Annotated in this window: 41 protein-coding genes; 25 read left to right on the top strand and 16 right to left on the bottom strand. The window is 62.5% G+C overall.

Going from position 1 to position 44,689, the window contains the following annotated elements; genetic code table 11:
- The first annotated feature begins 434 nt into the window (after positions 1-434).
- The 6 genes from R6U53_RS14010 (at position 435) to R6U53_RS13985 (ending at position 8,826) form a co-directional block, all read left to right on the top strand.
- Positions 435-1,937 carry a lipopolysaccharide biosynthesis protein gene (locus R6U53_RS14010; protein ID WP_410322994.1) on the top strand — a complete coding sequence of 501 codons (1,503 nt, stop codon included), beginning with the start codon at positions 435-437 and terminating at the stop codon, positions 1,935-1,937.
- Between the two features lie 107 nt (positions 1,938-2,044).
- Complete coding sequence (locus tag R6U53_RS14005; protein WP_410322993.1) at positions 2,045-3,274, top strand: FG-GAP-like repeat-containing protein; 1,230 nt, start codon at positions 2,045-2,047, stop codon at positions 3,272-3,274.
- Positions 3,275-3,300: 26 nt separating this feature from the next.
- The gene (locus tag R6U53_RS14000) at positions 3,301-4,284 is read left to right on the top strand and encodes a glycosyltransferase family 2 protein (protein WP_410322992.1); all 984 of its coding nucleotides are present in this window, start codon (positions 3,301-3,303) and stop codon (positions 4,282-4,284) included.
- 177 nt (positions 4,285-4,461) lie between these two features.
- Positions 4,462-5,853, top strand: coding sequence for a glycosyltransferase family 4 protein (locus R6U53_RS13995; protein ID WP_410322991.1), 1,392 nt, complete (start codon positions 4,462-4,464; stop codon positions 5,851-5,853).
- Positions 5,850-7,790 (top strand): heparinase II/III family protein, encoded by a 1,941-nt coding sequence (locus tag R6U53_RS13990; RefSeq protein WP_410322990.1) that lies wholly within the window; start codon positions 5,850-5,852, stop codon positions 7,788-7,790. The genes R6U53_RS13995 and R6U53_RS13990 overlap by 4 nt, the downstream gene beginning before the upstream one ends.
- A gap of 52 nt (positions 7,791-7,842) precedes the next feature.
- Positions 7,843-8,826 carry a DUF1616 domain-containing protein gene (locus R6U53_RS13985; protein WP_410322989.1) on the top strand — a complete coding sequence of 328 codons (984 nt, stop codon included), beginning with the start codon at positions 7,843-7,845 and terminating at the stop codon, positions 8,824-8,826.
- 35 nt (positions 8,827-8,861) lie between these two features.
- Here the strand turns inward: R6U53_RS13985 and R6U53_RS13980 are convergent, their stop codons facing one another.
- A complete protein-coding gene (locus tag R6U53_RS13980) occupies positions 8,862-9,119 on the bottom strand; it encodes a hypothetical protein (protein ID WP_410322988.1) in 258 nt (85 codons plus the stop codon).
- 284 nt (positions 9,120-9,403) lie between these two features.
- On the opposite strand from R6U53_RS13980, the gene R6U53_RS13975 reads away from it, so the two are divergent.
- From R6U53_RS13975 to R6U53_RS13965, 3 genes are all read left to right on the top strand, one after another.
- Complete coding sequence (locus R6U53_RS13975) at positions 9,404-11,191, top strand: hypothetical protein (protein WP_410322987.1); 1,788 nt, start codon at positions 9,404-9,406, stop codon at positions 11,189-11,191.
- A gap of 229 nt (positions 11,192-11,420) precedes the next feature.
- Entirely contained in the window at positions 11,421-11,648 is a 228-nt protein-coding gene (locus tag R6U53_RS13970) for a hypothetical protein (RefSeq protein ID WP_410322986.1), read from the top strand.
- Entirely contained in the window at positions 11,645-14,359 is a 2,715-nt protein-coding gene (locus R6U53_RS13965) for a glycosyl hydrolase family 28-related protein (RefSeq protein ID WP_410322985.1), read from the top strand. The genes R6U53_RS13970 and R6U53_RS13965 overlap by 4 nt, the downstream gene beginning before the upstream one ends.
- An 82-nt stretch (positions 14,360-14,441) precedes the next feature.
- On the opposite strand, the gene R6U53_RS13960 is transcribed toward R6U53_RS13965, so the two are convergent.
- The 6 genes from R6U53_RS13960 to R6U53_RS13935 all read right to left on the bottom strand — a co-directional run bounded on the left by R6U53_RS13960 (position 14,442) and on the right by R6U53_RS13935 (position 21,645).
- Entirely contained in the window at positions 14,442-15,872 is a 1,431-nt protein-coding gene (locus tag R6U53_RS13960) for a glycosyl hydrolase family 28-related protein (RefSeq protein WP_410322984.1), read from the bottom strand.
- A gap of 31 nt (positions 15,873-15,903) precedes the next feature.
- The gene (locus R6U53_RS13955) at positions 15,904-16,743 is read right to left on the bottom strand and encodes a hypothetical protein (RefSeq protein WP_410322983.1); all 840 of its coding nucleotides are present in this window, start codon (positions 16,741-16,743) and stop codon (positions 15,904-15,906) included.
- Between the two features lie 316 nt (positions 16,744-17,059).
- The gene (locus R6U53_RS13950) at positions 17,060-18,025 is read right to left on the bottom strand and encodes a polysaccharide deacetylase family protein (RefSeq protein WP_410322982.1); all 966 of its coding nucleotides are present in this window, start codon (positions 18,023-18,025) and stop codon (positions 17,060-17,062) included.
- A 222-nt stretch (positions 18,026-18,247) separates the two neighbouring features.
- Entirely contained in the window at positions 18,248-19,375 is a 1,128-nt protein-coding gene (locus R6U53_RS13945) for a glycosyltransferase family 4 protein (protein WP_410322981.1), read from the bottom strand.
- Complete coding sequence (locus R6U53_RS13940; RefSeq protein WP_410322980.1) at positions 19,372-20,553, bottom strand: glycosyltransferase family 4 protein; 1,182 nt, start codon at positions 20,551-20,553, stop codon at positions 19,372-19,374. The genes R6U53_RS13945 and R6U53_RS13940 overlap by 4 nt, the downstream gene beginning before the upstream one ends.
- Positions 20,554-20,637: 84 nt before the next feature.
- On the bottom strand, positions 20,638-21,645 hold the full coding sequence (locus tag R6U53_RS13935) for a glycosyltransferase family 2 protein (protein WP_410322979.1): 1,008 nt from the start codon (positions 21,643-21,645) through the stop codon (positions 20,638-20,640).
- A 316-nt stretch (positions 21,646-21,961) separates the two neighbouring features.
- Between R6U53_RS13935 and R6U53_RS13930 the strand changes: the two genes are divergently transcribed.
- From R6U53_RS13930 to R6U53_RS13905, 6 genes are all read left to right on the top strand, one after another.
- Entirely contained in the window at positions 21,962-22,540 is a 579-nt protein-coding gene (locus tag R6U53_RS13930; RefSeq protein WP_410322978.1) for a low molecular weight protein-tyrosine-phosphatase, read from the top strand.
- The gene (locus tag R6U53_RS13925; RefSeq protein WP_410322977.1) at positions 22,537-23,718 is read left to right on the top strand and encodes a carboxylate--amine ligase; all 1,182 of its coding nucleotides are present in this window, start codon (positions 22,537-22,539) and stop codon (positions 23,716-23,718) included. The genes R6U53_RS13930 and R6U53_RS13925 overlap by 4 nt, the downstream gene beginning before the upstream one ends.
- Positions 23,719-24,022: 304 nt before the next feature.
- Positions 24,023-25,123, top strand: a complete 1,101-nt coding sequence (gene wecB / locus R6U53_RS13920) for a non-hydrolyzing UDP-N-acetylglucosamine 2-epimerase (protein WP_410322976.1) — start codon at positions 24,023-24,025, stop codon at positions 25,121-25,123.
- Complete coding sequence (locus R6U53_RS13915; RefSeq protein WP_410322975.1) at positions 25,120-26,415, top strand: nucleotide sugar dehydrogenase; 1,296 nt, start codon at positions 25,120-25,122, stop codon at positions 26,413-26,415. The genes wecB and R6U53_RS13915 overlap by 4 nt, the downstream gene beginning before the upstream one ends.
- Positions 26,416-26,539: 124 nt before the next feature.
- Positions 26,540-27,235, top strand: a complete 696-nt coding sequence (locus R6U53_RS13910; protein WP_410322974.1) for a hypothetical protein — start codon at positions 26,540-26,542, stop codon at positions 27,233-27,235.
- A 186-nt stretch (positions 27,236-27,421) separates the two neighbouring features.
- The gene (locus R6U53_RS13905; protein ID WP_410322973.1) at positions 27,422-27,706 is read left to right on the top strand and encodes a PadR family transcriptional regulator; all 285 of its coding nucleotides are present in this window, start codon (positions 27,422-27,424) and stop codon (positions 27,704-27,706) included.
- Positions 27,707-27,754: 48 nt separating this feature from the next.
- Here the strand turns inward: R6U53_RS13905 and R6U53_RS13900 are convergent, their stop codons facing one another.
- Positions 27,755-28,096, bottom strand: a complete 342-nt coding sequence (locus tag R6U53_RS13900) for a HalOD1 output domain-containing protein (protein ID WP_410322972.1) — start codon at positions 28,094-28,096, stop codon at positions 27,755-27,757.
- Positions 28,097-28,318: 222 nt separating this feature from the next.
- On the opposite strand from R6U53_RS13900, the gene R6U53_RS13895 reads away from it, so the two are divergent.
- The 3 genes from R6U53_RS13895 to R6U53_RS13885 all read left to right on the top strand — a co-directional run bounded on the left by R6U53_RS13895 (position 28,319) and on the right by R6U53_RS13885 (position 32,020).
- Entirely contained in the window at positions 28,319-29,617 is a 1,299-nt protein-coding gene (locus R6U53_RS13895) for an amidohydrolase (RefSeq protein WP_410322971.1), read from the top strand.
- A 126-nt stretch (positions 29,618-29,743) separates the two neighbouring features.
- Entirely contained in the window at positions 29,744-30,667 is a 924-nt protein-coding gene (locus R6U53_RS13890) for a hypothetical protein (protein WP_410322970.1), read from the top strand.
- 72 nt (positions 30,668-30,739) lie between these two features.
- Positions 30,740-32,020: an adenosylhomocysteinase gene (locus R6U53_RS13885; RefSeq protein WP_410322969.1), complete on the top strand. Its 1,281-nt coding sequence runs from the start codon at positions 30,740-30,742 to the stop codon at positions 32,018-32,020.
- 31 nt (positions 32,021-32,051) lie between these two features.
- Here the strand turns inward: R6U53_RS13885 and R6U53_RS13880 are convergent, their stop codons facing one another.
- Positions 32,052-32,495, bottom strand: coding sequence for a DUF5518 domain-containing protein (locus R6U53_RS13880; protein ID WP_410322968.1), 444 nt, complete (start codon positions 32,493-32,495; stop codon positions 32,052-32,054).
- A gap of 103 nt (positions 32,496-32,598) precedes the next feature.
- Between R6U53_RS13880 and htpX the strand changes: the two genes are divergently transcribed.
- On the top strand, positions 32,599-33,465 hold the full coding sequence (gene htpX, locus R6U53_RS13875; RefSeq protein WP_410322967.1) for a zinc metalloprotease HtpX: 867 nt from the start codon (positions 32,599-32,601) through the stop codon (positions 33,463-33,465).
- On the opposite strand, the gene R6U53_RS13870 is transcribed toward htpX, so the two are convergent.
- A complete protein-coding gene (locus R6U53_RS13870; protein WP_410322966.1) occupies positions 33,462-34,457 on the bottom strand; it encodes an AI-2E family transporter in 996 nt (331 codons plus the stop codon). The genes htpX and R6U53_RS13870 overlap by 4 nt on opposite strands.
- A gap of 111 nt (positions 34,458-34,568) precedes the next feature.
- On the opposite strand from R6U53_RS13870, the gene R6U53_RS13865 reads away from it, so the two are divergent.
- Genes R6U53_RS13865 through R6U53_RS13855 form a run of 3 tightly spaced genes read left to right on the top strand, consistent with a single transcriptional unit; the run spans position 34,569 to position 38,474 of the window.
- A complete protein-coding gene (locus R6U53_RS13865) occupies positions 34,569-35,690 on the top strand; it encodes a thiamine ABC transporter substrate binding subunit (protein WP_410322965.1) in 1,122 nt (373 codons plus the stop codon).
- Positions 35,690-37,363 (top strand): ABC transporter permease, encoded by a 1,674-nt coding sequence (locus R6U53_RS13860; protein WP_410322995.1) that lies wholly within the window; start codon positions 35,690-35,692, stop codon positions 37,361-37,363. Before R6U53_RS13865 ends, R6U53_RS13860 begins: the two co-directional genes overlap by 1 nt.
- A gap of 34 nt (positions 37,364-37,397) precedes the next feature.
- Positions 37,398-38,474 (top strand): ABC transporter ATP-binding protein, encoded by a 1,077-nt coding sequence (locus R6U53_RS13855; protein ID WP_410322964.1) that lies wholly within the window; start codon positions 37,398-37,400, stop codon positions 38,472-38,474.
- A 9-nt stretch (positions 38,475-38,483) separates the two neighbouring features.
- Here the strand turns inward: R6U53_RS13855 and R6U53_RS13850 are convergent, their stop codons facing one another.
- Positions 38,484-38,783 carry a DUF4242 domain-containing protein gene (locus R6U53_RS13850; RefSeq protein ID WP_410322963.1) on the bottom strand — a complete coding sequence of 100 codons (300 nt, stop codon included), beginning with the start codon at positions 38,781-38,783 and terminating at the stop codon, positions 38,484-38,486.
- A 114-nt stretch (positions 38,784-38,897) separates the two neighbouring features.
- On the bottom strand, positions 38,898-39,212 hold the full coding sequence (locus R6U53_RS13845; RefSeq protein WP_410322962.1) for a DUF5783 family protein: 315 nt from the start codon (positions 39,210-39,212) through the stop codon (positions 38,898-38,900).
- Between the two features lie 118 nt (positions 39,213-39,330).
- On the opposite strand from R6U53_RS13845, the gene R6U53_RS13840 reads away from it, so the two are divergent.
- Entirely contained in the window at positions 39,331-39,813 is a 483-nt protein-coding gene (locus R6U53_RS13840; RefSeq protein WP_410322961.1) for a deoxyuridine 5'-triphosphate nucleotidohydrolase, read from the top strand.
- A gap of 53 nt (positions 39,814-39,866) precedes the next feature.
- Here the strand turns inward: R6U53_RS13840 and R6U53_RS13835 are convergent, their stop codons facing one another.
- Both R6U53_RS13835 and R6U53_RS13830 read right to left on the bottom strand, forming a co-directional pair.
- Complete coding sequence (locus R6U53_RS13835) at positions 39,867-40,550, bottom strand: class I SAM-dependent methyltransferase (protein ID WP_410322960.1); 684 nt, start codon at positions 40,548-40,550, stop codon at positions 39,867-39,869.
- Between the two features lie 76 nt (positions 40,551-40,626).
- Entirely contained in the window at positions 40,627-41,142 is a 516-nt protein-coding gene (locus R6U53_RS13830; RefSeq protein ID WP_410322959.1) for a cupin domain-containing protein, read from the bottom strand.
- 149 nt (positions 41,143-41,291) lie between these two features.
- Here R6U53_RS13830 and R6U53_RS13825 point away from each other — a divergent pair, with 149 nt between their 5' ends.
- Together R6U53_RS13825 and R6U53_RS13820 are read left to right on the top strand one after the other, a co-directional pair.
- Entirely contained in the window at positions 41,292-42,422 is a 1,131-nt protein-coding gene (locus tag R6U53_RS13825) for a zinc-binding dehydrogenase (RefSeq protein ID WP_410322958.1), read from the top strand.
- Between the two features lie 63 nt (positions 42,423-42,485).
- Entirely contained in the window at positions 42,486-43,685 is a 1,200-nt protein-coding gene (locus R6U53_RS13820; protein ID WP_410322957.1) for an iron-containing alcohol dehydrogenase family protein, read from the top strand.
- A 33-nt stretch (positions 43,686-43,718) separates the two neighbouring features.
- On the opposite strand, the gene R6U53_RS13815 is transcribed toward R6U53_RS13820, so the two are convergent.
- The gene (locus tag R6U53_RS13815; protein ID WP_410322956.1) at positions 43,719-44,216 is read right to left on the bottom strand and encodes a dihydrofolate reductase; all 498 of its coding nucleotides are present in this window, start codon (positions 44,214-44,216) and stop codon (positions 43,719-43,721) included.
- A gap of 3 nt (positions 44,217-44,219) precedes the next feature.
- Positions 44,220-44,689, bottom strand: a 470-nt coding sequence (locus R6U53_RS13810) for a DUF1684 domain-containing protein (RefSeq protein WP_410322955.1), incomplete at its 5' end; no start/stop codon positions are given.

Raw genomic sequence — 44,689 nt, 5'->3', positions numbered from 1 at the left:
TCGGATCGCGGTCCGGGTCAACGGGAACAACAGCGGGAGTTCGGGCGTTCGAACGTCGACACCGAGATCACGGAGGGCGCCGATCGACAGCGACATGTACGGGTTCTCCGGATACCGATCGCCGTCCATGAGGAGCACGGTGAGATCGTCCGAGCGGCTCATCGGTTCTCAGCGGTAGTGATCGGGTGGGGACACCCGACCGAATGTACGTGTACACCGACACCCGCCACCAGCGCGTAAACGTCGAGAGACATGCGAAAGTGGATGTCCAAGTGGGACTTAAGTATGGATCCGATATCCCGTCGAATCGAGGCGACAACCGAGCGTTTAGGCTCAGTTACGACCAGAATAACAATCCTTCTGACCTGCCGAGAACGGCCAATGAGGAGCGTACCACTCGACGAACACGATCTTTGGCTCACGTTGGTCTGGAAATGAAAGATCGATTAAAGCGGCTCATCTCACATCTGGTTCCGACCGGGTCCGTACTGCAGCGAACGGTGAAAAGCGGTATCTGGGTGTCGGCAACGAAGATGTCGCTTCGGCTGTCGCAGATGGTGATGTTGATCATTCTCGCCCGCCTACTCGCCCCACGGGACTTCGGGCTGATGGGCGTCGCTCTGTTGACGCTCGCAGCGACCGAACGATTCACCGATTTCGGTCTCAACGCCGCACTCATCCAACAGAAGGAGACCAACGTCGACGGTTACCTCAACACGACGTGGTGTCTCGAGATCGGGCGCGGCGTGTTGGCGTTTTTAATCATATTTCTCGTGGCACCGTTTATCGCGACCTTCTTCGACGAACCGGGGGCAACGGAGGTCGTCCGAGTCCTCGCGCTCGTTCCCGTCCTGTATGGACTCCGCAATCCCGCAGTGGTGTACTTTGAAAAAGATCTCTCGTACCACAAGGACTTCGTTTATAACGCGTCCGGTGCGATCTCACAGCTCGCCGTCGGCGTCGGCTATGCGCTGTATTCGCCGACGGTGTGGGCGCTCGTGTTCGCGACGATGAGCCAGCCGGCGGTCCGCCTCGTTCTCTCGTACGTCCTCCACGACTACCGACCGTGGCCCTCGTTCGACCTCGAAATGGCCAAAGAACTCATCCATTACGGGAAGTGGATCACTGGCGCGTCGATCGTCGGCTACCTCTATAGCCAGGGCGATGACGCGTTCGTCGGGTGGTATCTCTCCGCCACGGCGCTCGGATTTTATCAGTACGCCTATCGGTTGGCGGATCTGCCCGCATCGGAGGTATCCGGAATCATCTCCAAAGTCACGTTCCCGGCGTATTCACGGATCCAGGGCGATATCGATACCCTCAGGAACGCACTCCTGCAATCGACGCGTCTCACCGCGTTCGTCGTGTTCCCGTTGACGTTCGGGATCGCGCTCGTCGCCCCGAGCTTCGTCCCCGCGATCCTCGGCGAGCAGTGGACGCCGATGATCCGCACCATGCAACTGCTCTCGATATACGGGCTGTTACACGCGATCACCCGGAACTTCGGATCGCTCTGGAAGGCGCTCAACCATCCGGATTACGTCGCAAAGCTCGGGCTTTTGCGGGTGGTCTGCATCGCGATACTCATCTGGCCGGCGACGGCCCGCTGGGGGATCGAGGGAACTGCAATGGTCGTCGTCGGCGTCTACATCTTTCCGATGTTGCCCATCGACGTCTACCTCGCCGCCAAGGTCGTCGAGGGACACTCGATGCAGATCTACCGCGAGTACCTCTATCCGTTCATCGCCGCGGCCACGATGTTCGGTAGTCTCTGGTACGCGCGCGGGTTCGTCGAACTGTCGCCGCTCGTCGAGTTCGCGATCCTCGTCCCAGCGGGGGCCGTGATATACTTCGCGGTCGCTCTGCTCCTAGAGCGGCAGTTCGATTGGGGAATAGAACACATACTACGAATGATCTCGGATGGGCTTCGAGGATGAACCGATCGAGATTCGAACCGAACGTCCGTCCGAGCGACAGCGACCTGTCGGAGCCTCGGCGGTTAGTTACCCTATACTAACCACGATTACTCGCATCCACTCAGTAAATGAAGCTCGAACACGAACGCATCGATTCGTCACCGCCGTGCGGTCGGCTCTTCGTCTGCCAGCCGGTCGATCTCACGGACAACGGACGGCCTGATCTCATCGTCGGCGGCGCGGGGAGCGAAACGCTTCCCGTGGTCGGCGTCGGAGGGGTACCGTTCGTCGGGAGGCTGTTCCGTCGACTCGAGGACGACCTGTTCTGGTATGAAAACCCCGGCTGGGAGCGACACGTCATCTCCTCGCGGTCCGATCTCAACGTGAACGGGAACGCGTTGGGGGATATCAACGAAAACGGACGCCTCGATCTACTCGTCGGGCAAGCGATCGACGATCACGGCATCTACTGGTTCGAACAACCGTCCGATCCCCGCGATCCGTGGACGGAACACCTGATCGGCGACGAGTTCGAGAAGTACCACGACCTCGCGTTCGGCGACGTCGACAACGACGGCGCGCCGGAAGTGGTGGGCGCGTCCCAGCGGAGCGAGGTCGTCTTCTACTACGACGTGCCGGAGGACCCCTACCAATCGCCGTGGCCGAGCGAGTGTCTCCACGTGATCGATCGGGGAAGAAACGTCGAAGGGCTCGAAATCGTGGATATCGACGGCGACGGGAGGAACGAACTCATCGCAGGGACGAGTATCTACCGGCGCGGCGAGGTAGCCGAGTCGTCAGCCGAGTCGACGGCTACGACGGGCGGCGGACAGCAAGCGTACACCGAACGCGGACCGGATGGAGTGGCTGACGGCGGACGAACGCGGGCCGGGGGCTGGAGACGCGAGGACATCGCCGTCGGCTGGGAGTGGACTCGGATCGCAGTCGGGGATATCGACGACGACGGCGACCTCGAGGTGGTGTTTACCGAGGGCGATCTCCCCGAACTCGGCGACCGGATGGGGCGGGTCGGCTGGTTCGATCCCCCGGCGTGGACGGCCCACATCCTTCGCGACGACCTCCACTGCCCACACTCGGTCCAACTCGTCGATTTCGATGACAGTGGACGGCTCGACATTTACGTCGCTGAGATGGGACTCGGCGAACACGACGACGAAGCGAAACACTTCGTCTTCCGTAACCTCGGTGATGGCCGCTTCGAGGAGACCGTCGTCGAGACCGCGATCCCGACACACGAAGCGAAGGCCATCGACGTGGACGGCGATGGCCGGATCGACATCGTCGGCAAATCCTACGAACCGAACGCGCACGTCGACGTCTGGTACAACAGACCGTGAGTGCGACGCCACCCAAGCCAGGACTCATGACGAACGGAAATTCACAAGACGCGAGTCAGATCGAGGAGGCCACCGACGAATCGACGGCGACGCCGCTCGTCAGCGTAGTGATTACCACGTACAATCGACCATCGTATCTACGCAAGGCGATCGAGAGCGTCCTCCGACAGCGCTACGACGAGATCGAACTCATCATCGTCGACGACCACTCCGAGACGGACACGCGCGGGGCGATTTCGGATATCGAGACTGGATCGCTGAGCGGGTTCCAATACGTCCGACACGACGAGAATCGCGGCGCGAACGCGGCGCGGAATACAGGGATAGAAGCCGCGTCAGGCGAGTACGTCGCGTTCCTCGACGACGACGACAGCTGGCTGCCCGGAAAGATCGGTCGTCAGGTCGACGCCTTCGAGACGGCCGACCGGAGCGTCGGCGTCGTGTACACCGGCATCGAGACGATACGGAGGGACGGTCACGGCGTCGAGATACCGCCGCCGATCGAGGGGGACATCACGAAAGCGTTGCTGTGTCGGAACGTCGTCGGAACGATGTCGGTCGTCATGGTCCGTACCGAGATCGCCGAGATAGTCCCGCTCGACGAGGAGTTTCCGGCATGGGCGGACCTGGAGTGGTATATTAACCTCTCGCGGCGGACCGATTTTAAACGGCTCCCGGAGCCGCTGACGGTGTACGAGTTCACATCACACGACCGGTTGAGCGACGATCTGGACAAGAAAATCCGGGGCTACGAACTGTTCATCGATCGGTTCGACTCGCTCGCGGCGTCGTACGGGTGGCTGTTCCGGCGTAAAATGCGAGGCTGGGCCGCCGAGCGGGTCGGGACTGCGGCGCTCACGGCCGGACAGTACGATCACGCTCGTCGGCTGTTCGCCACCGCGGTGGCTTCGTATCCGCTAGAGCCGACGTTCGCTGCGTACCTTCTTGCATCGACGGGCGGCCGCGTTACCCACGACATGGCCAGATGGATCAGACGGATAGCGACCTGATACCCCGTCTCGAGGAGGCCATGCCGGGGTTAATCGGTCTGTAAGTAAGTACGACACCGCCGAAGCCAAAGCGATGAGCACTCCGCGTCGACAAATCACAGGCCGATTGTACGTCCCCGCCGGAATCGAGGGGCAAATTGGACGAATGGTCCACCGGAAGGGGGGAGGAACCCCAGCGTGACCACGAAGAACCGTCACGTGGTGTTCGTCTCCCAGATGTTCCCGCCCGAAACGGGGGGAAACGCCTCTCGGATCCACGATACCGCAACCAACCTCCAGGCCGACGGCTGGGACGTGACCGTCCTCGCGCCCCCACCGTGTTACCCGCCGGGATCGTTCGATCGGAGTTGGCGACGTGCGGAAACCGAGTCAGTCGACGGAGTCACGGTCCACCGACTGTGGACCTGGCAGCCGACGGCCGAAAACCCGGGGATGGCAAAGCGACTCCCGTACTATCTCCTGTTCGGGATTCACGCGATGATCTGGCTCCTCTGGAACGTTCGAAACTACGACGTCATACTCACCTCGACGCCGCCGATCTCGACCGGAGCGCCGGGACTCGTCGCCGCGGCGCTCGGCAAACCGTGGGTCGTCGATATCAGGGATCTGTGGATCGACGCCTCGGTCTCGCTGGGCTATCTCGAGGAGGGGAGCGCCATCGAACGGATCAGTCGCCGATTCCAACGGTTCGTGTTGCACAGCGCCGATCGCCTCACGGTGACCACCGAAACGCTCGGGCGGACGGTCGGAGAGCGATACGGCGACGAACTCGAGTTGAAGACGGTCGTGATTCCGAACGGCGTCGATACGGATCGGTTCCGACCCCCGGATGGGGTATCGATCGAAGCCACCGGCAAAGTGGAAGCCGGACTCGAAACCGAAGCCATCGACGCCGGTGGAGATCGACAGCCAGGAGGAGCGAATCAAGCGCTGACCGGTGATGGTGCGTCAGACGGCGTCCTCGAACCCGATCCACCGAGCCACGAGACGGAGCGGCGAGGTTCGGCGAGCGACTCCCCGCCAACGATCGTCTACACCGGCAACCTGGGCACCGCACAGAACCTCGAAGCCTGCGTCGAGGCGATGGCGCGCGTGTCCGAGCCGGCCGTCCTTCGACTCGTCGGGAGCGGCGACGTGGAATCGAAGCTCCGTCGACTGGTCGACGAACTCGGCGTCGAGGAGCGGGTCGAGTTCACCGGACTCGTTCCTCGCGGTGAGGTCCCCGAGATCCTCCGAACGGCGACGATCGGGGTCGCACCCCTCGAAGAGACCGAAACGCTGTCGTATGCGATGCCGACGAAAGTTTACGAGTACATGGCCTGCGGGCTGCCGACCATCGTCACCGGGTGCGGTGAGATCAGGCGGTTCGTCACCGAGACGGATATCGGCGTCCACGCCGACGGCGATCCCGAGGCGCTCGCCGACCGATTCGACGAACTGCTCTCGGATGGGCCGCGTCGGCAGCGACTCGCGACACGAAGCCGCGAACACGTGGTCGAACACTACGACCGGAAGACCATCGCGCGTCGACTCAGCGACGAACTGTCCGCACTCACGGGGACGAAATGACCCGATTTAGCCGGGTCATCGACGAGTCGCCTCCGGCGAAGACGCTGTATCTCGGGGCACACACGATCGTTCGGATGAATCCACAGCAGATCGTCGGTATGGGTCTCAGAAACGCTCGCGAACGGCTCGTCCCGCGGCTGCCGGTCGACTTCGACCGTCGCTACGAGCGACGAGTCCCGGCCGATCCGCCAGTGTCGATCGACGTACTCGCGGACAATGCCGCGGTTCTCCGCGACAGTCTCGCTTCTGTCGAGCGACGACGACACCGAACCAACGCTCGGAACGTGGCCGATGGGACGATGACGTTGATGAACCGGTCGGTTTCGATCGAAGGCGGCGACTCGATCGATTGGTACGAAGATCGGTTCGACGAGCAGTCGTCGCTCTGGCGGCTGAAACTGTACGCGTTCGAGTGGCTGGGCGCGGCCGCGCTCGGTTTTGAACCGTCGGCCTCCGAGGAAGCGGTTCGAGACGCTCTCGACGCGCTGATCGGCGGGTGGGTCGAGAGTGTCGATGTCGGGGGCGAACGGTATCTCCGACGTCACTGGACGCCGTGGTCGGTTTCGTTGCGAATCCAACACTGGCTTCGGTATCTCGCCTGGCGGCGGGAGAGTGCGGATGGAATGTCCCCGGACGCCGAAGCCGCGTTCCGCCGAGAGATATACAAGAACGCGTGTTTCCTTCGAAACCACGTCGAATGGGACGTCGGCGGTAACCACCTGGTCGAGAACGGTGCCGCGCTTCTCATGGCGGGGATCGCCTTCGAATCGGTCGAGACCGACTGGATCGAAACGGGGCTGTCGATCCTCGAATCGGTCGCCGATCAGCAGTTTCTCGACGACGGCTGTCACTTCGAGCGGAGCCCGATGTACCACGCACTTGTGCTCACCAGATACCTGACGACCCAAGACCTCCTCGAACGGACGGGGCGACCGGTTCCGACTTCCGTTCGAACCGTGACGGCGGAGGCGACCGACTTCCTTCGACGGCTCCGCCCGCCGGACGGACGGATACCGCTGCTGAACGACTCCGTCTACGGGGAGGCGCACTCGTTGGACGCCTGCCTCCGTTACGCGGGCGCAGTCGGAGTCGGGCGAATTGAGGTCCGTTCGGACGTTCCCGGGACGATCCGTGAGGTCCCGCCGACGGTATCCGGGTACGAGTGGCTTCGGACGGACGCGGGGGCGATGCTCGTCGACGGGGGGCCGACCGGCCCGCCGCATCTCCCGGGACACGGACACAGCGACACGCTGGGGATCCTGCTGTGGATCGGGGATCGCCCCGTCATCACCGACACCGGGACGTTCGACTACGTCGACGGTCCCCGACGCGAGTACGCACGGGGCGTCCGCGGCCACAACACGGTGCAGGTCGGCGCGTCGGAGCCGATCGCGATCGGCGGAAAGTACTTGATGGGACCCCGGCCCCGGCCGACCGCCCGAGTTCATTCGGGCGCGGTAACGCTCTTCGAAGGGCGCTACGAAGCGGATCCCCTCGGCCGCTCGCCGTACACCCACCACCGGGCGGTCTACGCCGGTGACGACTGGTGGTCCGTCCGCGATACCGTTTCGGGCGGCGGAGAGGGTCCGGTTCGAAGCCGTCTCCACCTCCATCCGGCAGTTACACCGACACTCGAGCGAGGTCGGGTGTCGCTGCGGGCAGTCGACGAGCCGATACTTCGGGTTCACCCGACGGACGGGACGACGATCGAGATCGAAGACAGCTGGTACTATCCGCGGTTCGGCGAGGCGATACGGCGGCCGGTACTGCGAGTCGGTTCGGACGGCGATGATCCGGCGACGCTGGAGACGGTACTCACGACCGAAGACGTCGGTAAGGTCAGGTGTACGACCACGGCGGACGGGACGCGGCGGCTGCGTCTCGACGAAATCGAACACCGCCTCCCGACGCCGAAACTACACCCCGCGGAGTCGTAAGGCTCGGGTTAGGAGTCGCTTAGCTATGCGGGCGTCTCTCGAAAGGCGCGATATGGCTGGATCGCAATCGGGTGCTCGTACTGCCGCTTCGTTCGACCTCCTCGCGATCGCGACGATCTCGGTCGTGGTCGGCGGGATCGTCTCCGTCCCGGGACTCGTCCCCCCGTTCGTTCGGATCGGGTTGGGGATCGTGTTCGTTCTGTTCGCCCCCGGGTACGCGTTCGTCTCGCTGCTCCTCCCGGCGCGAACGACGAGCGAATACGGCCGACCGTGGCAGCTGACGACCGTCGAGCGACTGCTGTTGGCGGTCGGATTGAGCGGGGTCATCGTTCCTCTCCTCGGGTACGCTCACCACTATACCGCGGGGCGGATCGACGGGACGTCGATGGTCCTCTCGGTCGGCTCCGTAACGCTCGTGCTGACTGCGCTCGCGTGGGGACGACGCCGGCTGGTGACCCGACAGTTCGGGGTCGATCCATCAGGTACAATCGACCGTGTGCGGCAGTTTCTCGTCGTTCCACAACGGCGACGGGAGACCGTACTCAACGCGGTTATCGTCCTCGGGATCGTCGTTGCGGCGGCGACCATCGGGGTCACGGCCGCGACGAACGGAAACGGTGAGCGATACACCGAGTTTTACCTCCTCTCAGGGGATCCAGCGACCGAGACCGCGATCGCCGACGGTTATCCGGTCGAAGTGGCGAGTGGCGGGTCAGCCGAGGTCGTCGTCGGCATCGCGAATCACGAGCGCGAACCGATCGCGTACACGGTCGTCGTCCAACTGCAACGCATCGATCGGACGGGGGACGACCCGGCGGTCACAGAGCGCGTCGAGCTCGATACGTTCGAGGTGGCGGTGGAAAGCGGCGAGACCGAAGAGCGGTCACACGCGATCGAGCCGACGCTCGAAGGCGAATCGCTCCGGGTGACGTACCTGTTGTACACCGAGACGCCGCCCGAGGAACCGTCGGCCGAGAACGCTTATCGCTCGACTCACGCGTGGATCGACGTGACTCCATCGGTGACGCTGTCGTGACCGTCGCAATGGGTGGACACCGTGGTCTCACAGCACTAGAACGTGGCTATTCGGACGTACAAGATGTAGCCGAAGGTCAGAAAACAGAGGATTTCGACCCACACGAGCCCACGCCACCACTTCGGCCGCTCGGTGGCGGGGGCGTACAGCTGCATCATTGCGACGAGGCCGATAAACGAGATGGTGAAGTAGGTATCGACGCTGAGTCGATTGAGGGCGAAGAGCCCGACCAGCCCCACGACCATCCACGCGGCCATAGACAGCACGAAGCGATTCCGGAGTTCGGCGCTCATCGTTCGGGAGAGACGGCCGACACGCCTTGTTATGAACGGGTTAATGGGCCGAGTGGCCACCTCGGATGCCTCGGACGGGGGACAAACGGAGTGGCAAGCCGCCGCGGTAGAGGAGCGAAGAAAACCCCATCCAGTGGTGCGGTCGATCGCGGCAGCGATCGCAGTCGGCCGATCGCTAGAACGGGGGTTAAGATACCCATTACTACCACGGTAAGGGGCGACGAGCCGTACAGGGTACGAGGTGAAACCTCGCCCCGTTGCGGTTCACGGAATTGGGGTGAATAATGGACGAGACATCGACGCGATGGATGCACACGCTCGCGCTGATAGGAGTCGGCTTTTTGCTGTCGATAGCGGCGACGATATACGTGACACCGCCGGCATCGGGATACGAGGTTGATATCTACGCGATCTATCCGGCGTACTTTTGGATCTCGGTAGTCGGCGCGATGTTCGTCGGACAGCTGCTGGTCTTCCGGAGCGCCGGATCCGAACGCCGCGATAACGGGCACGTCTTCGGCATCTCGTTCATCCTCGTGTCCGTTCTTGCGCTAGTGCTCTTGCCGTACATACGGGGGTACCCCGTGTACGGACGCGCAGACGTACTCACTCACCTCGGCCTCGTCAGCGATCTCTCTGAGTACGGCATCGAGGGGAACATCTATCCGCCGACGCACCTCCTCTTGGCGTCGCTCTCCGAGGCCACTGGTATGGAGCCGATCGCGCTCATCAACCTGCTTTCTGTCGCCTTTTCGTTCCTGTTTGTCGGGTCGATGTACTTCTTCGTCACCCACCTCTTTCCGGAGCGGCAGATGGGTCGGTTCGCCCTCCCGTTCGTGTTGTTCCCGGTCGTGGGGGGCGTCCACGTAACCTCAATACCGTACGGATTGAGCATACTCATGACCCCCTTCGTCGTGTATCTCCTCCTCAAAGAGCAACGGACGCAGGTGATGTCGATTCGCCTGATGCTACTGTTTTCGATCGTCGGTATCGTGTTTTTCCACCCGCTAACGGCAGTGTTCATCGTGCTCACTTTCGTGGGATACGCCGCGATCAAACGGGTTCCGACGTTCGACACGAGTCAGCTCGGTCCGACCCACGCCGCGTCGTTTACGCTTCTCGTCTTCGGCGGCTGGTATCTGAACAACGCCGGCATCATCATTCGGTTCCGAACGGTCACGACCGATTTCTTGAATCCGGAGTCGGGAGGGTCCGAACTGGCCAGTACGAGCGAGACGGTAAATCGGACCGGTGCGGCGCTGACGGACATCGTTCGGATCGCGACGGTCGAGTACGGCGGAGAGGCGATACTGTTCGGGATCGCAACGGTCCTTCTCGCCATCGTGGTCTCGTTGTGGATTCGTAATCGGAAGGCACCAGACGTCTTCATATTCACCTTCGGCTGTACGATGTTGCTGTTCGCCGGATTAGCCGTCCTCTTTTTGACCAACGACTTCATTGTCGGCTTCGGTCGTCCCCTCATCTTCGGGAAGATCTTCGCCGCGCCGCTCGCGGGTGTCTTCTTTTACGTAATGTGGCGGAGTGATACGCAAGTGGGGCAGATAATCGCGACCGTCGGGCTCTCGATCGTGCTGTTAGCGATCGTTTCACTCACCGTGGTGGGTCTGTTTTCGTCACCGCTCATCGCGGAGACGAGTCAGCAAACGACGCAGATGGAGATCGATGGAACGGAGTGGTTCTTCGAGCACCGAAACGACGAGCTCCTCGTCGACGAGTTCGGAATCCGCCAGTACCGATTCGATCACCTGCACAACGGATCCGAGAGCCAATCACCGATGATCCGACGGGCCGAAACGAGACCACCGGACCATTTCAACTACACGACCTACGATACCCTCGGTGAAAGCTACGCCGAGGATCGGTACTTGATGCTGACTCAGTTGGGCCGAGTCACCTATCCCGCGAAGTTCCCGGACTACAGAGATCAGTGGCGGTTCACCGAGGAGGACTTCGAACGCCTGGAGTACGATCCGTCGGTCACGCGCGTCTACGACAACGGGGAGTTCGACGTCTACCGAATCAACGGTTCGGCGACGCCCCCGCCCGCGTGAGTCCCCTCGGTTTCCCCTGTCCGGTTGCGGTAAGCGTTGGATACCAACAGCACGGTTCGTTCGCTATGGAGAGTAAGCACTGCTTTCGACGGGTGTTAGGACGGTTCGGATTAATTATCTGTTATCCGATTATTCACGAGTTATTTGGTAATTTTGCTGTAAATTCATCAGACAGATAATATGTAAGAATCGAAATATTTATTCCAGTTAGATACGGATTACCGGTTGCATGGCACACAGGCAGGCAGGCCCTAGCGGCCCCCAAAGCGATGAGCTTCCCGAACCCGAACCGGGCAACGAAAGCGCGAAAGCACTGATTAACCGTCGGAAGTACCTCACTCTCGGAGCCACTGCCACGGCGGCACTCTTCGTGACCGGCACCGCCTACAGCGTCGCGGGAGATCCGGGCGACGGCGAGAACACCTACTGGACGGACTTCAGTGAGGTGTCGTTATGAGCACCTTAAACGTTCAAGAGTACGGTGCGGACGGCGACGGGAGCGCCGACGACACACCGGCGATTCAACGTGCGATCGATGACGCATCGGACGGAGACATCATCTACTTCCCGGAGCCATCGGCGCACTACCGAATCGAGAATTCGAACGGCGGAGAAGCCGTGATCGTCATCGACGGGGATCGCCACGCCAACAACCTCTCACTCGTTGGGGACGGGCGATCGACGGTGATCAAGATGGCAGACGGCGTCTCGTCGACCTACCGGATGCTCCGCCACCTCCGTCCAAACGGATTCTCGGTTACGATCCGCGATCTCGTCTTCGACGGGAACAAACAGAACGCATCCAACGCGGACGCGAGCGGGACTGCGATCGAATACCGATCGTCGGGAGCGACGGGAACCGGCGATATGCTCGTCGAAGACGTGGAGATCCGAAACTGCCTCACGAACGGCATGAACGTACAGTTCGGCGGAGTGACCGTCAATAGGCTCACGACTCACGACAACGACGGACACGGCATCGCCGTCCACACCGACTCGTCGGGCCACCACGACCCCGCGCCCGTGTTCCGGAACGTTCACTCGTACCGAAACGCCACGATGGGCGGCCGATACGCGATTGATTTCTCCGGCGGAAAGGGGGTGCTCGAAGACAGCGTTCTCGAGGACAGCGTCAACGGTGGCGGTACCAAGTGTTCGAACGGGCAGATCGAGTTCACATACCGGCGGGTTCGAGTCCAGAACAACCCCAGTCACTCGTTTCAAAACACCGGTGACGACGAAGACTCCACCATCGTGTTCGACGACGTCATATTCGAGAACGGTGGGCTGAACGTTCGTTTGAACAAAAGCGCGAACTACATCATCCCGGACGGGAGTGCGTTACTCGCGACGGGCCACGAACCGGACAACCGAGGCCAGATTCACGTCCTGCAAAACGCGACACTCGATGCGAGCAGCGCGGACGTCTACTCGAATCGAATGAGTTCGGACGAGGGGCTAAACTCCGAAACGTCGGACCAGTGCGTTATCGGGAACTACTACCACTACGAAAACGACGGCGGGAGCATCAAAGAACGGACCAACCTCAGAATCGACAATCAAGAAGAGCGCGATAAGACGAATCTTGAGTCCGTGCCGACGGCCGACGAAGTCGGCGCCTGGACCGACGGCGAGCGCGTCGAGGACGAGCCGGAAGAGGAGGACGACTCCGAGCCGATCGAGACGGACGACGAATCGACACCCGAGTCGTGGACGCCACGCTGGGCGTCGACGGAAGCCGACTGGAGTGTCGTGACCGGCTCCGAGTACGAGGGGGAGCACGCACTCAAGTTCGAGGCCGATGGAACCGATCGAACCCGATACGCGATGTCGTGGGACACCGTCGGTGAGCCCTCCGACGTCGAGATACTCGATAAAGTCCGAGTGCCGGAATTCACCGAAAACGACTCGCATGGGTATCACGGGCGGATATACCTCCGTTCGTCGATCGACAGCGGAACGGAGAACGGATACTGGCTCGAAGTTGAGACGCCGAGCGATGGGTTCCGGCTCGCAAAGTACACCGACGGGGACCTGACGACACTCAACCGCTTCGGTACGCCGTCCGAGAACACGTTCTATTATCGACGGTTCAGAGCGGATGGAGACACGCTCAGCGTCAAGATCTGGGAAGCGACGGAGCCAGAACCGTCCGCCTGGGACGTGGAAGTGACCGACACGGACCACACGGACGGGTGGGTCGGTCTCGGCTCGTTCGATACCGAGGCGGTCGAGACGGACGTCCTCAGCGTCGGTGTCGATGGCGAATCCGCACCGGGACCGTTCTCGGAGGTGTCACGCCCGCCGTCGGTTTCGTGGGTCGCGCCCGGAGACGGCGAAACCGTTCGCGGGGACGAGTCGATAGCGATCGACGTCTCGAACGTCGAGGACGACGAGTCGCCGACCGTGGAATACAGGGTCGACGACGGATCGTGGAGGGACGCGTCCTACGAGTCGGACTCGGGAACGTACGTGGACGACTGGGACACGACGACGGTTCAGGACGGGGCACACACGCTCGAGGCCCGGGTGGTCGACGCGGACACGACGGACACGGAAACGATCGAGACGACCGTCGACAACGGCATCGTCGTCGAATCGAGGCGTTCGGAGGACGTGACCGAGACCAACGCGACACTGGTCGGAGAGCTGACGTCGCTCGGCGGTCTCGATTCGGTGACGTGCTCGTTCGAGTGGCGCGCGGTTGGCTCGGAGTCGTGGAACGGCGAGGGAACACAGACGCGCGAGGCGACCGGGGCGTTCGAGGCGACGATAGGCGATCTCGAGGCGGACACGGACTACGAGTTCCGAGCCGTCGCCGAAGGATCTGATGGAGACACCGGTCGAACGGTGCCGTTCAGAACCTCGGCGGCCGACGAGACGAGCAACGGCCTCAGCATCGATCGGTTCGACGTGAGCGAGAAGACCAATCCGACGTGGACCTGGTTCGATGTCGACTGGGCGGTCTCCGACGAGGACAGAGAGCTCAATACGGTCGTTACGGAGCTCCGCTACGATGGGACGACGGTCGCGGCGGAAAGCACCAGTATCAGCGGTGACACCGCCCGTTTCTCTCACGACCTACGCGTCCGAGGCGACGTGGACGAAATACGTCTGTCGGTCAACGACACCTCGAACGAGACGCGCACCGAGACCAAATCAGTGTAGGTGAGAGCAAGCGCGATCGGTCACGTCGAGTTCGAGATCGAGTACCGCGTGTAGGCGAACGGGATTGGGCTCGCGTCAGTGGTCACGAATACGGAGTGCGGTCGCCCGAGCCAGCGCCGACATCATCCGCCGTCGGAATCCCTCGATCGATGCTGTCGAACTGCTCTCTGAGGAGTTTGTGTTCCTGCCTGAGATCCAACGTATTCCGGGAATGGAGTTGGTAGTACTCCTCTCTCGTGTACCGGTTGAGGATCTCGAGTCCGGTCCTATCGGCGACGAGATCCCCGCCAGGGTTGCCGGAATACACGTAGGTGTCGATGGTGGACGTTCGGGAACTATCGAATCGAAGCCCCTCGCCGTAGACCGCGTCGTTCGAGATAACGAGACCGCCATCGACCGACGAGTCGTCCCGAATCATGATGTTCGCGGGGTTCTCGTTGCTGCTGTTGTTTCGACGTGCAACGATTCGGTCGATCTCGTAATCGGTGTCGGACCCGAACCTGAAGCCGGCCCGGCCGTTTCCTTCGGCGATGACGTCGACGAAGGTGACCCGTGCTCGCTGCCCTACAACGGTTTCCGTCGTTGGGCGGTTGTAGCCCAGCGTCTTGTTGTCCTTGAATCGACAGCGCCGGTAGGTCGTCTCGACGACCTCCTCGGTCGTTTTCGTCCCTTGTTGATTGTTTTCGGAAACGAACCCCTCGACGACGATCTTCCCACCGGAACAGTCGATCCCGTAGAGACCGTTCCCGCTCGCGTAACACTGTCGGACTTCGATCGGCGGATCCATGTTTCGGTCGCCGTCCCCCCACGAATCGATCGCAAATCCGTGGAGTTCCGCATCGAGGGCGGTACACCTGATGTGCGAACAGCCGCCGTGAGCCGTGTGGAACCCGTTTTGATTCGCGTTTATCGACCATATGTCCCGCAGCGTGATGTCGGCGGTGGTCGTGCTGGTGTCCGCCTTCCCGATATCGACGTTCCAGCCACCCAGTCCGGCGGCCTGCGTCTGATCATATTTCGATCCGTCGATTTTGAAGTTCTCGAGTACGAGGCCGTCGATACCGGGGCCGATGGCAACCTCGATAACGGTGTGGTTACTGACGTGACCACCGTCCATTTTGAGGACGCTCTCTTCGCCTTTCCCTCGGATCGTCAGCCCGTCCGGGTGGTTGTTTCCGTTTATCACGATCGCAGCGGTGCCGGCCTGTTCTTTGTTCGCCCCCGAAACGAGGGCGGTACCGCTCGGTAAGACGACCGTATCCCCCGGTTCGGCGGCATCGATCGCGTCCTGAATCGCCGCCGTATCGTCGGTTTGCCCGTCGAGCGCCGCACCGAAATCCCTGATATCGAGTACTGAGTCGTCCTCCGGTGGTTCGGGCGTCTCCTCGTCCGGTGTGGCCGTCGGTTCCGGTTCGAGTCGATTACAGCCCGCGAGTGCCACGAAGGGTAGTGAACAGAGTCCCAAGAGCTTCCGGCGTGAGATCACGGTATCGAGTTTCTGCCGGCAACCCATAGTTATGCAGATGATACCACCACACGTGACGCTACTCCACTTGATCGGCGGGCGAGGAAGAATCTGGAGCCGGAGGCGGTACGAGCCGCTTGACATCGGTGTGTCCCGCCGGGATCGCGGTGCTTTCGGAAGTTTCGAGCGCGGTGGCTCGAGATCGTTGCCACTCGGAATGTCGAGCGAAGATGCGGACAGGGATGCGATCGAGTTCGAGGATCTTCGCGATCGCGAGTCGGTGTCGGCCGTTGAAGTTGAAGAACAGCTCCCCGGACCGGCCGATGTTGACGTCGATCTCGTAGTGTTCGGGGCAGGGGAACGTCGACTGTTTGAGCGGTATATGCGCGTCTGCTTCCAGTTCGCGCTGTGTTTGGTACCCGTTCGACCGAATGAACTCGAATAGCTCGTCGACCCGGGCTAATCGGTCGGCGGTCGATTCGACCGTCGGATACTGGCCGATCACTCCGGGGTGGCGTTCTATCCATCGGTACCACTCGGTTTCTTCCCACGGAATCTGTGCCTCGAAGTGGTCCCGCATCGACCGGTAGAGCGCGTGCGTCTCGAACGGTGCGATCACGGGCGGATCGAACGCCCGCGTGTACCACACGCCGTCGTACGTCGGGCGGCGATCCCAGTCCCCACCGACGACGTGAGAGCCGTACTTCGAGAGACCCAACTGCCCCATCAACGACGGGAGCGTACAGTACTCGATATCGGCCGGATCGACCCAGAGAAGTTCGTACGGCCGGGGAGCCGCGTTTCCGTATCGGACGATGTGACCGACGTGGCGCGCTTTCGCTGCTGCGAAGTCCCACAACTCCGTTGCGCCGTTCCGAAGCGAAATAAGGTCGCTTCGTGGTGTCTGAAATACAGTCATCTGTCGAATGCCATCAGTCGTCGGTATGTCTGGTGTGAGGATCGAGCCATCCCGAAACCAGCCGTTGCTCCGGTTCGGGTGTCAACGCACGTCGTGACGTGACCGATGGCGGCCGCGAACATCGTAACTGAACCGCTCCATACGGGGAAATCCGGAACATACGTTCGTTCCAGCACCGATCTCAATAGTTATATAGAGCATAATATAGCCGTTTCGAGGATCACCGCCGAGAGCGTACGCGCACGGCTCTTTACACGGAATGCGGACGGCGCTTCGAACGGTCGCGATCGATACCGGATCGCGCTCGCGACGATGATTAGCGCGTGACCTGTGGCTGGGGGCGATCGGAATCGGATAGCACCCGCTGTGCCACCGTGCCCATCGTCTCGATCGTCAACTCGTCTCGCGCCCGCCAGTCCGCCAGCATCGACAGGATGGCCTCCATCCGCTGCATAGACGCCCGATCGGTGAGATCGTTCGGGTGAAGCCACAGGTGGAACAGACCGCCTGTCCGACGGACCCGTTCGAGACCCGTCCTCGTGAGCCGGACGGCCGGATCCTCGGTGAGCGTCGCGATGTGGCTCCACGGCTGACCCCTGTATCCACCGATGAAAAGCGATGCCGGAAGCTCCACCAGACCGTACTCGTCGATACGAGGTGAGACCACCGGCGGGGACACTTTTCCAGTCAACGAACCGATCAGCGCCCCTATCCCTCTCGATTTGGGAATCGACGGGTAGGTGTGCGGCCGTCGACCGCGGTAGCAAACGAAACCGCTCTCCGCGAGCTCGCGACGGTGGTCGATCTCGTTTCGAGGGAAGACGAACGATCGGAAATCGAGGTCGTATTGCTCCCCGGCCATCCGCGAGAACCGAAACTCCGCCTCGGCGACCTCCGGCGGAACGTCCGAGAGGACGACGTGCGAAAAGCTGTGGCTAGCGACTTCGTGGTCAGCATCCGACGCGACGATCGATTCGACGAGATCCGTGGCAAACCACTCGTTCGGACGCTGAATAACGTCGTCGTAGTAGGTGGCGAACCACTGCTCACCGAGGGGGTGTGTCTTCCGAATTCGCTCGTCGTCCATAAGTAGCTCGCCGACGACGGCCCACGTCGCCGGAACTCGATACTCGTCGAACAACTCGACGAGCCGTCGCCACGATGTTCTGGCGTTCGAGACCTGTCTTCGCTCCCGTTCGGCGAGTGGAAACTGGTCGTGGAATCCCCAGGCCAGCTCGGCATCCAACGAAATGACGACCGTTCCCGGCGGTTCGTCGCTCATGTCCCCACACACCGCCGTAGCGAAACGACATCTGTACACACATCTATCCCCGAGGGAGCCGTCGGAACACCGTCACCGACGACGCGACCGAACCATATCGCACCGACGACGCCCAGATCCCCATCCAGTATGCCATGCGAGGGCATGACCAACAACAAACACCGGTAATAAAAGGTTATGTCATACGTAACATAGCATATAGTCCCGGTTTAATTTGCGGGGTTAGCAGTAATCTAGAGCGAAAACGGACAAAAACGATTCGAGTCGATCGCTAACGGATCCCGGGTCGTTCTCACGCAGTGCCCGCTGACGCGCTCGCTCGCCGATTCGGCGTCGCTCCGCGGGAGTATCGAGCAAAAACTCGACCCGGTTTCGCAGCGCCCCGGTCGAGTCGGGATCGACGAGAAAGCCGGTATCGCCGTCCGAGATCTGATCGCGCATCCCATGGGCGTCGTTGGCGACAACCGGGAGAGCGGCGGTCTGTGCCTCCAAGACGACGTTCGGATAGCCGTCGAGATCCGACACGTACGCGAACACGTCCGCCAGCGCGTACAGATCCGCGACGTTATCGACGTATCCCAAGACGTGAACGCGACGACGGACGTCCGGGTCGTCGATTCGATCGTCGAGTTCGGAGACGAGTGTTTCGTGATGCTGGCCGCCGCCGGCGACGACGTAAGAGAGTTCATCGTCGTCGCGAAGTAGCGGCAGTACCTCCGAAAGGATCGTCTCTACGCCGTCGTATTTCGCCCGGAATTTGAGGTTCGTCACCGTGAGGAGCACGCGTTCGGTCTCGATGCCGAATCGCTCGCGGGCTGCGGACGCCGATCCGGTTCGAAACGTGTCCGTCGTGATCGGGACCGGGACGACGCCGATGCGTTCGTGCGGGCACCCGGTTCGGGCGGTGACGACGTCGCGTAGCGCCGCCGAAACGACGACGTAGCCGTCAGCGCGTTCGAGTATGTATTGGTTCAGCGCCTGGCTGATGCGGTGTCGAAGATACGCCGGGATGTCCCGACGCTCCCAAGCGGGGTCGAGTCGCTCCTCTTCGATCGTACGCCAGTGATCGCCGACGAGTCGAGCGACGATCGGAACGCCGTGGCGGGAGGTGATCCACGCCGCCGGCGCGCCGATCGTTTCGAAGCAATCGAGGAGAACGACGTCCGGTCGGTATCGGCGAATCGCCGCGTCAGTCCGACGAAGGGCCGCCAGCGCGCGAACCGGCGGCGCGGCGTCGGCGTCGAGCGAGAGGACGTTCGTCTCCGCGTCCATCCCCGAAACTGAGTTGAGCACTTCCGCGGGACGGTGGGAGGCGATGACGAGTATCGAAGGGGCGTCCGCGTCGGTCATTCGATCGCCGCCCGATGGATCTCTCGAAGCCGTCTCGCGTGGCCGTCCCAGGTCCATTCCCGCTCGACTAGCCGTTCGTATCCGGCCCGACCGAACCGACGAAGCAGGGCCGGATCGCTCGTGAGTGACTCCAACGCGTCGCGAAGTGCGGTCACGTCGCCCGGCGGAACGAGACGCCCGGTCTCCCCGTCGACGACCTGCTCTCCGACGCCGCCGACATCGGATGCGAGGACGGCCGTCTCGCTGGCCATCGCCTCGTAGATGACCGTCGGTCTGCCCTCGGCGTGACTCGGGAGCAAGAGCAGGTCGGCGATAGCGAACCACTCTCGAAGTGTTTCCGAGGTCACCCCCGTGTAGATGTGCCGGTCGGAATACTCGCTCTCCGCGACGCCGCGCCGGAGATCGGTTTCGAGCGGCCCACCGTACCCGATGAAGGCGAACGTCGTCTCCGAAACGTCGAGATCCGAGAGGAGTTCGACGATCTCATGAATCCCCTTACGTTTCGAGAACGCGCCGACGAAAAGAACGACCGTCGTCTCGGGGGCGATACCCAACTCGCGACGGATCCGTGCGCGCCGGTCAACGGGAAACTCGTCGGGATCGGCACCGATCGGGACCGTGGTTACCTTCGACGGATCCGTGAGCGTCCGAGCCTTCGCAGCGAGCGCGTCGCTCACACAGAGCACGCCGCTGGCCACCGCCAACGTCTCGCGGATTCGCGCGTCGACACCGGGTGGGTGCTCCCCGAACTCGTTGAGAAGCGCTCCGTGTGCGACGACGAACAGCGGCACGTCGTGTTTGCGAACGTACGGAAGCATACCGTAGCCGTCGGGAAAGATGTGACAGGCGTGAACGACGTCGGGCGTCTCGAACGTCCGCTCGACGTATCGGGGGATCCGGCGAGCGTACGACTCCCCGGAGAGCCCGTAGAACAACCGCTTCGGGACGAGATACCAGAATCGAGGGTAGTGGACCGTGTACGGACCACAATCCTTCACCTCCGGAATAGAGGTGTACGACGAGTACGGTCCGACCGGCGGCGCGAACGGACGTGGGGAAACCGCCTCGACGGAGAGACCGGACGTCGCGAGCGACTTGATGATACGGTGGTTGAACAGACCCCGATACGGCTTGAGCGTATCGGGGTGATTGATAGCGCTCGTGAGGACTGAGTACATTGCTGTCTTCACCGTGGGTGGGGGACAGACACCTAAGAGTATACAGTGATTATCGGGTAACTCCTCCGGCGACGATCCGTTCGCTCACCGGTTTGCGAGTTTACGCACCGTGCGAGGAACGTTTGGATACGCGAGCAAGACCGCGACGAGGAGACCGCCAACGACGAGGCCGATCGCCGTCGTTGTCGATCCCCCCGTGAGACTGAGGACGATAACCGCCGCGGCGAACGCCAGGGCAGCCACGACCACCCCCGAGGCGAGACGGACGGATCGCTCCGAGAACAGTTCGAAAAAGATGGCTTTGAGAAGCGTCAATCCGTGCATCAGCGGGTGTTGGCTGCTCGGGTTCTCCATGTCGTACTCGATGTTCGTCGGGACCTCCCCGACCTCGAATCCCTCCCTGGCTGCGCGAAAGAGGATGTCGAGGCTCGCTCCCATGCCGTCGCCGATCTCGCCGCTCCGCGCGAAAGTTTCTATCGCGTCGCGCCCGTAGGCGCGGAACCCACTTTGGGTGTCCGCGGCGGTCGTCGTCGAGTAACGAAGCCGAATACCGGCGTTCGTGAGGGCGTTGATAACGAGTAACCCGAGGCGGCGATACGTCGGAAGCCGCGTCTCCGAGTCACCGACGAACCGACTGCCGACGATTATATCCGCGCCGTATCTTCGCTGCGCCTCGAGGAGCTTCGGAATGTCGTCCGGGTCGTGCTGTCCGTCGCCGTCGAGGATCACCAACTGCTCGCTGCCGGTGTCGCGTGCGTGCTCGAAGATCGTCCCGAGCGTCGCTCCGTAGCCACGGTTGCTTCCGTGGGCGATGACCGTCGCGCCGGCCCGCTTGGCTCGTTCGACCGTCTCGTCGTCGCTCCCGTCGTCGACGACGACGACCTCGTCGGCATACCGATCGGCCGCCGTGACGATCTCGGCGATCATCTCCGCCTCGTTGTACGCGGGGATACCGACCATGACGGTCGCCGACGATCGTCGACGACCGGTCGTCCGAGCGGCCGGGACCGACCCCCGCCGAGTCGGACGATCCCGCTCGCTCCTGGTTCGACCCCGGACGGTTTCGGTGGAGAAATCGTCCGTGTGAACCATCGCGCGCCGACCTTGGAGGGGAATACGTCCTGTCATCGTTGCATTCACCCCGGCGGATTTGGGACAGTCCGGGGTATACAACACGATTGGTGAGAGACCGAAATTGTTACAAGCGCCATAATGTCGGGCGACTGAATCGGACGAAAGCGGACTGACGATCTACACCGACAGGGCGGTCCCCCCCCCTCGGGAACCGCTAGGTCAGCGGGGAATTCACGAGCGTATGAGGCGGCTGCCACCGAAGTAATCGACACATAACAAAGTCCCTTTTCGAGGTATTACGTTCAACATTGCAGCTCTTCGAGAGCGTACACTCATGGCCACACTCATCGATCAAATCTGCACGAAGGCGAGCCTCGAAACCCGTCGACTCCAGTTCCGCGTTCAGCGGACGCCAAGCGTTCTGGATGTCGAACGGTTGGCCCAGCAGTTGAACGAGCGTCCGAACGTACTGTTTCTTTGCACCGGAAACATCTGTCGGAGCCCGTTCGCGGAACGATATCTTCGAGACGCCCTCCGAAACCGTTCCGAAGAACGGATGCTCGTCGATTCGGCGGGCATCCGGACCCATCAAGGGCGATCGAGTCCCGAACAAGCCGTCTCGGTCGGCACCGAGTTCGGGGTCGATCTGTCAGATCATCGTTCGAAACCGGTGACAGAGGCGCAGCTGGAGTGGAGTGATATCGTCTTCGTCATGGACCTACACAACGATCACTATCTCCGGCGGAAGTTCGGGCGCCAACCGGGAACCTACTTCCTCGGCGCACTCACCCCCGACGACGCCGTGGAGATAGCGGATCCGTACGGAGGCGGTGAATCGACGTTTCGATCCCTCTACAGCGAAATCGTCTCCGCCATCGACGAGGGACTCGCGCTCGTCGTCGAGGACGGATGACCCGGGCGCGCGACTCCGTGATCGTTCCGGCGATCGGCGTCCCGAGCAGTCTCGCGGCTGTTCGATCCCTTGGGCGGGCGGGTGTGGACGTTATCGCGGTGTCGAGCGATCCGAACCCGCCGTCGTTCGCGTCGACGTACTGTACGCGATCGGTCGTCGTCCCATCCCCTTCGATGTCGCTGTCCGCCTACAGCGACGCGCTGCTCGAAGTCCTCGAGAAAACGGGGAGTAGGGCAATCTTACCCATGCGTGAAGCCGATGTATACGCGCTCGCGCGGAGCAGTGCCGCGTTCGCCGAACACATCACACCGATGTGGCCGTCCCCGGAGACGCTCCGCAACGCCCAAGACCGATCGCAACTCTTCGAGGCGGCCGACGCGGTCGGGGTTCCACGGCCGGAGACGAAACCGCTAACGGACTGGCCCGACCACGAGCGCCCCGTCGTCGTCAAACCCAGATACACCATTCTCGTCGACGAATCCGACGATAGGGCGCGGTATCCGGGCGTTCGGGTGTACGAACCCGAGGAACGTCCGAATCCGGATGCGATCGTCGAGGAGATGGGCCACAGACCGCTTCTCCAGGAGTTCATCCCGAACGGCGGCGAGTTCGGCTACTTCGCGCTGTTCGACCGCGGTGAACCGGTTGCGACGTTTCAACACGAGCGAATCCGAAGTCACGCATACGGTGGCGGCGCGAGCGTCTATCGGAGGTCGGTCCACGTACCGACGTTGGATCGCTACGGAGCGGGGTTGCTGTCCGAGTTGCGCTGGCACGGCCCCGCGATGGTCGAATTCAGACGCGACGCCCGCGATGGCTCCTTTCGGCTGATGGAGATCAACCCACGCTACTGGGGATCGCTCGCCCTTCCGATCCATGCGGGGGTCGACTTTCCGCGTTATCACTACCAACTGGCCGTCGGTGACGTTCCCTCGATCGAACCGGGCGTGTACGACACTGATGTCGGGTGTCACAAACTGCGCGGCGAACTCCTCTACCTGTACAACGTCTATCGGGGAGTCGGGAACGGGCCACGTCCCTCACTCGGCGGTGAGTGTGCCTCTGTGCTTCGCTCGCTGTACCGAGATCCGAGGTTCGATTACCTCGATCTCGAGGATTTGAGGCCGTTTTTCGCGGATCTGCGGAACACGGTCGGGCAGATATCTGCCGAGAGATAGCCTTCGTGTACCGGCCTCCACCGGAGAGTTCGAGGTGCGAAGACGGTGTATAACAAAGCCTGAAAACGCGGTTGTAACGAACGACAGTGGCCGGCGGACGCCGCGGGATGGCACCGACCGGACACCGACCATCCATGTCTCAGAAAGCACCACGAGCCACCCCACCGAGCGTCGACGGAGCAGTGACGGAGCGGTCCGTAATAAGGGAGACGAAATCACAGATCTTGAACCCACACGGGGGGAGACTCGCGTGCGGCTCGACTGACACCCCACCCAAGATAGGTCGACCCGGAGGGGAAACGAAATGAGCGAACACGTTGTCTTCGTGCTCGGGACCCGTCCCGAGATCATCAAACTCGCGCCGGTGATACACGCGTGTTCGGATGCGAAGATACCCTACACGATCGTCCACACCGGACAGCACTACTCGGAGACGCTTGATTCGGTGTTCTTCGAGCAGTTGGAACTCCCCGATCCGGACTACAATCTCGGCGTCGGATCGGGAAGCCACGGCAAACAGACCGGTGAGATGCTGATCGGAGTCGAACAGGTGCTCGAAGAGATCGATCCCGAAACGGTGCTGGTACAAGGAGATACGAACAGCGTGCTTGCCGGGGCCATCGCGACGAGCAAGATGGACATCGATCTCGGCCACGTCGAGGCGGGGCTGCGAAGCTTCGATCGGAGCATGCCCGAGGAGACGAACCGCATCGTCGCGGACCACATCTCGGAATACCTGTTCGCGCCGACCGTACAGAGCGAACAGCAACTTCGACGCGAGGGAATCGAAGAGGAGCGGATCACCGTCACCGGGAACACGGTCGTCGACGCCGTGTACCGAAACCGGACGCTAGCCCGCGAAAAGAGCACGGTGCTCTCGACGTTGGGACTCGACGGGCGGCCGTTCTTTTTGATGACGGCCCATCGAGCCGAAAACGTCGACGATGAGGACCGATTCCGGTCGATACTGCGCGGCGTCGATCGGGCAGCGCACGAACGCGACGTCGAGGTCGTCTATCCGATACATCCGCGTGCGGAGCAGCGACTCGCGGAGTTCGACATCGAGGTGCCCGAACGTATCCGGACGATCGAGCCCCAGGAGTACCTCGACTTCCTTCGGTTGGAGGCGGCGGCCGAACTGATCGTGACCGACTCGGGGGGCGTACAGGAAGAAGCCTGCATTCTCGGCGTCCCGTGTGTGACGATGCGCGACAGCACGGAGCGTCCCGAAACCATCGAGGTCGGGGCGAATCGACTCTGTGGTACCGATCCCGCCGCCATCGCCCGAAGCGTCGACGAGATGCTGGGGGCCGACACCGGTTGGGAGAACCCGTTCGGGGATGGAAACGCGAGCGAGCGCATACTCGAGGCGCTCGGCGTGAGCATCGAGCGAGGTGTGGCATGAGTACCGTCTGCGTTCACGGGTTGGGGTACATCGGCCTCCCGACGGCGACGATGTTGGCCAACTACGACCACGACGTGTTCGGATACGACACGGACGCGGGGGTTCGCTCGAACCTCCGGGATGGAAACGTCCACTTCGAGGAGCCCGGGCTTCGTGCGTTCGTCACGCAGGCGCTCGAATCGGGGCAGTTGGAGATCGCGGACGAGGTGGTCCCGGCGAAGTACCACGTTATCTGCGTGCCGACGCCGTTCGACGAGGAATCGAAGACGGCGGAGCTCGAGTACGTCCAGTCGGCTGGCCGAGCGGTCGCCGACCACCTCCGACGCGGCGACACCGTGATTTTGGAGTCGACGGTGCCGCCGGGAACGACCGACGGAGTGTTGGGACCGATTCTCGAGGAGTCGACGCTCTCGGCGGGCGACGACTTCTCGCTCGTTCACTGTCCGGAGACGGTGCTTCCCGGGAACATCATCACCGAGCTTCGGGAGAACAACCGGATCATCGGCGGCGTCAACGCCGTCTCGGCCGAATCGGCGGTTCGGCTCTACGAGTCGTTCGTGGACGGCGAGATACGGACCACGACGGACACGACGGTGGCGGAGTTCGTCAAACTGATTCAGAACACCTTCCGCGACGTCAACATCGCGTTGGCGAACGAGATCGCGATGCTCGCCGCGGATTACGATATCGATGCCCGCGGCGCGATCGATCTCGCCAACAGCCATCCGCGAGTCGACATCCTCCAGCCGGGGCCTGGCGTCGGCGGTCACTGTCTGCCGATCGATCCGTGGTTTTTGGGCGACGGATCGGAACGGCTCGATCTCATCTCGACCGCTCGACGCATAAACGACGGGATGCCGGGCTACATCATCGAGCTACTCCGCGAGGAACTCGGCGATCTGGACGGCCGGACCATCGCGATCCTCGGCGTGGCGTACAAAGGGAACGTCGGTGATACTCGGATGAGTCCGGGCCTCGCCTTGGCTAACCAACTGCAACGTGTCGACGTCGCACAACCGACCGCGGCGGACGGGGGAACGGGGACGATAGACGGACCGTCGGTCAGAATCCACGACCCGCACGTGATCGATTCGACGCTCAATCTCTCGGACCTGGAGACCGCGACAACCGGGGCCGACGCTGTCGTGATCGCCACCGATCACGACGAGTTCGAATCGCTCGATCCAGGCACGCTCAGCGAGTGGATGGCGGGCGACGTGGTGATCGACGCGAAAGGGGTGCTGTCGCCGTCGGTGTGGAAGCGGTCTGGATTCACTGTTCGTCGAATTTAACCTGTTTTTTCGGCGTATTTATTGAATATCGGTTTTTTAATCAACCGATAAGCGATTGTCAACGCATCCCTACTCAACGGTAGCTACCTATTAACAAGGACCCCTTAGGATGTTACCCTCTCCTATGGCAATCGATGGTAGGGGTGGGGTGGTAGAATGGTCCAACGGAGAAAACGACACGGCCGCATCGAATGCGAGCGGAACGAACGAGCGAACGTTGTCGATCGACTCCAAACAGCTCAGTGAGCTTCCGGGAAAGAAACGGCAACAAAGCGAGGAGCTCGACATCGGAGACGTCTTCGAGCTGTTAAAGAACGAACGACGACGTCGAGTGATACGGTTTCTAAACAAACAGGAAGACGGCGTTACGACGTTGAACGTGATGGCGGAGCACATCGCCGCCCTCGAGAACGATATCGACGTTTCGCAACTGTCGTCCAGTCAGCGCAAGCGCGTGTACATCGGGCTGTATCAGTGTCATCTACCGAAGATGGACGAGTACGGCGTCATCGACTTCCAGAAGAATCGAGGGATCATCACGCTCAAGAACACGGCTCAGATCGAGCCGTATCTCCCGGCGGCGGAGGACGCGGAGGTACCCGGCGATCACGGCCCAGACGAAGACGTTTCGACGGACGAGAGTACCGACGTGGATGCGGAAGCGATCGAAGAAACCGGTCGTTCGGATCTGTTCGCCGCCTCGGCCATCGCGGTGGCGGTCGCGATCGGAGCGGTGGGGGTCGGACCGCTCGCTGCCGTCCCGAGCGGGCTCTGGATCGCGATCAGTCTGGCTGCGCTGCTTTGGTTCGCGCGGGAGTGATGCGGATCGAGGGGCGTATCGTTCGACTACCGACACGAGCGAGCAGGGTAGTGTGGGCGTTCGCGGTTCCACGAGGCCGGTCAGCAGAGCTTACCAGCCACTAATAAAGCCAGTTATTGAGACGGTTCGGCGGAAAAGATTGTTTTTATATTCCTAACAATATACCGTGCGGTTCCCTACATGTACATGTTCGATCTTACCGCCTTTCAGCGAGATGTGCTGTACGTCACGGCAGGGCTGGACCGCCCCTCGGGACAGCGAATCAAAGCGGAGCTACAGAAGTCAATCGATCGTATCACGCACGGACGGCTGTACCCGAATCTCGATACGTTGGTCGAACAGGAATATCTCACGCAGGGGCAGATCGACAGGCGGACGAACTACTACGAGCTGACGGAGCAGGGAAAACGCGTCATCGTCGAACGGCGTGAGTGGGAAGATAACTACGTGGATATCGACACGATCGTGTAACGACGGGGAGACGGTGAGTCGACGATTCGACTGGTCCAGTAATTTCGGTCAGTAATTGCGTAGCGCCGCATCCCCCTCACAGGCGGGGGGGTAGGCGACCACCCTCCCATTCCGAAACACGGTGATAGTACACTCGTCGTGTGTAAACGTCAGATGGTCGTGGTGACGGTCGTCCATCAGTTTCCCCCGGAACAGCTGATCGAGCGCGTCGGGATCGACCGAATCGGAAAGCGGGGGACCGGAGCTCGGTTCCTTCCCGGAGAGCGCCAATACAACGTACATCACGGTCTGGCTCAGTGGATTGGGGGACGTCCAGTCGTGGTGAAGATGATACGACCCCCTAATCGGGTCGTATCCTAGATCTCCCGTTTCGCTGTCGAATTTCGTCATAATCGGGTGTCCTCTGGGTTAGGTGTTAATAGAGACTCACACGTCTTTGTTAGCCCCATACAATAGCACGTCGTTTCGGCGTTTACAGCGGTAATTGTCAATTTACCGTGACTATCGCGAATTTAAACACACAGCCACCGATCGGACGTCCCCGACCCAGAAATCGATGGTTTCGATATCGATCCCGGCAGGTTCAACCCGGCCGAATCCGAACGCGAGTGCATGAGTACGCTTCAGATCGCGGGCGGGACGGTACTTTTCGCGGACATGAACGTCCGCAAGGCCGATGTACTCGTCGACCGCGGGACGGGCCGAATCGTCGAGATAGGCGATACCGCCCGGGGAGACGATGTCCTCGACGCGAGCGATGGACTCGTCATCCCGGGGCTCGTCAACGCCCACTGTCACGCCCCCATGACGCTCTTGCGCGGCTACGCCGACGACAAACCGCTGGATGCGTGGCTCCGAGAAGATATCTGGCCGACGGAGGCCGAACTCGAAACCGCCGATATCGTCGCCGGTACCCGACTCGGCGCGGTCGAACTACTGGAAAACGGAGTGACGGCGCTCGGCGACATGTACTTCGAGGTACCGGAGGTCGCCGACGCGCTCGCCCGGGCCGGCCTCAGAGCCCGCGTCGGTCACGGTATCGTTACCGTCGGGAAAGACGAAGCCGCCGCGCGAACGGACTTCGAGACGGGCCTCGAGGTCGCGAGAGAACTCGACGGGATGGCCGAGGGTCGGATAACAACGGCGCTGATGCCGCACTCTTTGACGACCGTGGACGGCGAACTCCTCTCGGAATACGTTCCGCGCGCCCGCGAAGCGGGGATTTCGCTTCACTACCACGCCAACGAGACCCGCGACGAGGTCGAGCCGATCGTCGAGGAACGCGGGGTTCGACCGCTCGAATACGCCGACGGTCTCGGCATGCTCGAAGCGGACGACTTCATCGCCCACGGCGTTCACATCGATCGAACGGAGATCGAACTGCTCGCCGAACGCGGCGTCGGCGTCGCCCACTGCCCGGCCTCGAACATGAAGCTTGCGAGCGGGATCGCCCCCGTCCAGGAGATGCTCGACGCCGGGGTGACCGTCGGCATCGGCACCGACGGTGCGGCCTCGAACAACGATCTCGACGCGCTCGACGAACTCCGGGACGCAGCCATGGTCGGCAAGCTCAGAGCCGACGACGCCTCCGCGGTTTCGGCCCCCGATGTGGTCCGAGCGGCGACCGCAGGTGGAGCCGAACTGCTCGGATTCGATACCGGCCGGATCGAGACGGGCGCGCTCGCGGACCTCGCCGTGATCGATCTCGAAGCGCCGCATCTCACCCCGGCCCACGACCTCGTCAGCCACCTCGCCTACGCTGCTCGGGGATCCGACGTGCGACACACCGTCGTTGACGGCGACGTCGTCGTCCGGGATCGGGAGGTGTTGACCCTCGACGAGGCGGCCGTCCGCCGGGACGCCGAACGCCACGCCGAGTCGCTGATCGCGCGTGCCGAGTCGAACCGTTAAACGTTCACAGGACCGAATAAACGATATAGCTCGCACTCCTGCTTTCGTAACCTCGAAGCGTTCTCGATGAACGAAATGAACGAATATCCCAATTTAGGGTCAACATACCGGTACGAAAGGGTGGATATGAATCCGAATACGCGGCTCGTTGCAGTGGTGCTGTCGGCGCTGTTGGTGCTGTCGGTCCTCGGTCCCGGACTGGCGATGGCCGACGCGACATCAGCGAGCGGTAATTTGAGCATCAACGTAGCACAACACGACAGCGTCGTCGCGACGGTAACCGACGAAGACGGGGACGTGGCGAACGCGTCGGTGAACGTGACCGTCGAGGACGAGAACGTCACGTACGACGGCTCGGGCGCGTACACGACGGACGAGAACGGAACGGTCGGTCTACCGACGCCCGAGGAGACGGTGAACGTGACGGTCGACGCCACCTCGGAGAATCGAACCGCCACGACGACCGCGACGTTGACCGCTGACGCCGAGCCAGCGGGGGGAACGCCGTTCGGGCTTCGAGTGACCGAGTTCGTCCACTCACTTTTGGAGGGCGACGGGGACGACCGGAGCATCGGCGAGCGCGTGTCCGGCTTCGCCACGTCGAACAATCCGGGCAACGCCTCGGACCGATCCGATTCCGAGGACCGACGCGGGCCACCGGAATCGAACGGTTCGGACGGGCAGAGCGACTCGCCCACCCCGGACCAGTCGAACGAATCAGCCGACGACGCTGACGAACGACGCGGTCCGCCGTCGCACGCCGGACCGGACGGCGATTCGGGACCGCCGGCACACGCCGGCTACGATAGCGACGACGGACCGGACGCCGATCAAGAACGTGACGATGCGGGCGACGAGGGAGGCGACGGGGAGGCTGGTGCGGCCAGTGACCGCGGAGATGACGGCGAACGCGAAGACGGCGACGCCGGCGCCGAGCGTTCGAGCGGCGAAAGCGAACACGACGACGGGTCGAACGACGGCCCCGAGAACCGCGGAAGCGGTCCGGGCAACAGCGGAAACGCTCCCGGGAACGGACCACCGGATCGGTGATCGGACGAACCGTATTCGCCGACCGCACCGGCCTTCGGTAGCGTTTTCCCGCGGTCGCCCCTCGTGGCGAGTATGAGCCAGCCGACGATCACAGACCAGCTCGAGGACCCGGCCGAGGCCCGCGCTTCCGGCCGGAAGAAGATCGAGTGGGCCCGCCAGCACATGCCGATCATGACCGCCATCGCCGAGGAGTTCGGCGCGGAGAAGCCGCTCGACGGCGAGGTCGTAGCGATGGCGATGCACGTCGAGGCGAAGACGGCAGTCCTCACCGAGGTGCTCGCCGAAGCCGGCGCGGACGTGGCGATCACCGGCTGTAACCCCCTTTCGACTCACGACGACGTGAGCGCGGCGCTCGACGCGAACGATGCGGTCGTCTCCTATGCAAAACGCGAGGTCAACGACGAGGAGTACTACGGCGCTATCGAGGCGACGTTGGAGCACGAACCCACGGTCACCGTCGACGACGGCGGCGATCTGGTGATGGCGATCCACGACAACTACCCGGAACTCATCGACTCGATCCTCGGCGGCTGTGAGGAGACCACGACGGGCGTCCACCGCCTGCGCGCGATGGACGACGACGGCGCGCTGCGCTATCCCATGTTCGCGGTCAACGACACGCCGATGAAGCGGCTCTTCGACAACGTTCACGGGACGGGTGAGGCGTCGCTGTCGAACATCGCCATGACGACGAACCTCTCGTTCGCCGGCAAGACGGTCGTCGTCGCAGGTTACGGGTACTGCGGAAAGGGCGTCGCGATGAAGGCAAAGGGGCAGAACGCCCACGTGATCGTCACCGAAGTCGAACCTCGAAGCGCACTCGAAGCCCACATGGAGGGATACGAGGTCTGTCCGATGGCCGAGGCAGCCGGAAAGGGCGACATCTTCGTGACGACGACCGGAAACCGCGACGTGATCGTCGGCGAACACTTCGAGCGAATGTCCGACGGCGCCGTGCTCGCGAACGCCGGCCACTTCAACGTCGAGATAAACCTCGACGATCTCGACGATCTCGCGGTCTCACGCCGCGGGGTTCGCGACGGCGTCGAGGAGTTCGAGATGAAGGATGGCCGCCGGATCAACGTCCTCGCGGACGGCCGTCTCGTCAACCTCGCCTCGCCCGTCGCCATGGGACACCCGGTGGAGGTGATGGATCAAAGCTTCGGGATTCAGGCGGTCTGCGTCCGCGAGATGGTCGAGAACGACGACGCGTACGACGCCGGCGTTCACGACGTGCCGGACGACCTCGACCGAGAAGTCGCGGAGATCAAACTCGCCGCGGAGGGGATCGAGTTCGACGCGCTCAGCGACGAGCAAGTGGAGTACATGGGCAGCTGGCAGCACGGAACCTGATCGGGGAACGGTCACTCCGACGTGTGGTCGATCACAGTTCGTTTTTTACGTAGACGCCGAGATACCCGCCGAGTGCGCCCAACCCGACCGTGTACGCGCCGACGAACAGCAACACGAGGATACCGACGAGCCCGACCGCTCTCGGAACGCCCGCGAAGCCGAGTAAAAAGAGCGCAAAGATCAAAATGAGTAGGAACGGGACGAGCATGATCGCCCCGGCGATCGCACCGACCTTGAGTCCCGCCTTGGGCTGGCCACCTTCGAGGTACCCGGAGACGCCGCCACCGAGCACCGTCGAGAACGGGATGAAGGCGAGTACGATGCCGACGACGCCACCGATGAGAGCGCTGATAACGGTCGGGAACTCCGTAGCGGTACGTTCGGTGGGAGGAGCGGGCGTTTCAGTCTGGGCTGAACCCGTCGGATCGGAGTCCGGACGCTCGGGATCCGTCGCGGGGGAGGGCTCGGATACCATGAGGAGGGATACTCAGCCGTGTACAAAAGTCCCGGGGGAAAACCGGTCGTCAACGGGGAGGTCACTGCGATAGTTTTTATCCGGTCGGGCCAAACGACACCGTATGCAATGGCAAACGGATTGGGGGTTGCGGTTTCGCATGGCGTTTACCATGTTTCTCCTCTTCGCCCTCTATCTGATTTTTATCGGGATACTGACGCTGTATTTCGACAGCCTCCTGTTCGCAGCGATCATGCTCGGGGCATTCTCACTCGTCCAGTTTTTCTTCAGCGACAAACTCGCGCTCCGGTCGATGGGTGCACGGACCGTCACCGAAGAGGAGTACCCCAAGCTTCACGCGCAGATCTCGCGACTCGTCCAACAGGCGGACCTCCCGAAGCCGACGGTCGCGGTCGCCGAGAACCGGACGCCGAACGCCTTCGCGACCGGCCGGTCGCCCTCGAACGCGGCGGTCTGTGTGACGACGGGAATTCTCTCGACGCTCGACGACGACGAACTGGAGGGGGTGTTGGCTCACGAACTGGCTCACATCAAAAACCGCGACGTGGCGGTGATGACGATCGCGTCGTTCCTCTCGACGATCGCGTTTCTCATCGTCCGGTGGGGATGGCTCATCGGCGGCCGGAACCGAAACCAGGCCCCGATGGCCGTCGCGATCCTCGTCTCGCTGCTCGTGTGGGTGATCTCGTTTCTGCTCATCCGCGCGCTCAGCCGGTATCGTGAGTACAGCGCCGACCGCGGTGCGGCGATGATCACGGGCAACCCATCGGCGCTCGCGACAGCGCTAATGAAGATTTCCGGTCGGATGAATCAGGTCCCCGACGAGGACCTCCGCCAGCAAGCCGAGATGAACGCCTTCTTCATCATCCCGATCACCCGTGGATTCATCGGACGGATCGCGTCGACGCACCCGCCGACGGAATCGCGGATCGAGAAGCTTCGCGAACTCGAACGTGAGATCGAGCGCTAGGCAGATTCCCTGCTGTGGTTACTGAGTAGGCTCACGAGTTCGACGAGGACAGCGACGACGAGGGGACCGGCGATGATCCCGATGACACCCACGGTAAGCACGCCACCGACGAAGCCGACGAAGTAGAGACTGGCGGGGAGTTTCGCGCTGCGTGAGGCCATCCGGGGGCGGATGATGACGTCCGGAAGCAGTCCGATCAAGAGCGGACCGAGAATCACGATACCGATCGCCCGACCCGGCATTCCCAACAGCACGTCGTACCCCGCGAGCCCGATCGCGAGCACCCCAGGCCCGACGATCGGGAAGAACTGGAGGATCGACGAGATCACTGCAAGGACGAAGATGTCGGGGTAGCCGAGCGCGTAGAAGACGACCACCGCGATCGGGAACGTGATCGCGGCCGTCGCGGCCTGGATGACGTACAACGCGAAGAGGGTTCCGGCGACGCGCTCGTGGAGCGCGTGGAGCACGTCGTGGTACGCCGGCGGCGTGATCTCGTAGGCGGCTCGACCGACCGCCTGCGGGCGCAGGAGGAGTCCGTAGAGGATGAGCACGAACATGGCGAACTGCAGCGTGATGAAGATAGCGTCGGCTGCCAGCGAGATCGCGAGAGTTCGGAGGACGTCGTTTGCGGAGTTCGTGAGGTCCGCGATGTCGACCTCGACGACGAAGCCGAAGAATTCGACCGGAAGGTCGTCGGGAAGGTTGTTGAGCAGGTCGATGATGGCACTGCGGCGCTCGAACAGCGTGAGTCCGATCGGAATCAAGAGGACGACGACGGCGAAGAAGGCCGCCATCGTGAGTGTAGCGCTCGCGATGCGGTGAGGGACCCCCCGAGCGACTAGTCGTTGCCGGAGCGGGTAGAGGACGTACGCGACCGTGATCGCGAAGAAGACGACCTCGACGACGTTCCACAGGATCGCAGTCGCCAACAGCCCGACCGCCACGAGGAGTCCAGCGATGATGTGGCGACGGCGGCGAAGCGAGGCCATACGCCCGGATCCCCCCGTGGGGACAAAACCGTTTCCGGGATTTCACCGTCCACACCGGGACCGCTCCGTCGACCGGGACGCTTACATACCACCCAGTATAACCACAGGGTAATGAAACGGCGAACCTTCGTGTCGGCCACCGGAGGGGGTCTCGTTGCGCTGTCGGGCTGTCTCGGGAACGGCAACGGCGGGGACGACAACGGGACCGGTGGAAACGGCAACGGAGAGGACGACAACGGAGAGAACGGTACCGACACCGACGACGGTACACCGACCCCAACAGAGGACACGACCGTCACGATCGCCACGTACGACTCATTCGTCGACGGAAACGACCCCGTCGGGCCGTGGCTCAAAGAGGAGTTCGAAGCCGAATACGACGCGGGTATAGAGTTTCTGACGCCGAGTTCGGGTATCAACCAGTATATCCAGCGGGCACAACGTGGGGCGGACATCGACGTCGATCTGTACGTCGGGCTGAACGTCGACGAACTGATACGGATCGACGAACAGCTCGATTCGTCGCTTTTCGACCCGCTGGACGGCGATATCTCCGGCACCGATCGCGTCCGCGACGAACTCCGCTTCGATCCGGACGGACGGGCCATCCCCTACGACACCGGCTACATCAGTCTCGTCTACGACGAACGCGAGGTCACCCCCGAGACGTTCGAAGATCTCACGGATCCCGACAACGCGGGCGAACTCATCGTCCAGAACGCCCAACAGTCCGATCCGGGCGTCGCGTTCTTGTTGTGGACGATCCACGAGTTCGGCCCGGACGAATATCTCGACTACTGGGCCGACTTGGAGGACAACGACGTGCGCGTGCTCGGGTCGTGGGACGACGCGTACAACGCGTACCTCAACGAGGAGGCAGATATGGTCGTTTCCTACTCGACGGATCAAGTCTACAACGGCGACGTTCCACGACACCAGATCGGCTTTTTGAACGATCAGGGCTACGCCCAACCGGAGGGAATGGCCCGCTTCGCCGACGCGCCGAATCCCGATGCCGCACGCGACCTGATGGAATTCATGCTCCGCCCCGACGTTCAAGGCGTCATCGCCGAAAAGAACGTCCAGTTCCCCGCGGTCGAGGACGCCGAACTCGACGAGGAGTTCGACGCGGTCGCACACGTCCCCCCGGAACCGGTCACCTTCGGCTACGACGAACTCGCGGGCAACCTCGACGGCTGGATTGAAGCGTGGGCCCGACAGATCGTCGGGTGATGCGTCGTCGGCTTCGGCTCTCCGATCTGCCCGGACTCCTCGCCGGGGTCGTGACGGCGATACTCCTCGTCGTCATGCTGTATTATCCGGTCGCGAGCGTACTCGCCGGAGCCATTCTCGTCGACGGACGCCCGACGCTTGAACCGATCCTTTCGATCGTCGCGGACCCCTTCTACTGGGGTCTATTCCGATTTACCGCCTACCAAGCGCTGCTGTCGACGATCGCGAGTCTCGCGCTCGGGCTTCCGGGCGCATACGTGCTGTCGCGCTATGAGTTCCCCGGGCGACGGACGATCCGTTCGTTGACGCTTGTTCCGTTCGTGCTCCCCTCGATCATGGTCGCCGTCGGATTCGCCGCGATGTTCGGCACCGAGGGACCGCTGAACCGCGCGCTCGTGGCGTTCGGGCTGGCCCCCGTCGAGTTACTGTTTACGCTCCGGATCATCGTTCTCGCCCACGCCTTTTATAACGCGCCGCTCGTCGTCCGCGTCGTCGCGGCCGCCTGGGAGACCGTCGATTCGCGAACCGTCGAGACCGCACGGAGCCTCGGAGCGTCGCCGCGGCGCGCCTTTCTCGACGTGGTCGTACCGCAGCTCCTTCCGGCGGTGTTGACGAGTGCGCTGTTGATATTCATCTTCACGTTCATGTCGTTCCCGATCGTGTTGGCCCTCGGCGGCCTCCAACTCGCGACCGTCGAAGTGTGGCTCTACGACCGAATCACGAGCCTTCGACTCGGTGAAGCCGCCGCGCTCGCCGTCCTCGAGGCCACGATCACACTCGGCCTGACGTACGCGTATCTCCGCTATGAGACGGGACAGGCGGCGACGCGGAACGTCGCGTTGCGCGCTCGAAAGCGGCTGTTCGCCCGCTTCGATCTCGAACGATTCGCGATCGGTGCGTACGCGGCCGTCATCGGGGTCGTGTTTTTCGGCCCGGTCCTCTCGATGCTGCTCGCCAGCGTCACGAGCGTAAACGGCGGTATCACGCTCGAACACTACGAACTACTCTTCGCCCGACGGGAGGCAGTCGTCGGAACCCGGCCGGATATCGCCATCAGGAACTCGCTCGTGTTCGCCGTCGGGACACTTGCGCTCGCGGTCCCGATGGGCGTCGTGATCTCGATGCTGACCGAGAGGGACACGCTCATCGCGCGAGCCGTCGGGACCCTCGCGATGGTCCCATTCGCCGTCTCGGGGATCGTCGTCGGCCTCGGTCTGTTGCAGACGGTCGTCTTCGGCGTCGACGTGTTCGGCTATCGAGTACAGGTGACCGGCGCGGTGGCGATAGTCGCCGCCCACGCCGTCGGCGCGTACCCGTTCGTCGTCCGGACCGTCGCACCCGCACTCGCGTCGATGGACGATCGGCTCGTCGAATCCGCACGGGCGCTCGGCGCATCGAGAACCCGCGCACTCGTCGACATCGAACTCCCGATCGTGATGCCCGCGGTCGCCGCGGGTGCCGCCTTCGCCTTCGCGATCAGCATCGGCGAGTTCAATTCGACGATCGTGTTGGTCGAAGGTGGCAACGCCTACACGATGCCCGTCGCCGTCGAGCGCTACCTCGCCGATAGAACGCTCGGGCCGGCGACGGCGATGGGATCGGTGCTTTTGATCGTCACGAGCGTCAGTTTCGTTGTGATCGAACGCGTCGGCGCGTACGGAGGCTTCGAGTGATAATGGCGATGAGCCACGAACGGGGGAGTCGACAGTGAGAGTCGAACTGGACGGCGTCTCGAAACGCTACGGCGAGACGACCGCACTCGACTCGGCGTCGATCACCGTGGAGGACGGTGAGTTTTTTACGCTCGTCGGGCCCTCGGGCTGCGGCAAGACGACGACGCTCCGATTGCTCGCTGGGTTCGAGGAACCGACCGATGGGACGATCAGGTTCGATGGCGAGTCGGTCTCGAACCTCCCGCCAGAGGCCCGCTCGGTCGGCCTCGTCTTCCAGAGCTACGCGCTGTTTCCGCACATGAACGTGGCCGAAAACGTCGCGTACGGCCTGAAATTCGAGAATCCTCCGGGTGGCGTCTCGACGGACGAGCGCATCACCGACCTGCTCGAACTGGTCGGGCTCTCCGGGTTCGACGACCGCGATCCGACCGAGCTGTCCGGAGGACAACAACAGCGCGTTGCGCTCGCACGCGCGCTCGCTCCCGGTCCCGATCTCCTGTTGCTCGACGAGCCGATGAGCGCCCTCGACGCCCGTCTCAGGGAGCGACTGCGACGGGAGTTGAAAACGATTCAAAACGACCTCGGCGTGACGACGATCTACGTCACCCACGACCAGGCGGAAGCGCTCGCGATTTCGGATCGGCTCGCGGTGCTCTCCGACGGAGCCGTCGAGCAAGTGGGCGAACCCGAGCGCCTATATCGACGGCCTGAAAGCCGATTCGTCGCGGATTTCCTCGGCGAAAACAACGTGTTCGACGGCGAGGTGCTCAGATCGGAGGAGTCCGGGAGCCGGGGGCGAACGACCGTCCGTGCGGACGACTACGAGTTCGAACTGGTGACCGAGACGCCGATCGACGGGCACGTGACGTTCTGCGTCCGACCGAGCGCCTTCGGAACGAATGTGGACCGAAACCGTATCACCGGTCGCGTCCTCGACAGCGAGTTCCTGGGCGAAACGGTCCGGAATCGGGTATCGTGGCGGAACCGTGAACTCGTCGTCTCGCTTCGCGAACCACCCACAGGGGAGAGACTGACCGTCGGGTTCGATCCTGCGGACGCGTGGACAATTGGGGACAGTGGTGACGAAACGCCAAACCGACCGAATCGGTGACGAGACGTGCTATTCGCCGTCGAGCGGTTGGCCGCGCCGATCGACCCGCGTGGCCGGCAGCCCGGCGCGCTCGGCGTGTTCGTAGATCGTGTCCTCGTCCTCAGCCTGGTAATGACAGAACGTTCCGGTGACCTCACCGTCGTCGTTCGTCAGCACCTCGGATTCGACCCACCAGATGCCGACGTCTTCGGCGCGGAGCGATTTGAGCGCCTCTCCGGAGTTCTCGGCGGCACCTTTGAGCTCTTTACGGGTGATCGGTTCGTCCAGTTCGCGAAGGATCAGAAAATCGTCGAGGTCTTCATCGGACATGGTTTGCTTCGGTGGCACTTTTCGTCGATTGGATATAAAAAGGGTTACCATGTAGACGTCGGTCCATGCTCCGAGATTCTATCGTCGGATCGCGCGCCGATCCGGGAGGAAGGGCTATCCGAACGTCCGTTCGAGTTCGGATTCGAGTTCCTCGACGTAGGCCTCGAGGACGGTATCGAAGCGTTCTTTCTCGACGACGACTCCCGAACCGTCGAGTCGTCCGTAGGGATCGTCGGGCACCTCAAGGGAGAACGACTCGGACTCGTCGTCGTAGAACGGTTCGGACTCGTTGAGCACGTGCTGATCGATCCCGTGAATGAGCGTCGAGTCATACTCCTCGTTCAGCCGGTTGAAGACGTTCTTGTACGCCTGCTGAAGCTGCGGGAAGAAATCGACGTACTTCTTTTCGTCGAAAGTTTCGGCGTCCATGGATGGCGGTTGGAATCCGACCCTCAAAAAGCGGTCGGACCGGGCGGTCGGCGACGAAAACGGATCAAGTAGCCGAGACGAACGCAATCGCTTTGATCTCTCCGGGTGACCGATGCGTATGTTCCGAAGCGGCCGTTTCGTCGCAGACCACATCGAACCGACGACCGACGCCCAGCGCCAACCGAACGGGATCGATCTGACCCTGGATGCGGTGTTCCAACAAGTCGATTCGGGGCGGATCGGCCGCGACGACAAAACGGTGGGAGGACGAGAAGAGCTGAGGCCGAAGATGGAGGGTGAAGACGACAAAGATGGCGTCTATCACCTCTCGCGGGGAGGATACATCGTCCGCTACGGCGAGACGGTCTCGATTCCGGAGGGCCATATCGGATTCATCTATCCGCGGTCCTCGCTGATGCGGAACTGCTGCATGCTCAACACGGCCGTCTGGGACGCCGGTTACGAGGGGAAAGGCGAGGGACTGCTGGAAGTCCACCACGAGATCGAACTCGAGGTGGGCGCCCGAATTGCACAGATCGTTCTCGCCGAAGCCGGCCACGAGGGAATCTACGACGGGAGTTATCAGGGCGAAAACCTCTGAGGTCTTAATAAACCTTTGAATTTCGTATAAAGCTCCGAGGTCCGAATCGTCGCTTACGCAGGCGCGACGCCGACCGTCAGGAGCGTCCCGAACTCGCGATACCGCTCGATCATCGCCTCACGGCTTTCCCACTCCTCCGTGGGGAACGCCGGCTCCTCGGGAATCTCAGTCTCCGTGTCGGGGATGTTGTCCTGACCTGCGACGAACAGTCCGGCCTCGCGGAACGCGTCGCGATACTCCGGGGCGGACCAACGGGTCATCTCGATCGAGATGTTCTCCTGCCAGACGTGTGAGTGGACGTTCTCCTCGTAGTAGTTCACCGCACAGTAGAACGTCCCGCCCGGACGGAGCACCCGACGGATCTCACGGAGCGTCTGGATCGGGTTCTGGGCGTAGTAGAACGCCTCCATCGAGAAGACGTGATCGACGGAGTCGGTAGCCAACGGGAGGGACTCGAAGTCGCCACGAAGGAATCCGATCCCACCGTCGTCGGTGTAATCTCGGGCGTTTCGAAGCATCTCCGGCGCGCCGTCGAAACCGTAGGACGGACCGGCGTTTGCGGCTTCGCGAAGCGCCCGCAGCGCGTATCCGGACCCGGTGCCGAGATCGAGGACCGTCTCTCCCTCCTCGACGGGCATTCTGGCGAGGGCGTGCTTCGCCGTGTGCCAGTGACGCTGTTCCATCCCCCGATCCCGCCCCTCGGCGGCCCACGCGTCGAACTCCGTTGCGACACTCATGATAGAGCGGAGCATCCGGAGTCATAAAACGGTACAGCATCGACGCAGGATGGGGCGATCGAACGGCCGAACGTGATCACTCGCTACCGCACGCCTTGCAGGTGACGACCATCTCATCCAGATCGGGCATACGGACGTCGTCGACGCCCTCGATCGGGACGAGGCTGTGTCGTGTCTCGCGCCCGCACCGGTCGCACTCGAGGAGCGCTTCCGTCTGCTCCCACTCGTGGCGAGCGCCCGGGGAGCCGATCGCGATACCCCTGACGACGTCGTCGCTCCGATTGCCGCCGGTCTGGTAGACGTCGTCCGCGTGGAAGTGGATCAGTTCGTTGGGACCGATCTCGACGGGATCGCTTTCGGCGCCTGGCCCCGTCGTACATTCGAACGTCGCCGTGCCCTCGAGCACGTAGAACAGCTCCTCTTGGTTGAAGTGTTTGTGTGGCGCTCCCGAGAACGTTTCACCCGGTTCGAGTTCGAAGACGACCATCGCGAAGCCCATGTCGTCGACGACCCGGGAGATCGGCCGCCGATCGGAGTTGATGCCCATCAGGTGCGGTACCGGTTCGACGTCCTCGACTGCGACCTTTTTCATGATGATTGGGTACAGTGAACACAGAGAAGTACGTTCGGGTACGGGAAGTTGCCCAGAGGCACTACCCGGGGGGGTCCGAAAGAGTACCACAAAGAAGACCACTCTGCCTGATAGCGATAGTTTATATGCTCATTGATAGCAAAACTCGTATGCCGATCGAATCGAGAGCCGCCGTCCTCGAGGAGCCGATCGACGACCACGATTTCACCGGTCGCAGACCCGTCTCTGTCGAGACCGTCGAAGTGGCCGATCCCACGGGCGAGGAGGTGCTCGTCGAGATCGGTGCCACGAGCCTCTGTCACACCGACGTCGGGTTCGCGCTCGGGCACTTCGATTGCGCGTATCCGCTCGTCTTGGGCCACGAGGGGGCCGGCGTGGTGACAGCCGTCGGCGATCGCGTGCACGACCTCGAGGTCGGCGATCACGTCGTGTTGGGCCGGATCGCCTGCGGGCGCTGCGAGCAGTGTCGCGCCGGCCACTCGAACCTCTGTGCGAGACGCGTTCCGGCCAACGAGAGCGGGCGACTCCGGACGGGAACAGTTCCGTTCAGCCGCGACGGCGACCCGGTGCATCACTGTCTCGGCGTCTCCTCGTTCTCCGAGTACACGCTGGTGAGCGAGGACGTGGCGATCCCGGTACCGGAGGAACTGCCGATGGACAGAGCGTGTCTGCTCGGCTGCGGCGTGTTCACCGGGTTCGGTGCGGTAGAGAACACCGCCGCGGTCGAACTCGGATCGTCGGTCGCGATCTTCGGCGTCGGCGGCGTCGGGCTCAACGGGGTGCAGGCGGCCGACATCTGCGATGCGGATCCCGTCATCGCCGTCGACGTGGTCCCCGAAAAGCTCGAGTTGGCCCGCGAACTGGGTGCGACACACGCCGTCGACGCCGGCGGGACGGATCCGGTCGAACGGATACGCGAGGTGTGCCCGGACGGCGTCGACTACGCCTTCGAGATGACCGGCCAAAGCGCCGTCATCACGCAGGCGCTCGATGCGGTCGGATCACGCGGGGAAGTCATCGTCGTCGGCGTTCCGCCGTTCGGAAAAGAGAGCGTCGATCTCGACGTCTACGGGATGTTGTTCGGCGAAAAGGCGATCAGAGGTTCGCTGTCGGGGTCGTACAATCTGCCGCTCGCGATCCCGCGACTCGCGGAGCTCGTCGTCGACGGCAAACTCTCGCTCGACGAGCTCGTCACCGGTACGCGCCCGATAACCGAGATCAACGAGGCGATGGACGCCCTCGAGGGCGGCGGGCAGATACGGCAGTTGATCGTTCCGTGAGCTTCCGCCGGGGGCACGACTCGGATCAAGGCTTTTAGTACCGGGCGGAGTGGGTGTGTGGTGATGACACTCGACGTGCCCGAATTCACTCACGGCTACCGCCCAGGAACGATTCACTTCGGCCGCGGGTGTATCTCGAGTATCGGAGATCGCCTATCGGAGCGTGGCTGTGAACGCTCGCTCGTCGTGTGCGGGCGAAACGTCGGCGCGAACCGAGAGCTCATCGAGCCGCTCGAATCGGGGCTCGATGGGACCGAGGTCGAGGTCTTCGACGAGACGACGCCACAAAAACGGATGGAGACTGTCTACGAGGGCGTCGATCGGTTACGCGAGGTCGACGCCGACGCCATCGTCGCGGTCGGCTCGGGCAGTAGCCTCGACGTCGCGCGGTTCATGCGACTTCTCGACGGGGATTTCCGCCCGCTCGACGCGCTTCGCGAGGAGATCGACGCGAACGGAACGCCGTCGGTACCCGAGGACGACGAACTCATTCCCATGTACGCCGTGCCGACGACGTTCGCCGGCGCGGATCTCTCGGTCGCCGCCGCGGTCACGTATCCGACGGCCGACGGCGGGAGGGCCGAAACGATCCCGGTCGGGAACGGACTCATGCCGACCGAACTGTTCTACGATTCGGCGCTGTTCGAGACGACGCCGATGAGCGTCCTCGCCGGATCGGCGTTCAACGGCTTCGATAAGGCGCTCGAGATGGTGTATTCGGCGTTCGCAAACCCGATCACGGATGCGGCCGCCGTCCGGTCGCTGAAGTATCTCAGATCGTCCCTCCCGGAGCTGCCGACGGCCGAGGAGCCCGAGATCGTGGATCGGGCAGTCGCCGGGATGATACTCGCACAGTACGGCGTCTCCACACCCGAACGGTACAAGTGCAACGTTGTCCACGCTTTCGGTCACGGGCTTCGAAACCAGTTCGGCGTTCAACAGGGGAGCGCCCACGCCGTCATGGTGCCTCACGTTCTCGAGTTGCTCTTCGAGCAGGTCGATGGTCGACGCGAGGTGCTCGCGGAGGGCCTCGTCGTCGACGCCGATGAACGGGACCCAGGCCCGGCGGTGATCGATGCAGTCACCGAGATCCGGGACGGTCTCGGCCTCCCGTCCCGGCTTCGCGATCTGGATGGTACGTCGGCCGACGGCCTACGGAACGCGGCCGTGCTCGCCCACGAGGACGCCTTCATGAACATCGGGCCCGCGGAGTTCGACCCCACCGTCGACGACATCGAGGCGATCCTTGAACGGGCGTGGTGACGCTCGGGACGGAGCGCCGGGGATCCGTTTCTCCTACGACAGTGACACCCGTCGCCACGCCTCCAGCGTGAACCCCTCGTACTCGGTTTGGCGCTCCAGTAGCCATTCGTCGGCGTCGAACTCGGGGTAGTACGCGTCGCCGTCGTACGCACCCGGAACGCGGCTCAAGAGCATCCGATCGAGATGCGGTTGGGACAACGCGTAGATCCCGCCGCCACCCAGTACGTACGCCGTCTCGGAACCGAGCGACGCCGCGAGTTCCGCCGCGACCTCGATCGCTTCCTCGACGTTGCCGGCGTGGTGGGCCGTCTCGACGCCGTACTCACGTGCCGTGCGACTCAAGACGATCTGAACTCGGCCGGGGAGGTCGTCGCGCATCGACTCGAAGGTCCGACGACCGAGAATGACCGGCGAGTCGGCGACCCGGGTGCGGTACTGCTTTTTATCGGCGGGGATCGAGTCCCAAGGGAGTTCGCCGTCGAGGCCGATAACGCCGTTCTCGGCGACCGCGGCGACGGAGACGAGTTCCATTGGTTACGCCTCGTATCGCTCGCCGGCCGGAATCGCTATCTCCAGCCAGTTTTCCTGCGGCGGGAGCGGACACTCATACGCCGCGCTGTACGCGCAAAACGGGCTGTACGCGAGGTTGAAATCGAGCGTGAACGTGATGCCGTCCTCCGGTTTTCCGTCGTAGTGCAGCTCGATGTACCGGCCGCCGGGGTACGTCTGTTGGCCAGTCGTCTTATCCCGGAACGGGACGAACAGCGAGCCCTCGCCCTGATCGACGCGACGATAGCCCACGAGCGTCTGTTCGGTGCGGTCGCCGTGCTGGTCGGGCACTTCGAAGTGCAACCGTACAACGCGTTCGTACAGCTGTTCGCCGTCAGTGCTCGTCGCCATCGCGATCGTCTCGTCGCTCTCGTCGAGTTCGACGGTCGCCTCGACGCGATAGGCCGGGTCGGGATCGAAGTACTCGAGGCCGTCGAACTCCCGCCGTCCGTCCG

Origin of the sequence: Natronomonas sp. (assembly GCF_046483325.1) — an archaeon.
Classification (GTDB): domain Archaea; phylum Halobacteriota; class Halobacteria; order Halobacteriales; family Haloarculaceae; genus Natronomonas.
Note: the sequence above shows the minus strand (reverse complement) of the source record. Positions and strands in the feature narration are given on the sequence as shown.

Coding starts and splice junctions, on each gene's coding strand:
- R6U53_RS13885 (WP_410322969.1), top strand. CDS start 30,740: ATGAGCCAGCCGACGATCACAGACCAGCTCGAGGACCCGGCCGAGGCC.
- R6U53_RS13925 (WP_410322977.1), top strand. CDS start 22,537: ATGACCCGGGCGCGCGACTCCGTGATCGTTCCGGCGATCGGCGTCCCG.
- R6U53_RS13860 (WP_410322995.1), top strand. CDS start 35,690: ATGCGTCGTCGGCTTCGGCTCTCCGATCTGCCCGGACTCCTCGCCGGG.
- R6U53_RS13965 (WP_410322985.1), top strand. CDS start 11,645: ATGAGCACCTTAAACGTTCAAGAGTACGGTGCGGACGGCGACGGGAGC.
- R6U53_RS13870 (WP_410322966.1), bottom strand. CDS start 34,457: ATGGCCTCGCTTCGCCGCCGTCGCCACATCATCGCTGGACTCCTCGTG.
- R6U53_RS13825 (WP_410322958.1), top strand. CDS start 41,292: ATGCCGATCGAATCGAGAGCCGCCGTCCTCGAGGAGCCGATCGACGAC.
- R6U53_RS13960 (WP_410322984.1), bottom strand. CDS start 15,872: ATGGGTTGCCGGCAGAAACTCGATACCGTGATCTCACGCCGGAAGCTC.
- R6U53_RS13930 (WP_410322978.1), top strand. CDS start 21,962: ATGGCCACACTCATCGATCAAATCTGCACGAAGGCGAGCCTCGAAACC.
- R6U53_RS13840 (WP_410322961.1), top strand. CDS start 39,331: ATGTTCCGAAGCGGCCGTTTCGTCGCAGACCACATCGAACCGACGACC.
- R6U53_RS13935 (WP_410322979.1), bottom strand. CDS start 21,645: ATGGTTCACACGGACGATTTCTCCACCGAAACCGTCCGGGGTCGAACC.
- R6U53_RS13970 (WP_410322986.1), top strand. CDS start 11,421: ATGGCACACAGGCAGGCAGGCCCTAGCGGCCCCCAAAGCGATGAGCTT.
- R6U53_RS13980 (WP_410322988.1), bottom strand. CDS start 9,119: ATGAGCGCCGAACTCCGGAATCGCTTCGTGCTGTCTATGGCCGCGTGG.
- R6U53_RS13955 (WP_410322983.1), bottom strand. CDS start 16,743: ATGACTGTATTTCAGACACCACGAAGCGACCTTATTTCGCTTCGGAAC.
- R6U53_RS13890 (WP_410322970.1), top strand. CDS start 29,744: ATGAATCCGAATACGCGGCTCGTTGCAGTGGTGCTGTCGGCGCTGTTG.
- R6U53_RS13910 (WP_410322974.1), top strand. CDS start 26,540: ATGGCAATCGATGGTAGGGGTGGGGTGGTAGAATGGTCCAACGGAGAA.
- R6U53_RS13845 (WP_410322962.1), bottom strand. CDS start 39,212: ATGGACGCCGAAACTTTCGACGAAAAGAAGTACGTCGATTTCTTCCCG.
- R6U53_RS13850 (WP_410322963.1), bottom strand. CDS start 38,783: ATGTCCGATGAAGACCTCGACGATTTTCTGATCCTTCGCGAACTGGAC.
- R6U53_RS13985 (WP_410322989.1), top strand. CDS start 7,843: ATGGCTGGATCGCAATCGGGTGCTCGTACTGCCGCTTCGTTCGACCTC.
- R6U53_RS13950 (WP_410322982.1), bottom strand. CDS start 18,025: ATGAGCGACGAACCGCCGGGAACGGTCGTCATTTCGTTGGATGCCGAG.
- R6U53_RS13905 (WP_410322973.1), top strand. CDS start 27,422: ATGTTCGATCTTACCGCCTTTCAGCGAGATGTGCTGTACGTCACGGCA.
- R6U53_RS14000 (WP_410322992.1), top strand. CDS start 3,301: ATGACGAACGGAAATTCACAAGACGCGAGTCAGATCGAGGAGGCCACC.
- R6U53_RS13880 (WP_410322968.1), bottom strand. CDS start 32,495: ATGGTATCCGAGCCCTCCCCCGCGACGGATCCCGAGCGTCCGGACTCC.
- R6U53_RS13945 (WP_410322981.1), bottom strand. CDS start 19,375: ATGACCGACGCGGACGCCCCTTCGATACTCGTCATCGCCTCCCACCGT.
- R6U53_RS13865 (WP_410322965.1), top strand. CDS start 34,569: ATGAAACGGCGAACCTTCGTGTCGGCCACCGGAGGGGGTCTCGTTGCG.
- R6U53_RS13815 (WP_410322956.1), bottom strand. CDS start 44,216: ATGGAACTCGTCTCCGTCGCCGCGGTCGCCGAGAACGGCGTTATCGGC.
- R6U53_RS14010 (WP_410322994.1), top strand. CDS start 435: ATGAAAGATCGATTAAAGCGGCTCATCTCACATCTGGTTCCGACCGGG.
- R6U53_RS13975 (WP_410322987.1), top strand. CDS start 9,404: ATGGACGAGACATCGACGCGATGGATGCACACGCTCGCGCTGATAGGA.
- R6U53_RS13990 (WP_410322990.1), top strand. CDS start 5,850: ATGACCCGATTTAGCCGGGTCATCGACGAGTCGCCTCCGGCGAAGACG.
- R6U53_RS13895 (WP_410322971.1), top strand. CDS start 28,319: ATGAGTACGCTTCAGATCGCGGGCGGGACGGTACTTTTCGCGGACATG.
- R6U53_RS13900 (WP_410322972.1), bottom strand. CDS start 28,096: ATGACGAAATTCGACAGCGAAACGGGAGATCTAGGATACGACCCGATT.
- R6U53_RS13820 (WP_410322957.1), top strand. CDS start 42,486: ATGACACTCGACGTGCCCGAATTCACTCACGGCTACCGCCCAGGAACG.
- wecB (WP_410322976.1), top strand. CDS start 24,023: ATGAGCGAACACGTTGTCTTCGTGCTCGGGACCCGTCCCGAGATCATC.
- R6U53_RS13830 (WP_410322959.1), bottom strand. CDS start 41,142: ATGAAAAAGGTCGCAGTCGAGGACGTCGAACCGGTACCGCACCTGATG.
- R6U53_RS14005 (WP_410322993.1), top strand. CDS start 2,045: ATGAAGCTCGAACACGAACGCATCGATTCGTCACCGCCGTGCGGTCGG.
- R6U53_RS13835 (WP_410322960.1), bottom strand. CDS start 40,550: ATGAGTGTCGCAACGGAGTTCGACGCGTGGGCCGCCGAGGGGCGGGAT.
- R6U53_RS13915 (WP_410322975.1), top strand. CDS start 25,120: ATGAGTACCGTCTGCGTTCACGGGTTGGGGTACATCGGCCTCCCGACG.
- R6U53_RS13940 (WP_410322980.1), bottom strand. CDS start 20,553: ATGTACTCAGTCCTCACGAGCGCTATCAATCACCCCGATACGCTCAAG.
- htpX (WP_410322967.1), top strand. CDS start 32,599: ATGCAATGGCAAACGGATTGGGGGTTGCGGTTTCGCATGGCGTTTACC.